The sequence below is a fragment of the Carnobacterium sp. FSL W8-0810 genome (genome assembly GCF_038007125.1).
Lineage (GTDB): Bacteria > Bacillota > Bacilli > Lactobacillales > Carnobacteriaceae > Carnobacterium_B > Carnobacterium_B inhibens.
The window spans coordinates 470172-527842 of sequence record NZ_JBBOWO010000001.1 but is presented as its reverse complement, the minus strand read 5'-3'; the positions used below and the strand labels follow the sequence as shown (position 1 = coordinate 527842).

The window sequence follows — 57671 nt, the reverse complement described above, 5'->3', positions numbered from 1 at the left end:
CCGATTGTTTCATCACCGAATTTTGCTTTGATATCTTCAGCAATATCATCAATTGATGCATAGTTTCCTTGTGCGCGTGCTACAATTGACTCGGTTATAGTAACAATGTCCCGATTTTCAAAAGAAAAGCCTTCATTCTTAGCTGCATTTAAGACAGTCTCCACTACAATTTGTTCAATATCGTCGCCTTTATTGATGATTGGACCGCGAAGACCGCGTACTACTGTTCCTACTGTGTTTTCCAATATGATCTCTCCTAATATATTGCTTTATAAAAATAGGCATAAATATTTACACACTATACACTTATTATACCTTTCTGAATGGCTAGAAGTAAAATAGAATAATATACTAGATGAATATAGCGAGTTATTGAAAAAGTGTACTTCCTTTAATTATTCAATGTCTCTTATATCTCTGTTTCAAAAATATTCTATTTCATACTCCGTTAGTGAAAACGTAGATTTAAACTCATTTGTACTCAAAAGGAGTTTGTGTATCATGAGTTAATAGTATTATAAACAAAGAATTAAGTTGATTAACATATGTTTCGGGGACGTACATAGTTTAAATGCAATTAACATATGTGGTATAATTACTAGGCGTACTTTAAACAAAAGTAGACTTAAAAGGACTTATTTAATTATAGAAATTGAAATCAGTAAATAGTCGAATGGTTCAATGTTATATATAGAATTTATTAAAGGAGAAGCTTAGATGAACTTAAGAGAACAAATCAGCCATTACATACCTTATACTACTCAAGAAACTAAAGAACAAGAAGTTATCCTAAAGTATATGGATACTTTTGACAATTTACTGGCACGCGAAAATGAATCTGCACATTTTACAGCTTCAGCTTGGGTAGTAAATCCCGAACGCACAAAAGTGTTAATGGCTTACCATAATATTTACCAATCTTGGTCATGGGTTGGTGGGCATGCGGATGGCGATCCAGATTTATTACAAGTAGCTTTAAAAGAAACAAAAGAAGAAACAGGATTGACGACTATCAGTCCTGTAACAGAAAACATTTATTCAGTAGAAATTTTAGGTGTTCCGGGTCATCTAAAAAAGGGAATTCCTATTGCAACCCATCTGCATTTAAATGTAACTTATTTAATTGAAGCGAATGAAGAAGAGAAAACCACGGTCAAAGAAGATGAAAACAGTGCTATCAAATGGATGGAATTGGAAGAAGCCATTGAGGCTTGTACAGAACCTGATATGAAAGTAGTTTATCGAAAACTAAATGACAAGTTAAAAAACTACAAATAAATTACTTAATAAAAAAGCTGAGTACTATTTCTTCTATAAAACTATAGAAGAAATAGTACTCAGCTTTTTATATTCCTAGTTTAAACTTCGTCTGATTCGTTCATTAAGCCGGCTTTTTCAAATAAATAAAAGGCGACACTTAGAATAATTCCGACTACACTCGCAAGAATCATCCCTTTTAATTCGATTCCCGCAAAATTAACCGTTAATCCACTTAAACCAGCAACAAGAACGATAGAAGTTAAAATCAAATTTTTTGATTTGCTATAATCTACTTTAGATTCCACTAATAAGCGCAATCCACTTGTCCCAATCATTCCGTAAAGCAAGAAGGTTACTCCACCAATCACATTTCCTGGAATCGTCGAGATAAACGCTGCTAAAGGTCCGATGAAAGCCATGCAGATCGAAAAGATGGCTGCTCCAGCGATTACTCGAACGCTGTATACGCGCGTGATAGCCATTACTCCAATATTTTCTCCATAAGTTGTTGTAGGCACCCCGCCAATCAGACCAGATAAAGCAGTGCCCAAATTGTCGGCGAATAAAGAGCGATGTAATCCAGGATTTTTTATCAGATCATGGCCAACAACATTTGAAGTGACGACCTGATGCCCGATGTGTTCAGAAGTTAAGACAAGAAGAACCGGAAGCATCGTTAGTATTGCATTCACATCGAATTTTGCCCATTGAAAATGGGGCATGGTAAACAATGACGTTTCCGTTAAAGGTGTAAAGTCGACCATTCCAAAAGCTGCAGCAGAGATATATCCGACAACGATTGAGATTAAAATTGGGATAGTAGATAAAAATCCTTTAAATAAAACTGAACCTAAAATTGCTACACCTAATGTAATGAAAAAGACAATAAAGTCTTGCGATGAGGCCGTTTCGGTCATCAAGTTTGCGCCTATTGAGCCGCCTTGAACAGTATTACTTGCTAGCTCTAGTCCAATCAAGGCTACAACTGCTCCCATTGCTGCTGGTGGAAGGACAATATCGATCCACTTCGTACCTACACGACGAATGAAAAGAGCTAAAAGACAACCCATGATCCCTAAGACGACAAAACCTCCTTGAGCATAAGCAAATCCTTGATTTGCAATAATAATACTGGCAGGTCCAATGAAGGCAAAACTTGAACCAAGATAAGCAGGGGCTTTTCCTTTAGTGATAAGAATAAATAATAACGTAGAAATTCCGTTCATTAACAAAACAATACTAGGGTCAATACCAAAGATGATGGGCACTAGTACTGAAGCTCCAAACATAGCAAATGTATGCTGCAAACTTAACGGAATGAGTAATTTTACAGGGACCTTTTCATCTACTTGAATAATTTTCTTGCTTGACATCTACGATTCCTCCTATTTTTGGGCACAAAAAATGCCCTTTTGAATGGTGTATTCGCAAAAGGACCTCAGGTATCGTATCATAATTTGACTTGTTACCCTTTTTAATCTCTCTGGATTAATTTAAAAGGACTTTGCTTTGACTTATTCTAGCAGTAAATAATTAGAATTACAACAGCCGATTACCAAATAGATAAGAGGGAGTGCTATCCATCCATAATAGATAAGTAATAAAGTAACTCAATCATTGGTTTACATTTAGCAACCTATTATTTACATAACAGAAAGTGCGGTTGGTTTATCTATTTCAAAAGGTGCAATCATTGAAGTAAAGCTATATACTAGTACTAGATAAATATTTGGTTTTGGAGGGTTAATAAAATGAACAATAACGATCGATTAGTAAGGTTAAGATACGCATTAGATATTAAAGATAATGATATGGTAGAAATTTTCAAATTAGGTGGTATGGACTTAACAAAAGAAGACATCAAGAAGATGCTGGATAAAAAAACAAAAGAAAGCCCTAGTGAAGTAAAAGAAGAAGAATTCAAAAATAATGAATATAAAAAAGAGTGTTCCAACCAAACGCTGGAATCTTTTTTAAACGGTTTAATCACCTTCAAGAGAGGTGAAAAAGAATCAGACGCTGAAGATTCGGAACCAAAAGTAGTTATGACATTAAATAATACTAATGTAAACAATCTGTTGCTCAAGAAAATCAAAATTGCACTATCGCTTACAAGTGAAGATATGTTGGGCGTTTTAGGTAATGCTGGAGTCGAAATATCAAAAAGTGAGTTAAGTGCAGTTCTTAGAAAAGAAGGCCATCGAAACTACAAACAATGCGGCGATCGATACGCTAGAAACTTCTTAAAAGGATTAGCAATAGCTTGGCGTGAGTAATTTTTAGTCTTTTAATAAGTTTAGATATCTAAATAATATTGGGTTGTTCTTCGGATAGTTAACGCTGAAGTTCATGCCAATATTTTTTTTACGTAATTTAAAAATACATAGGTAAAATACATTGATTATAAAAAATAAAGCACTATAATTGAAAAGGATGTAAAAATAGGGCATTAAATTTATATAAATTATAATTGAACTTATTCATTCTTAATAGTAGTGAGAAAAGAAATTGTTAGTACGAAAAACTCGTCTAACTTTTTTTTATTTTAGAAAGCTGACGCCTAACATTCAGCAATCATACAGGAGGAAAGTACATGAAAAAAGCAGGATTTGATCCGCAAAAGTATATTGAAGAGCAATCAAAATATATACTAGAACGAGTAAATGATTACGATAAGTTGTACCTTGAATTTGGTGGGAAACTTATTGGTGATAAACACGCCAAACGTGTATTGCCCGGATTTGATGAGGATGCAAAAATAAAATTATTACAAAAATTAAGAAATCAGGCTGAAATTATTATCTGTGTGTATGCTGGAGATATCGAACGAAATAAAATTCGCGGCGATTATGGTATCACATATGATATGGATGTTTTACGCTTAATTGATGAATTAAGAGGGTATGGTTTAGAAGTGAATAGTGTCGTAATTACTCGCTACAATGGACAACAACCCTCTACAAAACTCTTCATTAATAAACTAGAAAGAAGAGATATAAAAGTTTTTACACATGCTGCAATTGAAGGATACCCTTCAGATATTGAAAACATTGTAGGAGAAGAAGGATTTGCAAAGAATGAGTATATTCCAACAACTAAACCAATTGTTGTCGTTACAGCACCAGGTCCTGGAAGTGGAAAACTGGCAACTTGTTTAAGCCAGCTTTATCATGAACGACACCAAGGAAAAGCAGCTGGATATTCAAAATTTGAAACTTTTCCAGTTTGGAATGTTCCGTTAAAACACCCACTTAATATCGCTTATGAAGCAGCCACTGTCGATTTAAAAGATGTCAATATGATCGATAGTTTCCATTTTGAAAAATACAATCAAGTAGCCGTCAATTACAATCGTGATCTTGAAACTTTCCCAGTTATAAAAAAAATCATTGAAAAAATTACTGGAAAAGAATCAGTATACCAATCTCCAACAGACATGGGTGTTAATCGTGTTGGTTTTGGTATTATTGATGACGAGGCTGTAAAAGATGCATCTAAGCAAGAAATTATTCGTAGATGTTTTTCAACTGAAGGTGACTTTAAAAAAGGATTGATCGATGAAGAGATCCTTAATCATATGAAATTGATCATGGAAGAAGTTGGATTGAAGAAAGAAAATAGAGTTCCAGTCGCACCAGCTCGTAGATACGCTGAAAAGATAAGAGAACATTCAGAAACAACGGATATGCCAGCTGTGATTGCATTCGAATTAGCAGACGGACAGATTGTTACTGGAAGAACGACACCATTGATGGATTCTTGTTCTGCAGCTATCTTAAATTCTATTAAGGTATTGGCTCATATTTCAGATGAAATCCATTTATTATCTCCCAACATTTTAGAAACCATTCAAAAACTAAAAGTAACGGATCTTCATAGTAAAATCAGTGCATTGAACTCAAGTGAAGTTCTTATTGCACTTGCTATTAGTGCAGTTACTAACCCAACAGCTCAATTGGCTTATAACAAACTAGCTGAATTAAAAGATGTTCAAGCACACTCAACAGTTATGTTAAATAAAGATGATGAACAAACACTTCGCAAATTAGGATTAGATATTACTTGTGATCCATTCTACCCATCAGAAAACTTGTACTATATCTAAAGATAAATGAAACGAGGCCGGGATAAAAATCCTAGCCTCTTCTTTATATACGAATGTTTATTCTAAAACGTGCTCCAAAAAGCAGACCCGGGTCTAAGTGCTTATTGTCCCACTCTCGGCTGTTTTTTATTATGATAAAAAAACAACCTAACATGTAAGCGTTATATTTATGTTGTGGTAAATCATTCACTTCTATATAATTAATTTCAGGTAATAAAATAATGAGTTTTTAATGTGTTTTGGTTGGATATCGATAAAAGAAATGAGGGTGAAAATGGACTGGGATAAGGAAATTCAAGAGTTAGCAACTAAATTTGTACCTTATATCGAAAGTGGGCTTTATATTCACGATGGTACAAATAACTTATTTAGTAAAAATGAAAATGATTTATTTCCTTCTGCAAGTATCATTAAGCTTCCGATATACCTTTATTATTACGAGAAAGCTATTCAAGGAAAACTTCATCTAAAGACTAAAGTAACTGTATCTAAACTAAATCGGGCAAATGGATCAGGAATAATGCATATTTTAACATCTATAGAAGAATGGAGTATTGAAGACCTTCTACAACTTATGATTGCTGTTTCAGACAATGAAGCTACTAATCAGTTGATTGGTTATGTTGGTTTAGAAGATTTACAAGCATGGATACAAACAAAACATTGGCATAAAGGAATAGCTCTGAGACGCTACTTGATGGACTATGAATCAGGGTTAGTCAATGAAGTTTCGCCATTAGGAGCGACAGAAGTTTTAAAAGAAATCATTGAACTGGGAGAGAATCATCCAAGTTGGAAAAATCAAATAGAAAAGCCTTTTTTATTACAGCAATTTAGGACGGGTTTACCAGGTTACTTAGATGAGAGAGAAATCCCAATCTTAGAAATGTTAAATAAAACTGGTGAAGATAATGAAATTCGTCATGATATGGCGTTATTTCGCTACCAAGGCCGGATAATTTATATTGCTTCATTAAATAAAAGTGTAAAAGAAGAAGCTAAAGCAATAGAGTGGATGCAAGAAATCGGGAAGTTAGCATTTAAATGGTTAACTACTACTGACTAATCATCATCTTTCTTGCTGATTAGTGTTAAAAAATTAGCAATAAGGAGAGAGATACATACATGAAAAAAATGGTTAATGTCACGACAACTTTTTTATGGGCAAAAAACCTTGAACACCCAGTTCAAGAAAAAATACGAGAACAAGATAGAAAAGAGCACTTTTATACCTTAACAGATGAAGAAGCTATGAGCTTGTATAAGGATCGCTTAGTAGACTCTGAATTACTTTACGGGGATATTGTAGAGGTTTTAGAAACTAGTGGAGAGTATGCACAAGTAACGGTCATAAAACAAGCCTATAAAAATGAACCCAAGGGATATCCGGGATGGATCTTCAATAAGGATCTTGCTTCCATACCAGATGGTTGGTCAGAGGAATTAGATCAAATCGCTGTTAAGCAGCCAATAGCAAAAATCAATATTATAAAGGATAACCAATCTTCTCAAATGGATCTTTCTATTGGAACCATTTTATCTGTACTAGAAGAAACAACTGATGAATATAAAGTTCTTACACCAGCTGGTATCGGGATAATCGGAAAAAGAGATGCTCATTTACTAAGTGATTTACCATTAAATGCTGTAGATCAATTGATCAATAACGCAAAATCATTTTTAGACTTGAGGTATGTTTGGGCAGGAACAAGTGCTGCTGGATTTGATTGTTCAGGCTTTGTTTATACATTGTTTCGGACGTTCAATATCTGGTTGAGCAGGGATGCTCAAGAACAAGTTTTTGAAGGAGAAGCTCATTCGTATGAAGAAGCAAAGCCTGGAGATTTGTTGTTTTTTGCTTACCAAGAAGGCTATGGAGAAGTTCATCATGTAGGAATTTATTTAGGAGAAGATCAAATGATCCATTCCCAAACTCCTGGATCAAAAGTTATGATCACGAAGCTTGAAGGAACAAACTATCAAAAAGAATTATGTGCTGTCAGACGTTTTTTCAACTAATCATAAAATATGAAAAGAGTATGAAAGGGTGAAATAAAATGAAAAATCATATAAAAGGTTTGGGAATAATTAGTTTAACTGTATTACTAGCAGCTTGTGGAGGTGCAGATTCGCAAGATTCTTCAACTACAAGTACTTCAGCAACTAGTGAAAAAAAATTAGCTGATAAACAAGAACTACACTTGACTGCTGCTTCAGAAATTCCTTCTATGGATACAGCATTAGCAACTGATTTAACGAGTTTTACGGTCATGAACAATGTTTTCGAAGGGTTATATGTTTTAGGACCAGATTCTGAACCTGTTTTAGGTGCGGCAGCCCAAGAACCTACTGTAAGCGAAGATGGAAAAACTTACACATTCAAGCTCCGTGACGATGCTGTTTGGTCTAATGGAGAACCGGTCACTGCGGATGATTTTGTTTATGCCTGGCAAAAGGTAGTTGCACCTGAAACGGCAAGTGGATATGCGTATATGTTTGATGGGTTGGTCAAAAATGCTACTGAAATTATTAATGAAGAAATGGAACCAACTGATTTAGGAATTAAAGCAATCAGTGATACGGAGTTAGAAATCACACTAATGCAGCCAACCCCTTATTTTGATCAGTTGCTGACATTGCCATTTTTCTTTCCACAAAATAGAACATTTGCCCAAGAACAAGGTGATAAATATGGAAGCTCAAATGAAAATCTAGTTTATAATGGACCATTTATATTAGAAGATTGGAACCAAGCGAGCAGTGTAGGATGGACTTTTGAAAAAAATGAAGATTATTGGGATGCTGAGGCTGTTGTTCTAGATACTGTAACAGTAGATGTTATCAAAGAAGTGACTACAGAGCTAAATTTATTTGAAAATGGTGATACAGATATTGCTTTTCTATCAGGAAGTTTTGTCGCTCAATATAGTGAAGACGCTAATTTTCATTCTTCATTAAATGCGACAACTTTCTATATTGAAATGAATAACTTGAATAATAACGAAAAAACAGAGTTGAGCAATGCTAATATTCGCTTAGCTATTGCGTCAGCAGTCGATAAAGATGGCTATGTAAATAGCGTTTTACAAGATGGTTCAGAATCGATTGATGGATTTGTTCCAGCCGGTTTAGCAAGTAATCCTGTAACTGGTGCAGATTATCGTGAAGATGCTGGGAATTTGTTGACATATGATGTTGAAAAAGCTCAAGATGCTTGGGAAACTGGATTATCAGAGTTGGGAACGGACAGCCTTGAATTAGAACTGATTACATCAGATACAGAGGATTCAAAACGATTAGCTGAGTATTTACAAGACCAGTTACAAAAGAATTTACCGGGCCTGACAGTTAAATTAAGAAGCATGCCATTTAGTATGAAATTAGATACAGTACGTGCTGGAAACTATGATATGGCCATTAATTCATGGATAGCAGATTTTGCAGATCCCATCAATTATGTGGAACGCTTTGACACAGATATCAATCGTATGAATTATTCAAATCCGGATGTTGATGCTTTAGTAGACAAAGCAAAAGCAACTTACGATGATGAAGCACGATGGGAAACATTAGTAGAAATTGAAACAGTGGCTTTAGGGGAAGATGCCGCACTTGCACCACTATACCAATCAGCAGATTCTTATTTATTGAATCCAAACGTTAAAGATTATTATAAACGTGTTTTTGGACCAGATAGTTACAAATGGGCTTGGATAGAAGCAGAATAATTGAGCGTAAAGACTAACAATTAACAGGTGAAGTAATCTGTTAGTTGTTAGTCTTTATTAAAAGAAAATGAGAATAAAAAACTCGCCATTTTTAAACTAAATGATAAAATTAGAACAAGTTTTCACATAGTTATAAAGGCTTATTATTTCATCAGTTGCATAATAAATGGTTAAAAAAAGTCGGTTTTTAGCATCAAAACTATCAGATTCTAAAAATAAACTAGTTTGGATAAGAATATAAAAGATATACAGGTTATTTTTAGAAAGATAATTCTGAAGTCAGATTGTGAAAAAACTACGACTGAAAATTAAAAATCGCTTACATTTTTTAGAAAACGACATTGGAAAACGCTTTACAACGGTTTTTTTTAGCGTTACATTTAGAATACAAACGCATGAAAGAGTATTATACTATTGGAGGGAATAAAATGACTAAAGAATATATTATGTCAATTGACCAAGGTACTACTAGTTCTAGAGCAATCATATTTGATAAAGCAGGAAACCCTAAATGGAGTTCTCAAAAAGAGTTTACGCAACATTTTCCTAAGCCAGGCTGGGTAGAACATGATGCTAATGAAATTTGGATTTCAGTTTTATCTGTCATTGCAGGTGTTTTAATTGAATCAGGTTTAAAACCATCTGATATTGATAGTATCGGGATCACTAACCAACGTGAAACAACTGTTGTTTGGGACAAAGAAACAGGTAGACCAATTTACCGTGCAATCGTATGGCAATCAAAACAAACAAACGGCATTGCTAATCAACTTAAAGAAGATGGGCACACTAAATTAATTAAAGATAAAACTGGTTTAGTTATTGACTCTTATTTCTCAGCAACTAAGGTCAAATGGATTTTAGACCATGTTGAAGGATCAAGAGAACGTGCTAAAAAAGGTGAATTATTATTTGGAACGATTGATACTTGGTTAGTTTGGAGATTAACAGGTGGAAAAGCACATGTAACCGATTATTCAAATGCAAGTCGTACAATGTTGTTTAATATTTACGATCTTAAATGGGACGAAGACATTTTAGCGTTGCTAGATATTCCAAAAGAAATGCTGCCAGAAGTCAAATCATCTTCTGAAGTATATGGTAAAACGATTCCTGAGCATTTCTATGGTGGGCAAATTCCAATTGCCGGCATGGCAGGTGATCAACAAGCTGCTTTATTCGGACAAGTAGGATATGAAAAAGGAATGGTTAAAAACACTTACGGCACTGGCGCTTTTATCATTATGAACACAGGTAAAGAACCTATTAAGTCAGAAAACGGTTTGCTTACATCGATTGCTTATGGCTTGAATGGCGAGATCACTTACGCATTAGAAGGAAGTATTTTTGTAGCTGGATCAGCACTTCAATGGTTAAGAGATGGAATGAGAATGTTTAGAACAGCTCCTGAATCTGAAGAATATGCTAAAAAAGTAGATTCAACAGAAAATGTTTATGTAGTACCTGCATTTACGGGTTTAGGTGCACCATATTGGGATCAAGATGCTCGCGGAGCTGTCTTTGGGTTAACACGTGGAACAACTAAAGAACACTTTATAAGAGCAACACTTGAATCATTGGCTTACCAAACGAAAGACGTTGTAGATACAATGAATAAAGAATCTGGTATTCCAATTAAAACATTACGTGTTGATGGAGGAGCATCTCAAAATGACTTCTTGATGCAATTTCAAGCAGATATCTTAGATACTCAAATTGAACGTTCTAAAATTAGCGAAACAACAGCATTAGGTGCAGCTTACCTTGCTGGATTAGCAACAGGATTTTGGAAGGACCAAGATGAGATCAAAAAATACTGGGAAAAAGATGCCTCATTCACTCCGAATATGGGAGAAGAAGAGCGCGAAGACTTATACGCAGGTTGGCAATCAGCTGTTGAAGCTACACGTATTTTCAAACACAAACCTATCAGAGAAAATAAATAAGATACGTATTTTTTGATTAATACTTATCTTAGGAATAGAATGAAAAAGTGCATCCTTTATTTGGGGTGTTCTTTTTCATTCCATCCATTAAGGACAAATAAAAAAAATTAAGGCAGTCTAAAAGCGCTGTTATTATTATTTAGGAGGCAGCATATGAGTAAAAAATATATCATGTCGATTAGCCAAGGAACGGATCTGACAAAAGCTATTTTATTTGATAAAAAAGGGAACCAAAAATGGAGTTCACAAAAAGAAATCACTCAAAACTTTCCTAAACCAGGTTGGGTAGAGCAAGACGCCAATGAGATTTGGTTATCCGTTTTATCTGTCATCGCAGGTGTTTTGATTGAATCTGGAGTGAAACCAGTAGATATTGACAGTATTGGGATTACGAATCAACGCGAAACAGTTGTAGTTTGGGATAAAGAGACAAGCAGGCCTATCTATCAAGCAATTGGCTGGCAGTCAAAACAAACAAATGCACTCGCACAACAATTAAGAGAAGATGGTCATGAAGAATCTATCCATAATAAAACCGGCTTAGTTGTGGATTCTTATTTCTCAGCAACTAAAATTAAATGGATCTTAGATCATGTAGATGGAGCAAGAGAACGGGCTAGTAAAGGTGAATTAGTATGTGGAACGATTGATACTTGGATAGTGTGGAAATTAACAGGTGGAAAAGCTCACGTAACAGACTATTCAAATGCAAGTCGTACCATGTTATTTAATATTTATGATCTTAAATGGGATGAAGATATTTTGGCTTTATTGGATATTCCAAAAGAAATGTTACCAGAAGTGAAATCATCTTCTGAAGTTTATGGAAATACAGTACCAGAACATTTTTATGGTGGAGAAGTCCCAATCGCGGGTATGGCTATTGACCAACAAGCTGCTTTACTAGGGCATGAAGGGCATGAAAAAGGTATGGTCAAAGCAACATATGGTACGGGCGCATTTATTATTATGAATACGGGTACAGAACCCATTAAATCAGATAAAGGGTTACTAACCTCTATTGCTTATGGTATTAATGGAGAAGTTACTTATACACTTGAAGGTAGTATTTTTGTAGCCGGATCAGCACTTCAATGGTTAAGAGATGGTCTAAGAATGTTTAGAACAACTCCTGAATCTGAAGAGTACGCTAAAAAAGTAAATTCAACAGACAATGTATATGTTGTCCCTGCTTTTACTGGTTTAGCTGCGCCTTATTGGGATCAAGACGCGAGAGGATCTGTTGTAGGGTTAACGCGAGGAACGACTAAAGAACATTTTGTGCGTGCAACTTTAGAATCACTGGCTTACCAAATAAAAACTGTTGTAGACACGATGAATGATGAATCAGGTATTCCAATAGAAGTTTTACGTGTAGACGGTGGAGCAGCTCAAAATGACTTTTTGATGCAATTTCAAGCTGATATTTTGAACAAACGGATCGAACGCCAAAACGAAACTGAAACAGCAAACCTAGGAGCTGCTTACTTGGCAGGATTAGCAACTGGATTTTGGAAAGATGAAACTAACGTTAAAAGGACTTGGGAAAAAGAAGCAACATATGAGCCCGACATGGAAGAATCTGTTCGAGAAGATTTATATGCAGGCTGGCAATCAGCTGTTGAAGCGACCAAAGCATTTAAATATAGACCTTCAAAGAAAAATGATTAAGGCACTAAATTTTGCTGAAGCAAAACTTTCAGATCTAGCTAAATAAAAAACAGAGGACTCCATTTTAAACGGAATCCTCTGTTTTTTGTTCAATAAACCATTAAATAAAGTGATTAGATTACCAGATTTTAATCAAAATCGTAATCTAATTTATCCTCTTGGCGTAAATGTAATTTTTTCATAACAAATCGTGCAGGCGGTTGAGCAATCAAAAGCTCACAGAACAAAGCAATTGAAAAATTTCTAGGCCAATGTGATAATGATCCAAATGAATCTAGGCTAATACCCTTACCAAGCATACCGCCAATTACTGTCATAATCAATGACATCCCAATAACAGTAAAAAAGATGGTGAATAATATTTTTGCATTAAATCCATCGGTATCATCGGAAAAAGTGTGCACTAATTTTTCTGCAATACGCCCAATAACGAGTACTTCTAGCAACATGGCAATGATCAAGATAATAGGAAAAGACTTGAGAATAATCAGGAATACTTCTGTATCAAGCTTACCAAATTCTAGTCCAATGTTTACTGTGCTCATAATAATAACAGTTATCGTACAAATAATAAGACCGTATAACATTCCTTCTTTAGCATTGTGGGGCAATCTGTTTTCTTTAATTTCTTTGATAGTAAAAAACTCCTTTTCAATGTATCTCTTAGGAGTGTATCAGAAACTATAGCTATTGCGTAAGTTAGATTTTCATGAAAATTACATGAAAGCGTTAATTGTGTTGTCTTTTCAACAAAAATAACCCGCTTTTAATAAAAAAAGCGAGTTATTTGTATTAAAATCTATTTAATTTTTAATGATGCTAATTGTTCTTCAATAGCATCAAATGGAGCTTCTGCTTGCAATAGAGCAGCTGCTGTATAAGCACTCTCAATCAAAGCAGTATCGTATAAATGGACTGTCTTATCAGAAGTTTCAATAGCTAATTCTAAATTCATTTTAGCACTACCTAAATCATAGAAAGCTAGAACTGTTTCTTCTTCAAATGAAGATAAAGCTTCTTCAATTCTGTCAAAACTAGTTCCAATTCCACCTTCAGGAGTTCCGCCAGAGCTTTTGACTGTAACATCTTTAGCCACTTCACTAATCAATTTAGCTAAACCGTCTGCAATTTCTGATACGTGAGAAACCAGCAATACACCATATTCTTTACTCATCATACACACCTGCTTCCATCATCGTTTTAAATAGATAGCTGCTAGACATAGCGCCTGGATCGGCATGCCCTATAGAACGTTCGCCTAAATAAGAGGCACGTCCTTTAGTTGCTTTCATGTCCTTTGTTTTTTCAACGGATTCTTCAATCAAAGCGGCAGTTAGATTCTTAGCTTTTACAGCTTCGATAACTGGAATCCATTCATCGACCATTGTTTTCTCGCCAGCTACAGCCTTACCACGTTTTTGAATACCTTCTAATCCGGCTTCTAAAACTGTTCCTAAATCATCACTGTCTTGACTAGCTTTAGCCATGCTGATAAATGCAGAACCAAGTAGAGGGCCAGAAGCACCTCCTACTTTACTGACTAAAGTCATCCCAGTTGTTTTTAATAAGTCTGTTAATGTTTCTGGATTTTTGGCTTCTAAAGCTTCCGTTAATGCATTAGCTCCACGGGCAAGGTTGTTCCCGTGATCTCCATCACCAATAGCTGTATCTAAATCACTAAGATAAGCTTTATTTTCTAAAATTTGTTCAATAAAAAGTTCTAGCCATTTTTTTGTCGTTTCTGTAGTTAACATAAATTTTTGTCATCCTTTCTTTACCAAGCAATAGTTGTTACAGGGGCGTTTAAGTACTCTAACCAGCTAGAGTCTTCTAGCTTAACTAAAGTTAAAGATAGACCTTCCATATCGATGGAAGTCATATAATCGCCGACTTTTCTGAACGATAAAGTTATTCCTTCGTTTGCTAATAATTGTTTTACATCATTCATAAAAATAAATTGTTCCATCAATGGAGTACCACCCATACCATTCACTAGAACTGCAAATGAATCTCCTTTTTGCCATTGGAATTCTTTTTTCAACTGGTTTACAAGTTCTTTAGCTAAGGCAGCAGAAGGTTGAAGTTTTTCTCTACGGTAACCAGGTTCACCATGGATACCTACGCCAAATTCAATTTCGTCATCCATTAATTCAAATCCTGGTTTACCAACTTCTGGTACAGTAGCAGGGTTTAAAGCTACACCCAATGATTTGACCTCTGGGATAAGTTTATCTGCTAATTCTTTAATTTCTTTTAGTGACAAGCCTTTTTCGGCAGCAGCACCTAAAATTTTATGAACCAAAACAGTACCAGCAATACCACGTTTTCCAGCAGTATACGTACTGTCTTCAACGGCTATATCGTCATCTACTACAATATAATCAACTTCAATATCTTCCATTTCCGCTAATTCTTTAGCCATATCAAAGTTCATAACGTCTCCAGAATAATTTTTAATGATTAAAAAGACACCTTTACCTTCATCGCTAGCTTTGATACCTTCTAAAATTTGATCAGGAGTAGGGGATGTAAATACTTCACCACAAACGGCGGCTGATAGCATTCCTTTTCCAACGAACCCTGCATGAGATGGTTCATGTCCACTTCCACCACCACTTACTAATCCAACTTTTCCAGTTTTTTCGCCTTTACGATGGATGACAGATGTTTCTGGCAAGCGTTCAACTAAATCTTCATAAGCAAAGACTAAGCCATTTAACATTTCATCTAATATATTTGATGGATCATTGATAATTTTTTTCATTATTTTCCAGACCCCCTAAAGTAATTTAAAAATGGTTTCACTACTATTGTAACCGTTTTTAAGATAGAGGACAAATATAACAATTGAATAGAGGGTACAAAAAAACTCTTCCATTCAAAAATGGAAGAGGAAAGGATATTCAAAATTTACTTTGGAGGAGTAAAAGTGAAAAAATAAAAGGTTGGTTGTATATTGTTTTGGTATACTGTTAGTATATAAGACAAATGTGAATAAATTGTATCCTCTATCGTACTAAAAAGTGAAAAAAGAAATTAAAGATGAAGGAGAACATAGAATGAATAATCAAGTACAGTTGTATTCACTTGTAAAGAAACTTTATCAAGCAAACTTTTGGGAAGATTATTGGGACAATGATATTATAGGCATTCAATTGCCAGACCATAAAGACCCTGTTTTTATTTCAATACTAGGAAAAGCGGAACAAAATTTTGGCTTTTTGATTTATCGAAATTTAGAAGAACTGTCTTATTATTTTGAAATGCGTAAACAGGCTGAGTTTAGTGAGTTTAATTCAGCAATAGAAATGCTTCAAACGCACAAATGTATTTCTTTAAATTTTGAGGACCGCAAAGAAATTCCAAAAGAAGAGTATGAAAAGATAAAAGCTAGCGGTGTAACATTTAGAGGCAAAAAAGCTTGGCCGGTATTTACTGATTATAAACCAGGCTATTATCCATTTGCGATAAATGAAAAAGATGTGTCTTTCCTGATAGCTGTATTTGAAAAGTTAATTGAAACAGCAACTGATTTTCGAGCATCTTTACAATTTTATGAAAAAGAACAAGAAACCTATGAAATTTTAATGCGCACTTATAAGAGAGACGGTTCTTACGAAGATGGCTTTTATGTTGTACCTGAAGCTATTTTAGAAGGAGTATTAGATAATGAAGTGGAATATGCCTCAATCAAATTAACTGACTTTGAAATGAAACGAGTAAACAATCAAAAAATGAAACATACGATATGGGAATTAGACATTGATTTTATTGGAGTACCGGTTGTTCCTCCAAACGGTGGACGTCCTATATTTCCCAGTTTGTTAATTGTAGCAGATACAAAAAATAGTGAAGTGATCTGCAGTGAATTTGTTAACCCAATAGAAGCTGAAAAAATTCAGCGTATCATCATTCAATTGATCTTGGCACAGAATGGTAAACCACCCAAGATTGTCGTAAATGCTAATCGTTATGTTAAAATTGCTAGTTGCTTAGAAAATTTATTGACCACTTTAGACATAGAACTGGTTCCCGTTCAGAAGCTGCCTTTACTATCTGTGGTGAAAGAAGACATGCTAGAATACTTTAAAGACTAATTTGATCAAAGACACATCAATATAAAAGATGGAGGTAAATAGTGAAAACTTTAGTGATTATATCTCATCCCGACATAATGGAATCAGGAAGCCAACAATATTTATTGAGTTCAATTCCTGATAATAAGGACATAACGGTTCATCATTTGGAATCTCTTTACCCGGATTTCAAGATAGATGTAGAAAAAGAACAGGCACTGCTAAAGGAACACGATCGTATTATCTTTCAGTTTCCCTTCTATTGGTATAGTTCTCCAGCACTATTAAAAAAGTGGCAAGATGATGTACTAACAGATGGATTTGCTTATGGGAACAATGGGAAAGCTTTAACAGGAAAAGAATTTGGCTTAATAGTAACGATTGGTGTAAAAAAAGAAGAATATCAACCTGGAGGGCGTGAAGGCTTCAGTATTGATGAATTAACCAAACCTTATCAAGCCCTAGCTCTTAAGACAAAAATGACATTCCTTAAAACATTGCCGATTTTTCAATTCAGTTATTTGACGGAAGACCAAAAGATGACTCTATTGATTCGCTATCAACAATATTTGACTCAAGAAAAAGACGACAGTCTAGAAGCACGAGAAAAGTGGTTCCTACAAGAACTAAAATCGACAGATTTAAGCAAGTTAAATGAAGGAGACCAATTTATTTTAGAGCAAACGATAGAGTTTATTGAAGAAAGTCGAGACACAATCGACGAATTGAAAATAGTCTTAGATCAAATGAATTAGGCTAATTAAAAGAACGAAGGTAGGCGAATGAATTGGAACAAAAAGAGTGGTTGCTTCAAGAACTTGAACGAGTCATTCAAACGAGTCGGGATTATAAGCAAAAAGCGCTATTAAAAGCTGTCAGAGATTTAATTAACGAGCAAGTTGAAAGGATTCGTCAGATGGAAGGCGAATTGGATGGAACCTTATGGAGTCCACGAAACTGGAGTGAGTAAAATAAGCTTTGAACTAGTATAGCCATTACAAAAGTGTATTAGTAGTTTTTGATATAGGAGCCATGTTCGCATATTCTGCAAATTTTAATGATAGTTTATGGATTAAAAATACACGCTCACTTATGGAATAGTAATCCGTAAGTGAGCGTGTATTCTTGTAGTCTATTTTCCAGAACTTTAACTATGGGGGTATCTAAAAAATTGGTCAGCTTTTGAGCGGGCATAAGAATAATTCCCGAAATATTCTATAAGTTGCCCATTTTGTAAAAGATAGGTTTTATCAAAAAACTTATCTAAAAAGTAGCGGTCATGTGAAACCGTAATAATGGTTCCTTTGAATAGGCTTAATGCTTCTTCAATCATTTCTTTTGAATCAATATCTAAGTGATTCGTAGACTCATCCAAAATAAGAACATTGTGATTTAAGTGAACGAGCTGCGCCCATCGAAGACGCATTTTTTCTCCACCAGACAGCTGATTTATTTTTTTAAAGACATCTTGACCATAAAATAAAAATTTAGCTAAAATATGACGAGCTTCACCTTCTGAAACGTGAATTTTATCGCGAAACTCTTCTATCACTTTAACGTTTGTATCCATTTCAAAAGCATGTTGGGAAAGATAGCCAATTGAAATGGAAGAACCTGCTTCAACTATTCCCGTATCAGGTTCGATTTTTCCTAACAGTAGGTTTAATAAAGTGCTTTTCCCAGTTCCGTTTGCGCCAACAATGGCAATTCGATCTTGATAATGAACATGCAGAGCAAGATTTTCAAATAATACTTTCTCTTCATAGTGTTTACTAACTCCGGTCAGTTTGAAAATATCTTTACTAGATCGCTGTTTGGTAGTTAGTTGAACAGCTATTTTATTTTGCTCAAGCAGTGGTTTTTTTACTAATTCAATTCTAGCTAAAGCTTTTTCCATATTTTTTGCACGACGGTGCAATGCATCACTTGGAGGATTAGAACGATTGGCCCACTCTTTTAAGCGTTTAATCGCTTCTTTCATTTTGTTAATTTTTTTCTGTTGATCTTGATAGCTTTGAAACTCATTTAGTATCCGGTTTTCTCGTTCTTTAACATAGTTAGAGTAATTGCCAGGATAGTAATGCAGCTCTCCTTGTTCAATCTCAATGATTTCTTGTGCAACCTCATCTAAAAAATAGCGGTCATGCGAAACGATGATAACAGTCCCATCATAGGTGTTCACAAAATGAGTTAACCATTCGATAGCTAGAATATCTAGATGGTTCGTTGGTTCATCAAGCAAAAGTAAGTTGGGTTGTTCCAATAAAATTTTTGCTAATCCGACTTTTGTCCGTTCTCCACCGCTCAAATTGACCCATTCTTTTTCAAGAAGAGAATCGAGCTGCAAGCCGCTTGCTACCCGACGAATAGAAGCATCTACTTCGTATCCGCCTAATTCTTCAAAATCCTGTTGCAATTGGCCATATTGATTTAAAAGTTTTTCTAAATTTGCAGTAGGATCTGACATTTGTAAACTGATTTGTTCCATTTTATTTTCCAAAAGAAAAACGTCTGAAAAACTTTTTTCTAAAATTTTATAAACTAACAGGTGATCATCTTGTTTAGGAAGTTGAGCAAGTAATCCGATTGTTAAGTTTTTTTGCCAAGAAATTGCACCAGTGCTTGGCTGTTCAATACCAGCTATAAGCTTAAGCAGAGTCGTTTTTCCTTCGCCATTTTGTCCAATCAAGCCAATTTTTTTAGGAGTGTTGATATCTAAGCTTAAATCACTAAAGATAGTATCAGCACCATAAGTTTGCGTTACGTTTTTCATATTAAAAATACTCATTTTAGTTCCTCCGTCTACCGGAAACAGCAAAAAAGAGAGGAAAAGACCTCTCTTTCAAAACAACTGCGTATAAAAAGCCTCCTTAAGAAGCTCAACGTGTTGTGAAAAGATGCTTTTCTGGTTTTTCCATTCTAAATTTAGTTAAAAAAGGGCACACTTCACCAATTTCAACTAAACAGCGGAAAATTCGGCACGGATAACATATAAAAAAGCTGTTTCTTTGTTTGTTATCACGTTCCAACCAGTAATTAACATCTTTTCACCTCCTCTGATTCTAATCAGATATTAATTGTAGTATACTATAAAAGTTCGTTTAGTAAAAGAATGAGTTAAATTGTCTATTAATTACAATTGATAAAAGTAGGATACCCATATACACTAGTAAAGAAAGTAGAAGGGAAGTTGCTAAAGCAAAACTATTTCCTACCGTCTCGTGAAATGAATAAAATATAAACTATTAAAGAATATGGAATTTGGCATTCGTTTAGAACTTAAATAGGGATAGTACGAAAAAGGAGAAGTAGAGAAGATGAAAAGGGAAAGTACAGCAGACTATGACATCAAAATGGAGAATGTTCGTTACTCCGCTCCTCAACGGTACTATGGTACAAGAATTTTATTTGTTATCAGAGGATCTGCGACTATTTCATTTGGAGGACGCAATTTTGAAATGGAAGAGAGCGATATTTTAGTTGTGAATCGTACAAACAATTATTCGGTTATGGGAAGTGAAGATAATTGCATCATCACGTTTAGTATTTCCAGTCAATTTTTTGTGACTCATTATAAAGAATACTTTCATTATAATTTTGTTTGTTTTTCTAAAGAATTAGATCCTGGACGTGAAGGTATGATAGCACAACTCAGACGTTGGGTAGCTGAAATCATGATTGCAGATTCTAGAAAAGAAGAAGGCAATACATTAGAAATCCGAAGCAATTTGTATCAAATTATGTTGCTGATGACTCGTTTTTTCAAAAAAGAAGCGCCCCATTGGAAAGGCGTAGATACCAGTGATGAACGAATTGCACGAATCATTCAATTAATTGAACAGCGATACGCAGAACCTCTAACGTTGTCTGAATTAGCAGAACATGAAAACTTATCTTCTTCCTATTTATCACGCTATTTCAAACAAATGACAGGTATGGGGTTTTTAAATTATTTAAATCAAGTCCGGTTAAAGCATAGTTTGGACGATTTGTTGTATACGTCAGACAACTTGTTTCAAATAGCTATGAAAAACGGTTTTTCAACCGCCAAAAACTATACAGTTGTTTTTAAATCAATTTATACTCAAACCCCAGCTCAATATCGAAAAGAACACCAACATGAACAGTTGGAACAGCATGAAGCGATAATAAATAAAGTTGAAGCACATACGGTTCTGGATTCTCCAGCTATTTTAGACCGACTAGCCAGTTATTTAGATGAAGGAATTGATCAAAGCTACACTATAGACGAGGAACACCTTGAAGAACGCAGAATTGTGTTGAACAGTGAGGATAATCAAGAACTAAAACATGAAAAACACATCATATTTATTGGTGAATTAAAGGAACTGTTAAATGAAAATGTAAAACGGCAATTGATTTTAGCTAAGCAACAAATGCGCGTAGACTTTGTAGGTATTCAAAAACTCTTTGAAGATACCATATCCTTAACTGAATCGGATGCAGTAGATGTCTCTATTAGTTCGCCTATATACGCTAATTCTGATATTGTTTTACAATTCTTAAAAGAACAAGGTATTTATATATTCTTGAAGTTAGAGTACAAGCAAATTTGTCAAAATGAAGAGTATTCTATTAAGAAACTCGACCAATTCATTCAACATGCTCTTCAAGTCTTTGGACGTGATTTTGTAGAAAAATGGCAAATACTATTTTATAGCAAGGAAGAGTGCTCGATAGAGGCATCAGAGTTAGAGCGAGTCTATTTAAGAGTTCGGCAAGTAATCAAAAATAAATCTGAAAAAATGAAAGTCGGAACGTTTTTCCCATTTGATGAACAAAAAGTTGAGCTTCCAGAAAACCAACAATGGCAAATCAAACACGCAGACAAAATTGAATTTATCGGGTATGAAGCAGATCAAAATGAAGTTATTAATTTTAATGATATCAATGTGGAAGAATTTTCTAAGAGTCATCGTTACATTACCAATAAAACGCGTAAAATTAAATCTTTTATAGAACAAAACCAAATGGACAGACCAATGTTCCTTATTAATTGGAATATCTTATCTGGGAATACTCACCATATCAATGGGAATTTTTTTAGGGGAGCGTTGATTCTAAAAAAGATCTTAGAATTAGAGAGTGAAGTAGCAGGAATTGGTTTCTGGATCAATAGTGAAATTCATGAACGTTTACAAGATTGTTCTAATAATTTAATTGACAGTTTAGATTTGTTTCATTTCTTTAATGAAAAAAGACCTACTTTTTATACAATGCGCTTTAAAGAAAAGTTAAGAGGAAAGGTCATTGCTCGAGGAATGGATTATATTATGACTGAAAACGAAGATGGATACCAACTTATTATTTTTAATGAGCGACAATTTAGTCCACGTTATTCAATCGATGAACTATTTGTAAAAAACAGAAGCAAAGAATTGCATATTCATCTTAGAGGAATCAAACCAGGAAATTATCAGATTCGTACATTGAAGTTCGATCGGAATAATGGAGGGTTGTACTCTAAATGGTGGAACTTGAATAGCAAGTATGGCATTGATCATGAAATGATGGATCACATTGTTCAATCTCTTAGTCCAGCACTGGATATCAAAGATGAGTATTTAAATGAAGAATGGTCTTTTTATTCTTTATTGACAACTAATGCGATTCATTTTATTGAATTTCGTAAAGCAATCGAATAAACGAACAAGATTACTTTACAAAATCCAGACCGATAGCTATACTGTAAGTCGGTAGGAGGTAGACCATGAAAAAAGTAATTATTGCTAGTATTAAAGGCTATCAAAAAGGCATTTCTCCTCTGTTTCAGCCAAGTTGTCGGTATTATCCAACTTGTTCGCATTATGCTATTGAGGCTATTGAAAAACATGGGGCCCTCAAAGGAACTATAATGGGAACAGCTCGTATTTTAAGGTGCCATCCTTTCATTAAGGGAGGATATGATCCTGTCCCGAATAAGTTTACGTTAAGAAGAAATAGAGAAGTTAAAACAGTTAAAAAATAAATGTTATAGGCTGACAAATTTAAGTTAATTTGTCAGCCTATTTTGTTGAATTAAGTTAGTTTTATTCAATTAAAGAAATCCTTCTGTTTCCTGAATACTTATTAAAAAAGAATCTAATAACTTTGACAAACGACTTAATATAGTGTAAATTGTCTTAGGGACGAAATATGAATAAATCATAAAGAAATAATGTTCGTGTTTTTGACTCCTTATATAAACAATCAAAAATAGCCTAAAAATTAGAGCCATAACAGAAAGAGGTTAAGGAAAAGATGAAAGTTTTTGACTATGAAGATGTCCAACTAATCCCTAATAAAAGTATCGTAAAAAGTAGAACTGAATGTGATACAACAATTGAATTTGGCGGTAGAAGATTTAATTTACCGGTTGTACCTGCCAATATGCAGACGGTTATTGATGAAACATTAGCTGTTTGGTTAGCTGAAAATAATTTTTTCTATGTTATGCACCGTTTTGATGAAGAAGATAGAATACCTTTTATTCAACGTATGACAGAAAAAGGCTTATACTCTTCAATTAGTGTTGGTGTAAAAGATGCAGAATATGACTTTATTGAAACACTAGCAAAAGAAAACTTAGTACCAGAATATATTACGATCGATATTGCTCATGGGCATTCTGATCTAGTGATCAACATGATTCACCATATCAAAAAATTCTTACCAGGAACATTTTTGATTGCAGGAAATGTTGGTACTCCGGAAGCTGTTCGCGAGTTAGAGAACGCTGGAGCGGATGCAACTAAAGTGGGTATTGGACCAGGAAAAGTATGTATCACAAAATTAAAAACCGGATTTGGTACTGGTGGCTGGCAATTAGCAGCTTTGCGTTTGTGTGCTAAGGCTGCAAGAAAACCATTGATTGCTGATGGCGGAGTGCGAGATCATGGCGATATCGCTAAATCAATCCGTTTTGGAGCTTCTATGGTTATGATGGGATCGTTATTCTCAGGACATGATCAATCTCCAGGAAAAACGATTGAAAAAGACGGAAAAATGTACAAAGAATATTTTGGTAGTGCTTCTGAATACCAAAAAGGCGAACACAAAAATGTTGAAGGCAAAAAGATCCTTGTAGAATACAAAGGTGACATCGCTGAGACATTATTGGAAATGAAACAAGACCTACAATCTTCTATCTCATATGCGGGTGGAAACGATGTAGAATCGATTCGTAAAGTGGATTACGTGATTGTTAAAAATTCAATTTTTAATGGTGACCGCTAAGCAAATTTTAAAAGATCCTGTAAAGGGTCTTTTTTTGTCTCTGAAAAATGGTTGTGTTTTATTAGTTCTTTTGAGTAAATGCAAATAGTTTGTATCCGTAAGTTTCTTTGTTACACTTAATAAGTAAACTGAAACGAAAGGAGCAAGAAATGATGAAAGTATTAGTAGTAGGTGCAAATGGACAAATCGGTAAAATGATCGTAGATAAACTGCACGAAAGCGACAAACACTCAGTACGGGCGATGGTTCGAAAACCAGAACAAGCCAATGCACTAGATATGAACGGTGTGGAAGCATGCTTAACAGATTTAGAAGGACCAATTGAAGCGATTCAAAATGCTCTTGAAGGTATGGATGCTGTCATTTTCTCTGCTGGTTCAGGCGGAAAAACAGGTTATGACAAAACAATGTCGATTGACTTAGATGGAGCAGTAAAAGTAATGGATGCAGCAAAAGAAGTTGGCGTAAATCGGTTTATTATTGTTAGTGCAATGAATTCAGATGATCGAGCAGCTTGGGATAATGAAGAAATGAAACCTTACAACATTGCCAAATATTATGCAGATCGTTGTTTGAAACAAAGTGGATTGACGTATACTATTTTACGTCCAGGTCTATTGAAAAATGATCCAGCTACAGGGAAAATTGAAGTTGCTGAAAACTTGCCAGGCGGTGCTATTTCTCGTGAAGACGTAGCCGAAGTGGCTGTTGCTAGTTTAGATAACGAAACGACTTTTAGTAAAGAGTTTGATCTTTTAAATGGAGATTCACCGATTGATGAAGCTTTAAAAAATCTATAACTCTGGTTTATTAGTCAAACGGAAGTGTATTTGCTGCTCATTTAATCAATAATCCTAAATGAAAGTTCTTTTCACTTTGAATACGTGGGGTAGAAAGAGGACTAGAATACAAAATAAGAGGCTGGGGACAATTGTCCCCAGCCTCTTATTTCTATACCATACCTGGTTTTAAGATAACTTTAATATTTTGATCTGCTTTTTTGTCAAAAATATCATAAGCTTGTGCTGCTTGCTCAAGCGGCATCGTATGCGTAATGATATCTGTTGGATCGAAGAGATTTTTTTCGATCATATCATACAATTTTGGCATTAGGTGAATAACAGGAGCTTGCCCTGTTTTTAAAATAACATTTCGATTAAAGAAATCATTGATAGGGAAACTAGCAGATGGTGTCATGTAGACTCCCGTAACTTGAACCGTTCCGAACTTTTTAACACTTTCAGAAGCTGTAACAAGTGGGCTAATGGTTCCGCTTTGGACGCTGAGAAGAGTTTTAGCTTTCTCTTTAGCAGGAGCTACACCATCCATACCTACGCAGTCAATGACTACATCTGCTCCACCATTAGTCGTATCATAAAGGAATTTCCCAACTTCCGTAACATCTTTAAAATTAACGGTTTCGACATTATTTGTTTTGTGTGCATGGTCTAAACGGTGTTTCACATTATCAACCGCGATAACACGTTTAGCACCTTTCATCTTAGCGAATTTTTGAGCGAAAAGACCTACTGGACCAGAACCAAGAATAATAACAGTATCGCCTTCTTTAACACCGCTGCTTTCTACACTCCAGTAAGCAGTAGGGACAATATCAGATAAGAAAAGAACTTTTTCATCTGGCAAGTCATTTTCTGGGACTACGAAAGAAGTAAAATCAGCGAACGGCACGCGTAAGAACTCTGCTTGGCCTCCAGGATAATTCCCATGCATCTTACCAAATCCAAACAAGCCGCCATTATCAAAAGCAGGATTTGGGTTAGAGTTGTCGCATTGGCTTTCCATTTCGTGAGTACAAAAATGACATTCGCCACATCCAATGTTAAACGGAATAACGACTCGATCGCCTTTTTTGACCTTTTTAACACCAGGACCAACTTCTTCAACAATTCCCATTGGTTCATGACCCACTACATAATCTTCTTCCATTACAGGTTTTCCATTATGATACAAATGTAAATCAGATCCGCAAATCGCTGTTGCTGTAATGCGGACAATCATATCAGTAGGTTCTTGAATCGTTGGATCTGGAACATTTCGGACTTCCATTTTTTCATTTCCTTGCCATGTTACTGCACGCATAAAATCGCTCCTTTTATTTGTATTTATAAGGTGAATTTTAGCATTACAAATAAAGATAGTAAAATAATAACGCTTACTGCAACTAGTGAAGAAGATGAAAAAAGAGTTTTATTTGCCACTTTCAGCAAACAAAACTCTTTTCTTCTAAACTAACTTGATTAAGAAATATTTTTTCTTGCCTTTACGAATAAGGATAAAGCGTTCGTCAAATGAGTTTTCAGGTGTCACAATAGTTTCAACATCGGTAATTTTTTCACCATTCATGGATAAAGCACCATTTTTGATGTCTTCACGAGCTTGGCGTCTAGAAGGTTCGATGCCGACTACATCAACTAACCATTCAACAATGTTTCGCTCTTCTTTTGAAGCTTCAAAAGTAGGCATATTTTTAAAACCTTCTTCGATTTGATTAGCGGTCAAACTTTTTACGTCCCCGGAAAATAGAGCTGCAGTAATCTTTTCAGCATCTTTCAAAGCTTGTTCGCCATGAACGAATAGAGTCATTTCGCTGGCTAATGTTTTTTGTGCTTCGCGTTTGTGCGGCTCTGTTGCTATCTTTTCAGCTAAAGCCTCAATTTCTTCTTTTGTTAAGAAAGTAAAATACTTCAAGTATTTGACCACATCACGGTCGTCTTGATTTAACCAGAATTGGTAAAATTCATAAGGAGTGGTTTTCTCTGCATCTAACCAGATAGCACCACCAGCAGTTTTCCCAAATTTAGTTCCATCCGCTTTTAACATCAACGGGATGGTCAGCCCATAAGCTTCAGCGTCAGAACCTTCTTGTTTACGGATGTATTCTAAACCAGCTGTAATATTGCCCCATTGATCTGCGCCACCAATTTGTAATTGAACATCTTCATGTTGGTACAAGTGTAAGAAATCGATAGATTGCAAAATTTGATAAGTAAATTCAGTAAATGAAATACCCGTTTCCAAACGACTGGCAACGATGTCTTTAGACAACATAGTATTTACGTTAAAACTTTTTCCGATATTACGCAAGAAATCTAATAAAGATATTTCTTTTGTCCAATCCAAATTGTTAACCATACGAATAGATTTTTCATTTTTACCAGCATCAAATAGTTTTTCCATTTGATGTGTTAATTTATCGACATTATTTTGAACTTGTTCGCTAGTCTGTAAAACACGTTCTTCAGATTTCCCACTTGGGTCACCAATTGAACCAGTTGCTCCACCAATAACGATGACGGGACGGTGGCCAGCTAACTGAAATCTTTTTAAAATCATAAAAGGAATCAAATGGCCAATATGCATGCTATCTCCAGTTGGATCAACTCCACAGTATAGACCTACTTCTTTTTGGTCAATCAATTTTTTTAAACCTGTTTCATCTGTTTGTTGATTAATGGCATCGCGCCATTCTAATTCATCAATAATATTCATTTTTCTCGCTCCTTATAAACTGTATTTTTTGCATAAAAAAAGCCCGATAAAAAGAAGCTATCTTTTTATCGGGACGAAATTTTCCGTGTTACCACCCAAATTGCAGTCTGTTTTTAACGCAAAACACGCTGCCACTCATTTACTGTTAACGTAGTAATACGCTTGAGGTTAATCAAGTTACTCCGGAGTGTACTTCACAAATTGGTTTGTGCCTATTTTCATCAACCACAGGCTTTCTATTGAACAGGGACCAAATGTTACTATGCTCTTTCATTGTAAGTTGTTATGAGATTGTCATTAGTATAGATGAAGTGAAGACAATTTGTCAATCTTGTTTTAAAAAATCTATAAAATTTTCAATCGATACAAAAGATTCTCGCCTTGGCCGACTATTATAGAACGACCGTTGTATTATCTTAAATATTGTTTAAGATTGCTTATATATTAAGGTTTTCTGTTGCAATGAACTCAGTATATTGGTTCAATAGGAATTGTAAACATATAAAAGATAAAGAGGAGGATAATGTAATGATGACACATTTTTTTGATTCATACTGGTGGATGTTTTCAGGCGTATTCGTCATAGCAAGTATTTTAATAACCTTAAATCTAGTAAAAGTAATCGGTTTTAGAAAAGAGTCTTCTTTAATGCTAAGGGTAATCGATTTGATCCTTTCGCTAGGCCTACTATTGCTTATGGTTTCAGCTAACTTTTTTTCGGGAGTTTTATACGATCAATTTAACCTAGCAACAGATAATATGCTGCTCGCCTTATCCTTTTATTCAGGAGTAGTCTTTTTAATCCAAATTTATTTCACGTTTAAACGTAATAATAAATAAGCATAATCTATGATGGCAAATAATTTAAAGAAAGCAGGAATCAAAATGGGCTTTTGGTATTTTCTCATACTCTTTGCAGGTATAGCTCTTATTGGAGCAGGTGCGGCTAAGAATGATGTTTCACGTTCGGTTAAGATTGTAGTGATGTTGTTTATTCTTGGTATTGTCTTTATTTTCATTTCGTTAGTGCTATTTATGCCAGGCAGTTCTGAGATCATTTCTCAACTGTTAGACAGGAATTAATAGGTCGAAAAATGGCATAGCTAATCCAATGTTTCAAGATATAAAAAGCATATACATTGCTAAAAATAAAACAACCTGATGATATTATTAATCGTCAGGTTGTTTTATTTAGAATCTCGTTATTTCTCATCTGTTCCAAACTCTTTTGAAATTAAATTTATAATAGTTGAAAATGTGTTTGTGCAAAATAGGATTGCTAATAATGTAATTTTTAAAATGAAATTAACCATATTTTTCATTTCTCTCCTTTATTTGTATCATCTACTTTTTCAATAAATAGTTCCTATCGAAAATAAGGTCAATCTCATATAACCCTATATGTTTGTTAATATCTTTTTCGATTTTGTCTAGAAGCTGTTCATTTGTTAGTTTAATGTCTTCTGGGACGACCACGTCGAATTGAATAATCGGGCGAGTCCCTTTTTTTTCAATACGAAAATCATGGAATTGCAGATTTAAGTTGTAGGATTTCAATAATTGTTTGACGAGTCTGTATACATTTGTTTGTTCTTCACTATGGATATCAATGGGATCCAAATGGCAGACTAAGTTAATTCCCAGTTCTGCTTTGAATTCTTTTTCAATGGCATTGATCACTACATGGGCTTGAGTAAGACTCCAACTGTCATCAATCTCAATATGGATAGTTGCAAATGTTTTCTCAGGACCATAACTATGGATCAACAAGTCGTGGTAGCCAATGATGGATTGGTGATTATCTAGATAAGCAATCATTTTTGTGAGTTCTTCCTCGCTTGGACGTTTTCCAAGTAAATCATTAATAAATTCGCTGAGCATTTGAATACCACTAAAGATAATATAAAAAGCAATTAGCAGTCCTGTATAACCATCAATCTGCCAGCCTGTTAGGTGTTCAACTGCAGCCGAGACTAATACAGCAACTGTTGTGTAAACATCATTAAAGCTGTCTTTTGCGCTAGCTAACAATGTTTTTGATCCGATATGTCGCGCGGTTTCCTGGTAAAAGTAACCTTGAACAACTTTGATACCTATTGATGACACTAAAATAATAAACATCAAGGGAGAGGTTTGTAAACTTTCTGGCTGCAAAATACGTTCAATCGATGTTCTTAAAAATTGACCACCGACAAACAGAATGATTAAAGAAATGATCATGCCTGTGATGTATTCTGAACGCTGATGACCATAGGGATGTTCTTTATCTGCTGGCTTAGCAGCTATCCGAAAGCCAATCAATGTTAAAACCGAAGAAGCTGAATCCGACAAGTTGTTCATCGCATCCGCTATAATAGAAACACTTCCTGAAAATAAGCCAATTAACAATTTCATTCCAAATAATAGGAAATTAGATAATAAGCCTATCTGCCCAGCTACTGTACCGAAAGCAGCTCGTGATTCTTTTCCCTTTTCTTTACTTCTTCGTTCAATCCATTCAAAAAAATAATTCACAAAGACCCTCCTAAAAACCAAACTTGAAAACAAAAAAATATAAACTGATAATTGCTGTGTCCATATATATTTTGCATAAACAAAAGTATAACAAATTATAACTTTTAGTAAACACATAAAAGTGGTTAGATACGACTAATTAAAGCTAGCTCTTTTAAAAGAAGTTTTAGAAGGGTAGATAATATAGTAAATTAGAAGATGGTGTACTGCAAAAAACGATGGAATAACCCCACCGATGTTAATGAGCTTTACTAAAGATAACTTGAATCAATAGGGTAAAATGTAGGAACTCGGTCAATCAAAAGCATATGATAAACTGTTTTTTCAGAAACATTTTCCGAATAAAAATAGAAGTTATTATCATTTTGAAGAACAAAATAATCATCCTTAAATTCGCTCTTTAAAAGATAAACATTGTCTATATTTTTTTTATACTCTCCAGAATTAATTAGTATATTATCTTCATATTCGTAAAATTTACCTTCCATAAAAGTTATCTGAAGAAAATGGCCGGACTTTCCAACACCTTCAGATTGATAAGAACCTTCTAATATGAGCTCTTTATTTCCATAATCAGAAAAATACCCTATTAAAAAAATGAATACTAATACTATAAAAGAAATTATACCTACATATTTTCTTTTCATCCTATACGCTCCTAATAATAATTCATTAATAAAACGTTATCATTGTTAGTAAAATAATACTATAACTATTTTGGTATTTACTAATAAATAGTTATTAATACAATTTTATCTGATATATTTTATATGTTACTAAAAAAATAGTTGGAGGAATTCATTTGAAAAAATTAATCTTTCTTTTAAGTAGTCTTGCTTTTTTTAGTTTTTTTACTGCAACAAAGGTACAAGCTGAAGAATCTTTTCCATCACCAGAGAGTAGTGTTTTCTATGATTTAAATCAAGGTGGACTACAGCAGTTTGAAGTTGAGAATGATCTAGGAGAGACCTATACCATTACCATTGAAGAAGAGCCTCAATTTTTTATTATGGCAAGTGCTGTTAAGAGTGGTACATATAAAATTACAAAAGAAAAAGCATTACAATGGAAAGCTAGTTACAAAATTGATGTAAGTAATAATAAAATTACACGAGCACACTCTGCTTCAGCAACAGCCTTCACTGGAAGCTTTAAAAGTTTATTATTGAAAGTAGATAGTTCTACACAAGCCACTTATTATTTAAAGCGAACAATATTACTTGCAGAGACCTCTATAAACTTAAGAGCTAAGTTGGCAGGAAGCAGTATTTCGATAACGTATTAGTCATTACTCGCCAAGGTACTCAACAGTAACCGTCCCCCAGCCGAAAATATCGCTTAAAATACCGTATCCAATGAACAAATTAAATGCTATACAACAAATACACGCTATGTAGACTACCTTATATAGTGTGTTTGTTTTTTTATTTCTAATGATGAGAAGAGGGGAGACAATTAAACCTAAAGGTGCGATTAAGAAACTGAGAATAGAAAGAACCAATAACATTAAACCTTCATCGTTTTCACTTGTTCCACGAATAAAATCTAATTTTCGATAATTTTCTTGGATCTTAAGTTCATTTGTTTCGATTTTTTTTTTAAGCACTTGGTTTTCTTTCAGCAATTCGTCTATGGATACTTCATAGTAAACACTCAGTTTTACTAGATTATCCAAATCAGGATAGCTATTGCCATTTTCCCATTTTGAAATTGACTGTCTGGAAATGCTTAAATATTCCGCCACATTTCCTTGGGAAAAACCTTTATTGATTCTGCTTTCTTTTAAACGTTCTCCTAATGCCACAACTTTTCCTCCTCGTATCTTATTTTTCTTTATCGTACCTGAAAGTAAGCACCTTTGGCTATAAGCCAGTGGTTGCGTTTAGCACGCATTGGTTTACATTAGGGGATAAAATCAATAAAAGTACTCGTGCAACAAATAGTTGCTATTGTGTAAACGACTAGGTTCTATAAAAGTTAGTAAAAATAGTTGATAATAGTTATAGCCAGGAACAACTAATGATTAAATGTAATGGTCTTCATTTTTAGTACATTACAGCTCAGAATAAAAATTAGGAGCAGACAATTGCTTCTTATAAAAAAGGGAGGTATATTTTTGAATAACAGACATAAAAAAGGTGTTTTTATGTTAACTGTACTTTTATTTCTAGCGTCTTGTACTCAAAAAAAAGAACAATTAGAAGTATTTTCCATTCCCATATCTAATGGAGAAGTTTCCGTGAAAAATTTTAATATCATCAGTACTAAAGGCCAAATATATATTGAAGACAACTATTATTTGAAATTTCAGGATGAAAACATAAAGAGTATTAATTTTGGTATTTATGATAAAGAAAGTAAACTAATCTATTCGTTTGCGCAAAATGTTGATTTCTTTAGGGATACTGATAAGATCGAAGAGAACACAGGTTTTATTATTGATAGTAGTCATTTTAGAACGGGCGATGAAATAAAAATAGAAGTTAACTATACTTATAGTGACGGGACAAAAAAATCCTTTACTAGTAATGAAAAGCTTGAAAATGAGAATGAATAAATTGCAGCGTTATAAATTAACGCAGCATGGATAACTGAATCATGAACAAAGCTATGAGGTTACTACCAGAAGCAATTAAGAAAGATAGTCAACGAGCAAAACTAAATAAAAGGGTAGGGCGAAAATTAATATTTTCCAACTATAAAAAATAGATTTTGTTGTGTTTACCGGATTTGAATAATAATTACAGCGTTGTCTATCACCGCTAACGAAAGCTCCAGAAAGTATTATTGCAAGGACAGTCAAACCAACAGAAGAATAATGAATTGTTTTGTTAAAACTAAGACTTGTAAAAATAGCTAGTAAATAAATCAAAAATATTAAAACGACACTTATATAGAAAATCTTTACCGTAGCAAGTAAACTTCTTTTCATTGGAGTATCTCCTTTTAACTAGTGATTGTTTTTACATTCGTTCAATTTTATATTATACTTGATATTGTTCAGCAAATCACTTGCGGTTCCGTTTTTCTGTGACCTGGTTTGTGAAAAGTATATATTGTTGTTGGTTTTAACTTTTACTATTAAAGTGAAAAGGTAAAGATGGTAATTTGCATCGGTGTAAAAGGATGTTTGTTAAAGTAACAAATTGTTGGCAAGTATTTATAGATACTGTGATATGGCTAAAAAAAGATCGAGACAGTTTAATTTGTCTCGATCTCTTTTTTATTTAGAGTGCTTATGTTACTAGTTTTTACATAGAGTTTATTCGCCAAGATACTCAACAGTTGTAGTTCCCCAGCCTAAATAGTCCCCAGTAATACTATAAATAACAAATGCATTAACTAATAAACTACAAGCACACGCAAAGTAAACAAATTTATGCAGTGTATTTGTTTTTTTATTTCGTTTCATTACAATTGGCGCTACAAATAAACCGAATGGAGCAATTAAGCAACCCATAAAAGCAAGGATTAGAAGTATGAGTCCTTCATCTTTTTCAGTATTCCTCCAAATAGAATCTATCTTTTTGTTAGATTCTTCAATTTCAAGTTCATTTATTTCAATTTTTTTCTTAAGGTTTTGATTTTCTTTCAGCAATTCATCAATTGAAACTTCATAATATGTACTTAACTTTACTAAATTGTCTAAGTCAGGATAACTATTATTATTTTCCCATTTTGAAATCGATTGTCTTGAAATATTTAAATATTCCGCCACATCTCCTTGGGAAAACCCTTTATTGACCCTACTTTCTTTTAGGCGCTCGCCTAATGCCATGTTTACTCCTCCTTGAAACCTTGCTTTTCTCTATCATACCGAAAGTAAAGACGGTTGACTATACTTTATGGGTTATATTTTAACAATGGATGATTTAATTAAGTGAAAAATTTCGTTTTTTATTGGACTGAAAATGAAAATCTAGTTTTTTAGAAAAGGGTGACGTATTTAGTAATAAAGAGGTGATAAATTCTGAGTTTTTCACACATCGTAAATCAAAGGCTTGACGAGGTTGGTTTTGTGCATTTGCACAATTACTTTTGTTAGTATGACAATAGATTTTTGATGAAATGAAAAATATAATGTAAGCGCACACAGACAAATGTTAGGAGATGTTTTAGATATGGTAGATAGTACGATTCCTTGGTTTGCAGCGATTATTGGGTTACTCGTTGCAATTATACTTATTTTGAAAAAATTTAATCCTGTATATTCTTTATTCTTTGGAGCAATTATTGGTTCATTGATTGGTGGAGCTTCATTGGTTACAACGATAGATATTTTAATTAATGGGACACAAAGCATTATTGGAACAGCTATTCGAGTTCTTGCAGCAGGTATGTTGGCAGGAGTAATGATGGAATCCGGTGCAGCGGAGTCGATTGCAAATGCGATCGTTACTAAACTAGGGGATCAAAAAGCTATTTTATCTTTGGCTCTTTCAACTATGATCATTACTGCAGTGGGTGTATTCATTCCAGTAGCTGTATTGATTGTTGCCCCTATTGCATTGTCTGTAGGGAAACAAACAGGTATCAGTAAGATTGCCTTATTAACGGCTTTATCGGGCGGGGGAAAAGCTGGAAATATTATTTCTCCAAACCCAAATACGATTGCTGCAGCAAATGGTTTCGATTTAAACTTAAGCAGTGTCATGTTAGCTGGTTTTATCCCCGCTGTATTTGGACTTGTAACTGCTGTTATTATTGCAAATGCAATCAAAAATAAAGGTGAAATGGTAAGAGATAGAGATATTCTGAAGCAAGAAACAAAAGAATTAATGCCTTTGAGAAAAGCATTAGTCGCTCCAGGATTATCAATTTTCTTATTGTTGATCAATCCAATCGGAACAGTCCTAAAAATAGATGCTATTGCAAATTTAAAAATAGACGCATTGTATATATTACCTTTTGCTTCAATTGTAGGAACGATTGCAATGGGACATGCGAATAAAATCAGTGAATATGCTTCTTCAGGAATTAAACGCGTAACAGATACGGTTCTAATTCTGATAGGTGCTGGAGCGATTGCAGGACTGATATCTGCATCTGATCTGTCTGTTCAAGTAGTAAAAGTAATTGAAATGATAGGAATTTCAGGTACATTCTTAGCACCAATCTCAGGTATTTTGATGGGATTAGCAGTAGGATCAACTTCTACGGCCGTCATTCTTGCTACTGGCTCATTCGGAGAGGCAATTTTAAATACCGGAACTTCTTCTTTAGCAGCATCTGTAATGGTTCATACAGGAGCAACCGTTATTGATAGTGTTCCTCAAGGAAATTATTTCCATATTACGGCAAATAGTATGCATATGACAATTAAAGAAAGAATGAAAGTTATTCCATATGAAATGTGTATAGGTGGGGTAATGGCTGTAGTCGCAACAGTGTTGTATGGATTTATCCTTAATTAATCAAAAGAAAAGAGGAAAATAAAAAATGAAGAAAACATTTGTGGTGGCACCTGATTCTTTTAAAGAAAGCATGAGCGCAAAAGAAGCCTGTGAAGCAATGGCTAGAGGAATCAAGAAAGTTTTTACAGATGCGGAGATCAAACTTGTTCCTATGGCTGATGGTGGCGAAGGAACAGTGGATTCGTTAGTAGATGCAACACAAGGAAGAAGGATCGAAGTTGAAGTATCTGGACCGATTTTCCAAGAAAAAGTAACAGCATATTATGGCATTTTAGGTGACTGCAAAACGGCTGTTATTGAAATGGCGAAAGCAAATGGGATCGAACTGTTAGCAAAAGAGCGACGAAATCCACTCATCACGTCTACATATGGTACGGGTGAATTAATCAAAGCAGCTCTTGATGAAGGTGTAGAAAAAATTATTATTGGAATTGGCGGCAGTGTAACAAACGACGGCGGAGCTGGAATGGCTGAAGCGTTAGGTGTGAAATTTCTAGATCAAAATGGACAACCCGTTCCTCAAGGAGGAGGATCTTTAAATCTTTTAGCTTCAATTGATACTTCTGAACTAGACCCCCGCATAAAAGATATTGAAATAGAAATTGCTAGTGATGTTACGAATCCTTTGACAGGTGAACATGGGGCTTCTAATGTTTTTGGTCCTCAAAAGGGAGCTACTCCTGAAATGGTAGAACAGTTAGATGCTAATTTGAAACACTACGCACAGATTATTCAAAGAGATGTTCAAAAAACAATTGAACACTTACCTGGATCTGGAGCAGCAGGTGGTTTAGGTGCTGGTTTACTTGCTTTTACCAATGCAATATTAAAACCTGGCATTGATATTGTTATCGAAATCAATGAATTAGAAGCACATATTGCTGGTGCAGATTTTGTTTTTACAGGTGAAGGAGGAATGGATTTCCAAACTAAATTTGGCAAAGCACCATATGGAGTTGCAAAAGTTGCAAAACACTACCAAAAACCAGTCTTTGCTTGTGCTGGGTATGTCGGAAAAGATGTAGAAGTGCTTTATGATGAAGGAATGACGGCAATTTTTGGTATTATGGCAAAAGCAGAACCAATTGAGGAAGCTTTGAAAAACGGAGAATCAAATCTAGAACGAACTTGTGAAAACATTGCTCGAATATTATATTTGGCCAATGGTATATAGTCCTGATTTAGGAATAAAATAAACAGAAAACTTGATATTTTAAGTCTAAAGTAAGATACTTTAACGTATATGTCGGTCAAGAACCAGTTTAGAAGTTGTCATTTCTAAACTGGTTTTTGCATAGAAAAGGTGGCAGAGGGGCAGTTGTTAACTAAAAAACAAGCTAGTTTAATCGTCAGCAAGCTGATGGGAGATATCCCTTATAACATTAATATTATGAATGATTTAGGGATCATTATTGCAAGTGGCGACAGTAATCGGATAGGAACTTCGCATAGAGCAGCTGAACGAGCGATCAAAGAAAAAAAGATCATTGAAGTTTACCATGATACGCATCTAGAGAAAAAAGGAACCAATGAGCCAATCATTTATGAAGATAAAATAATTGGAGTGGTGGGCATCACAGGTGAACCTGACGAAGTTCGCCCGTTTACAAAAATTGTCAAGACTGTTTCCCTTTTGCTTATTGAAGAACTAAATATTTATAAGCAAAAAGAGGAAGATAGAGTTGCGAAGAAAGCTTTTTTGAAGCAGTTAATAGATTCGGATGGCGTATATACAGAATCATTAAAAAAAGAAGCAAGGGAAAACTATAAATTAGAACTAGGAAAGCTGTATTATGGAGTTTTTGCTGAAGGAAAAGACGTTTTACGGTCAGTTGCCTATAAGAAAGAAGTATTTGCATGGCATGAAGGATATATAATTTTTTTAGAAACGCTGGAACCAATAACTACAAGGAATGATGAGCTGATTATTATCAGTACACATGAAAAAAATATTGGACTTATTCTTCAAAATATCAAACAAACACATTTGATGCTTTCCTTTTTTAAATGGAAGAAAAAAGGAATCGAACGAACGGATACTTATTATTTAGCTAATTTATTTTCATTTTCTATTCCGCCAAATCAGGATCTTTTGAAAAAAATAAAAGAAGCAGCGCCAGAATATGCAGAAACATTAGTTTGTTTTGCACGAAATAATAAGAGCATCAACGATACTTCATTGGAACTTCATATTCACAGAAATACATTGAATTATAGAATTCAAAAGATAGAAGAGATAACGGGAAGAAATCCTCGTATTTGGTATGAATTATGGGAGCTGTTTTATCATTTTGCTTATCATTTCATGAATGAGGAAGATTAAAGAAAGGACTAGATTTATTTGACTTTAAATTACTTAGAACAATATAGGAGATTGCTTTCAATAGCTGAGGCAGGAATATTTTATGGGAAAGATCCATTTGATAAAGAACGTTATGAAGAATTACAAAAGCTGTCATTGAATTTAATAAGCCATTTGGGAAATGAACCAATTGAAAAGTTGGAAAATATTATAGATTCTAGTGAAGGATACCCTACTCCTAAAATTGATGTTAGAGCGTTTATCAAGAAAGAGAATAAAATATTGCTTGTAGAAGATTTGACGACAAAAGAGTGGGCATTGCCTGGGGGTTATGCAGAAGTCGGATTAACACCCAAAGAAAATATTATAAAAGAAGTAATGGAGGAAACGGGCTTAATTGTGGAAGATTGTGAGTTGATTGCTGTAGTTGATACAAACTTACGAAAGGATATCCCTCAGATGTTTCAGTATTATAAACTGGTATTTTATTGTACAGTTACGGGCGGAATATTTAAAGAAAACATCGAAACTTCTGACGTAGATTTTTTTGACTTAGATAATCTACCTAAATTATCGTTAAATAGAACAACTAAAGAACAATTAATGGAATTATCGAATAGTACAAATGTTTATTGTGACTGATTGTTTTATTGTATTGTTATTTAAATGATTAAAGAGAAAGACTGCCTTTATAGTTTAGGGCGGTCTTTCTCTTTGGGTAATAAACCAACTAAAATGCTGTAAAGTTAGTTGGATTCTTTACTATGTGTGATAACTTGTTCTAATAGATTAAAAACATGGTCGTCATCTAAACTATAAAAAATGGTTTTTCCGTCTCTTCTAGTTTTAACTAAATGAGCTTTCTTTAGTGCATTTAATTTATGAGAAACAGCGGATTGTTCCATATTTATTAAATTAGTGATTTCTCCTACACTTAATTCTTGGTCTTTTAATAAATAGATTATGGAAAGTCTAGCTTCATTTTGTAAAATTTTGAATATTTTACTAACGGATGTAAGTGTTTCTGGATCTAAAATAGATGGTTCTTTATTTGCCATGATTAACCTCCTTGGATACATGAAGTAAGTCTCATGTGTTAAGGATAGCACGCTTTTTTCTAAAAGCAAGTAGTGTAAAGGTAGTTTTAAACCGGCCTAATCTTGTTGACTTTATTCTTATGCGTGGTATACTTTTTTTGAAACATATGAATAAAATATCATATGTAAAACAGAGTTATTACGATTTAGAAATAAGTACAGGAGGAATTTTTATGTCTGAAGAAAAGAAACGCCATGAATGGATACTTGAGGGTATAGATTGTGCAAATTGTGCTAATAAGATTGAAAATGGCGTATCAAAAATTGAAGGCGTCACAAACAGCAATGCTAATTATATGACAAAGACCCTTAGTTTTGATGTTGACGAACAAAAAGAGTTGAACATTCTGCCAGTCATCAAATCAAAAATAAATAAACTAGAACCTGATGTAACGTTGCTCTCTAAATCAACTAAGCTTCCAATTGGAAAAGATGGTCGTGCATCAGATAAAAATAAAGGAACAAGCCATCTAGAAGACTCACATCATTCACACGATCATAGTCATGAAGAAGGCAATGTGAAAACTACTATTAGTCGGTTGGTCCTTTCTTTGCTTTTATTACTGGCTGCGAATTTTGTACCTATGAATGAAATAGTGTCCTTAGGATTATTTGTGGCAGCTTATCTTGTAGCCGGATACGATGTGGTCTGGAGAGCCATCAAAAACATGTTCAATGGACAACTGTTTGATGAGAATTTTTTGATGACTATCGCTACGATAAGTGCTTTTTATATTCAGGAATATCCAGAAGCGGTAGCCGTTATGCTCTTTTATCAAGTAGGAGAAATTTTCCAAGATATCGCCGTTAGTAGATCACGACGCTCGATTGCTGATTTGATGGATATAAGACCGGACTATGCAAATCTAAAGCTAGCAGATGGCAGCACGCGCAGCGTATCGCCAGACACGATTAGAGTTGGCGATACGATTGTCATACGGCCAGGAGAAAAGGTTCCTTTAGATGGGGAAATCATTACTGGAACGTCATCAATGGATACTTCTGCATTAACGGGTGAGTCTGTTCCTAGGAGTGTGGCAGTAAAGGACAGTGTATTGAGTGGATTTATCAATAAAAATGGTCTAATTGAAGTGAAAGTTGAGAAGCTTTTTTCTGAATCAACAGTTACAAAAATCCTTGATTTAGTAGAAAATGCAAGCGGTCGAAAAGCTCCAACTGAAAACTTTATTACGAAGTTTGCGCGTTACTATACACCCGTTGTTGTTATTCTGGCTTTAGTGCTAGCGATTATTCCTCCACTAGTTTTTCCAGAGGCTACATTTAATGAATGGATCTATCGAGCAAGTATTTTCCTTGTTATTTCTTGTCCGTGTGCATTGGTTGTATCAATTCCTGTGGGCTTCTTTGGTGGGATTGGAGCAGCTTCAAAAAAAGGAATTTTAGTGAAAGGAAGCAACTTCTTAGAAGGATTGAATGATATTAAATACGTCATTATGGATAAGACTGGAACGTTAACAAAGGGTAAATTTGAAATTACGGATATTCAGCCTGTAAACGGATGGAATAAACACCAATTATTAGAATTAGCTGCATATGCTGAAACTCATTCTTCACATCCAATTGCTGATTCAATTAAAGAAAAATATGAAGAACAAATTGATGAGAACCGAATCACGGAATATAAGGATATTTCAGGCCATGGTATCCAAGCAATAGTAGATGGGAAAGAAGTATTGGCAGGAAATGCAAAATTAATGCAAAAATACAACATTTCATTCACTGAATCAACTAAAATTGGAACCATTATTTATATAGCTGTCGATAAAGAGTATGCTGGTCATATTTTGATTGCAGACGCAATCAAGGAAGATGCTGCTGCAGGAATAGCATTAATGAAAGAAAAAGGCGTACAGCACGTTATTATGCTAACGGGAGACTCAAAATCAGTAGGGGAAGCCGTTGCTAAAGAATTAGGAATTGACGAGTTCTATGCAGAGCTTTTACCACAAGATAAAGTAGATAAAATGGAAGAGATTATGGCACGCAAAGGTCCAAAAGAAAAAGTAGCTTTTGTTGGTGACGGAATCAATGATACCCCTGTACTTGCCCGTTCAGATATAGGGATCGCAATGGGAGGATTAGGTTCAGACGCAGCAATTGAAGCAGCTGATGTCGTTATAATGGACGATAAACCATCTAAAATTGGAACAGTCATGCAAGTCGCAAAAGATACTCGAAGAATTGTATGGCAAAATATAATTTTAGCCCTTGCAGTAAAAGGTTTTTTCTTAATACTAGGAGCATTTGGCTTTGCAACCATGTGGGAAGCTGTTTTTGCAGATGTTGGCGTAACGGTTATTGCCGTTATAAACTCAATGCGAGTACTAAAAAAATAATTTAGTGTTGAATGAAAAGGTCGCCCTATAGAAATCTTCAAGTTTTCTATAGGGTGGCCTTATTTTTATTTGTACAGAAAATAAATAGGGTTATTTCAAAATCAAACCTTTTAAAATAGCATATGTAAACCGCTGGTTGCTAAATATAAACGGCTGCGTTCTTTTTAAAATTAATTATTAACTATATTATTAAGTCATAAATTATGTAATCTAAGTTAGTCGTACAAAGTTTTATTACCGCTACTCAAACGGAAAATAGATTTGAGTAAATCGAATTAAGTCTTATTGCGTCAACTCAAACGGAAAAAGGATTTGAGTTAGTCGAATTAAGCCGTATTGCGTCAACTCAAATAGAAAGCGGTTCTGAGTTAGTCAAATTAGAGCTCATTGCACTAACTCGAAATGGAAAGGCATCTGTTTTAGATGAACTAAGGCTCGTATTTAGTCAAATGATTTTTCCTTCTTAGTGTCAAATTGGTCTATTTTCGAAATAGTAACGATCTATCTTAACAGTTACGATAAGAAACATGCCCTAATAACTGTATTATTAAATGAAAGTATATACTATTTTGGTCGGTCTTTAGGTTATACTATTAACAATTAAAATATTTGAAAATGATAAACTAAAGTGTGTTTCCAAATATATTGTTGATAGCTGTTTATTGTTATTATTTATTTGCTCCATTGTAGTAAATATACAGGCCTTTCACTAAAAATTATTTTTATTGAATACTTAAATATATACTAAAACAGGTCTTAAAAGAAGGAGGTTTATGAACTTGCAATACTATCATTTAGTAACAAGAAAACCGATGCATGTTGGTCAAAAAATTGTTTTTGATAAAACTCATAAAAATCGACTGTATTCCTTTTTTTTAGATAATAATTTTAAAAATAAAACAAATGAGACCGTTGATCAGATAATCCATCGTTTAGATTCATCGATTGATGATGTTGAATTATCATTTTTAAAAAACTCCCAATCTCATACTTCAAGAGCCATTAGAGAAGTCATTACTGAAATGATTAGGTTAGAATATTTTCCGACGCTTCCTTCAAGGTTCGAATGTTTATATGGGTCTGATAGTCTGCAGGGTATATTTGAATGGAAAGAGTTGTTTGAATCCTATAACAGAGAGATTCTTCAAATTGTCAAATTAAAAACTTCTGGACCGATTTTTAAAGGAAACGCTGATTCCCTGCCGTCTTTAGAAAATTGTTCTTTTTTAGAAAAAATCGATCAAGCAAAAGAGTACTGGAGTTCTCCTGCTGAAAATTATCTCACTGAAGTATTAATTGGTGGAGAAATTTTTGTGACAGAAATTATTGAAGATTTTCAATAAAGATGACTTCATCTTAATATGTAAAAAAACTCAAAAATATGTCTTTTGAAAGGAATACACCTAATGAAGAGTATTGAATATCGTAAAATTACTGAAGAATATGCAATAGATCTACAGTTACCTAATGAACCCTTCAAAGTTTTTGGTCGTATGATCATTAACCGAAACAATGAGGAATGGTCTTATGAAACGGAGATGTTTGCAGAAGCCTATTATATGACTTTTCCAGAAGAAGAGTATAGTTTTGAAATGATTACTAGAAATGGATTTGTGCTAGGAGCTTATGAGAATGGAAACTGTATCGGTTTAGCCATTTTTCAAAATGATCCAGGTAAATATATGTATCTATACGATTTAAAAGTGAATAAAGAATTTCGTAGAAAAGGAATTGCGGAAGAATTAATTTCTAGCGGTTTGAAATTAGTTCGAAGTTTAGGATACGCTGGAATTTATACGATTGGACAAGATAATAATCTAGCAGCATGTAAGTTTTATTTAAAACAAAATTTTGTCATTGGTGGTTTGAATACAAATGATTACAAACACACAAAACAAGAAGGTAAGTCCAATATTTATTTTTACTTAGATTAAAAAGTATTTTAAAACTATTTCGTTAAGAAAAAAGGATTTATAGTGAAATTAGTTATTTGTTTTGCTAAACGAATAGGTAATCACTACATTAAGACTTAAACATAGAAAACTAATAGTCGTTTCTTTATAATGGAAATAATGATGAAAAAGTAACGAATGGAAATTTATTTGTTACCTAGTTAGTAGTATCAAGAATTAATACTAAAACTGTTTATATATATAAGGAGATGGAAAAATAGTGAGATTAAGTGTCTTAGATCAAGCACCGATAACCAGCGGAAATACAGCTGCAGAAGCTTTATTAAAAGCTGAAGAATTGGCTATTTTAGCAGATGAATTAGGGTATACACGTATGTGGATGGCGGAACACCATGGCACGAATGGTTATGCAAGTTCAGCGCCTGAGATTACAGCAGCGCATTTAGCAGCAAAAACAAAAAATATTCGAATCGGCACAGGCGGCGTTATGATGATGCATTATTCACCCTTGAAATTAGCGGAAGTTTTTAAAACGTTAAGTGCTTTCTCACCAGGAAGAATCGATTTTGGAGTAGGTCGTGCTCCAGGTGGCGACAATAATTCAATCTATGCTTTATCAGAAGGTCGTCAGCCTATGTTGGACAATATGTATGAAAAATTTGATACGGCATTAAAATTAATCAATGATGAAGTACCTGAAGATCGATTATATAATCGAACAATTGCTACTCCTTCACACATTCAATTGCCTGAATCTTGGTTACTGGGTTCTAGTGGAAGTAGCGCACGAAAAGCCGCTCAAATGGGAGTGGGTTATTCTTTTGCTCAATTCTTTATGGGTGGAATGACAAAAGATATCTTAGATGAATACAGAGTCAATTTTCAACCTTCTGCTTTTATGGAAAAACCGAACATCAATGTAGCGTATCTTGTGACGACAGCTGAAACTAGAGAAGAAGCAGAATATGAAGCTAAGCCACAAGATATTGCACGTCTATTGATGAGAAAAGGACAAATGGGTCAATTGCTGACACCTGAAGAAGCACAACATTATCCTTTAACCGAAATTGATCAATTAACGATAAAACAAGGACGCGAATTACATTTAGTAGGCACACCCAAAGAAATCGCTGCAAAATTATTAGAAGATCAAGAGAGGTATGGTTTTGATGAAGCGATGATCTGTAGTATTCCTCATTCACAAGAAAAACGATTAAATGTATACCGTTTATTAGCAAAAGAATTATTACAATAAAAGATAAAAAACAGAATATAATTTAAAAAAAGACATTATTTCCTAGGAAATAATGTCTTTTTTGGCAATTTAATGATAAAAAAATGATAGTTTTGTCATTTTTAAACAGCTATAATAAAAGGTTTCAAAACATATTTATTAAACTATTGCTAAACTGGTGTTATAAAACCTAACATAACAACGCTATATTTTAATTGATTTCTAATAAAAGTGTATTTATAATTTGGCTTTAAGCAGAAATAACTTGCTTAAACAGTACAAAATATCTAAGTACTGGAAAAGTTCTTGCAAAAGGGGATGAGGCAAAGTTGATTAAATTACAGAATGTAAATAAATATTTTGGAGACCACCATGTACTAAAAGATGTGAATCTAGAGGTGGCGGAGGGAGAAAAAGTCGTTATTATAGGACCTTCTGGTTCTGGGAAAAGTACCACAGTCAGATGCATGAATTTTCTGGAAGAACCTACAACAGGAGAAGTTTATATAGATGGAAATCAGCTAACTTCAAAAAATAAACTAGAAACGGTACGAAATTCCTCTGCAATGGTTTTTCAACAATTCAACCTATACCCACATATGACTGTGTTAGGAAACCTAACAATAGGTCCAATGAAATTGCAGAACAAGACTAAAGAAGAAGCAGAAGAAATGGCTTATCGATATTTAGATATTGTAGGATTAAGAGAAAAAGCAACGGCATACCCTTCATCATTATCAGGCGGACAACAACAAAGAGTAGCCATCGCTAGATCACTTTGTTCAGAGAAGAAAATTATTTTATTCGATGAACCGACTTCTGCTTTAGATCCTGAGACGGTCCAAGAAGTCTTGGACGTAATGATCAAGTTATCCAGCATGAATATTACGATGGTTGTTGTGACGCACGAAATGGGTTTTGCTAAACAAGTAGCTGATCGTGTTATTTTTATGGATGATGGGACCATTCTTGAAGTAGGACCGCCAGAACACTTCTTTGAGAACCCTACACATGAACGAACGAAAGAATTTTTAAGCAAAATTTTAAGATAAAAAAATGATAATTACTTAGGAGGAAAAGGAATGAAAAAGAGAAACTTATTAGCAACAGTAATTTTATCTAGTGTATTATTTTTAGGGGCTTGTTCGTCAGATGATGGTTCAACAACAGAGGCGGAAACGGCAAAAAAATCAGATCAAGTAACGATTGAAGCCATTAAAGAAGCAGGCGTTTTAAAAGTAGGAGTTAAAGAAGATGTTCCGAATTTTGGTTTGAAGAATACAGATACAGGGGAGATAGAAGGATTCGAAATCGATATTGCTAAAAAATTAGCTGAAGAGATTTTAGGTGATCCAGATGCTATTGAATTGACACCTGTTACGGCTAAAACACGTGGTCCATTGTTGGACAATGGAGAAGTAGATATGATTATTGCTACTTTTACAGTAACAGAAGAACGTAAAGAGACTTATAACTTCACAGATGCTTATTATGAAGATGCAGTAGGTTTATTGGTTAAAAAAGATAAAAATTATGAAGGATTAAAAGACATGGATGGAGCAACTATTGGTGTATCGCAAAGTTCTACCACAGCTGAAGCCATTACAGCAGAAGCTGAACAATATGATATAACAGTAGACTTTTCAGAATACGCAACTTATCCAGAAATCAAAGCAGCCTTGGATTCAGGCCGTGTAGACGCATTTAGTGTAGACAGATCTATTTTGGCTGGTTATTTAGACGATTCAACTGAGATTTTATCCGATCGTTTTGCCACTCAAGATTATGGTATTGCAACTAAGAAGACAAATACGGAATTAGCAGAGTATGTAAATGAGTTGATTACTACATGGGGTGAAGACGGAACTCTTGACGGATTAGTTTCAGAGTGGGGATTGAGTGAATAATGAAAAGTACAAATCCATTCGCACTTTGGAGATGGGAGGACCTTTTTCAAAACTTCGATAATTTTAGTTCTGGATTTTTACGAACGCTCCAAGTGGCTATATTAGCATTGGCATTGTCTCTAATCATAGGGGTGATTATTGGGATTCTATCAACTGCTCATAATGGTGTCTTGCGTGCGATTGCACGAGTATATGTCGAAATTTTTCAAAATATCCCTCTTGTCATCCAAATATTCTTTATGTATAACGGATTAGCTATGGCTGGTTTGGTCTTGAGTGAATTTACTATAGGAGTAGTAGGTGTCGGTTTGTATCATGGGGCTTATATCGGAGAAGTAGTACGTGCAGGTATTTTATCTGTTCCTAAAGGCCAACAAGAAGCCGCGTATTCTCAAGGATTTGGATACACACAAACGATGCGCTACATTATATTGCCGCAGATGGTGAAAAGTATATTACCTCCATTAACGAACCAAGCGGTTAATCTAATAAAAAACACTTCCGTTTTAGCGATTATTGCTGGGGCAGACTTAATGTATGCAGCTGATTCTTATGCTTCTTATTCTTTGAATTACGGACCACCTTATGTATTTGCAGGGTTACTATACTTTTTACTTTGTTTCCCATTGGCTACGTTCTCAAGGAAATATGAAGAGAAATTAAAGAAAAATGATTCCGTTGTGGTGGATATTCCGGAGGTGATGGAATGATCGAATCCATGAAAAATGTGTTTACACCCGCTAATGTATTATTTTTATTAGATGGATTAAAGACTAGTTTACTAATCTCTTTATGTGTAGTGATCCTGTCCATCCTATTTGGAACATTATTAGGATTAGTCAGAAATTATGAAAACAAATTTTTTGGAAAATTAGCTAGTTTTTATATTGAACTTTTTCGCAATACGCCGTTGCTTTTATGGATGCTGGGATGTGCATTTCTGATTCCGGGAAGTACGATTTTAGTAAAAGGTTCATTAGCTTTATTTTTATATACAGCTGCGGTAGTAGCAGAAATTGTACGTGGAGGATTAAACGCCATACCAAAAGGCCAATTTGAAGCAGCTCATTCTCAAGGGTTTTCTTTTTTTCAATCGTTAATGTATATTATTCTGCCTCAAACATTCAAAAAAATTATTCCTTCTTTGCTATCGCAAGTGATTACAACCATTAAGGATACTTCTTTTCTTGCTGGATTAGGCATAATGGAATTTACCCGAAGTGGACAAGTCATTTTAGGAAAAGTAACAAAAACTTCTGAAGTCTTTTTGATTTATGGCTTCCTAGCATTGGTTTATTTCATTATCTGTTTTTTGCTTTCTGTTTTAGTCAGAAATTGGCATAACAGAAATTCGGAAAACGTGTAGATGCACAATTCTTCAGTCGAAAAAAATAGGACATGCTCTTTATTGCTAAGAGTATGTTCTATTTTTGTTCTACGTTCATAAAAGAAAAGAGGCTACAGATCATCCTCAAATAGATTCAGTTCTGTTTGTTGCGGAGCAAGGTGATCAAAGTCGAGATGCAATTTCTTTTGCAATTGCTTGGCATTTGCTGCAGCGTGCCCTCCAGAGTTGTTGTTAAAGATAACAGCCACTTCTTTAGAGTCTTTTTCTAATTGACGAATAATGGATACAAATTCGTCTAGTTCGGAGGAGCTGTAATCATAAAGGGTTCTTTTTTTTCGCCAATCCGGCCCACTTGAATCTAACCAACCTTCATAATTCCGGCCATGTAATCGAAATAGGGTTAATGCTGTATTTGTACCTATACTAATTAATGGCACACTATTTCCGGGAGTTTTTGGTTGATCAACAACAGTATGAATAAAATTTTCTTCAGCTAGAAACGTTAATGTGTTTTCTTTGTTAGTGTCGCTGTACCAACTTGCATGACGAAATTCAATAGCCACAGGCAAATCTTTCATAAAATGTCGCACTTTTCTTAAATACTGAACATGCTCTTTTGTGCAATCAAAAAAAGGCGGAAATTGAAATAGAAAAGCTTTAATGCGATCGCTTGAGATCATAGGCTCGAAAACAGCGATGTAATGCTCAAACATCTGTTGTTCAGTTGGGAAAAACTTCAACCAGTCCTTATGTTGTGACATAGCTTGAAATGCTTTTGGAATAAATTGAAAAGTAGGAGGTGTTTTTTCAATCCAAGATAAAATATTCTTATCCGGTGGAATAGCGTAGAAGCTAGTGTCTAATTCTACAAAAGGAAAATGAGAACTATAATCTTCCAGCCGTTTTGATGGGCGGATAGTCAGCAAATCGTGATCAGACCATCCCGTTAAACCTATAGAGATCATCAGAAATCCTTCTTTCTTTAGATTAGAATAACTAGCCTTATTGTACAGCAACCGTTATGATGAAAGAAAGTAGAAACATCTTAATAGACAATCGATAAATTCACGATGAAATAGTAACTATATAAATTGTTTCACGCGAAACATTCTGATTTAATAATGCTATTAGAATAAATATGAATACGCTTAAATAAAAATCGTTAGAGGAGCCTTTAAAATGTATAAATTAGTTTTTTTTGATATCGACGGAACATTATTGACCGATCGGAAAAAAATTCCTGCTTCAGCTAAACAAGCTATTCAAGATTTAAAAAAGAATGGCATTATGCCTGTCATTGCAACGGGAAGAGCACCATTTAGAATCGATGAAATTTTGAAAGACTTAGATATTCAAACACATATTACATTAAATGGTCAGTACGTGGTACATGAAGGGAAAACAATTTTTCAGAATCCTTTATCAGAGGATTCGGTCAAGCGATTAGCGGTTGCTGCAGAAGTAAATAAACAACGGATAGCTTTTTGCGGGAGTGATGAAATATTGGGAACTTCAATGGTTACTTTTGGTCAGAAAGGTTTATTGAAAAAAATGATCCAACGTGTTCCGATAGCTCCACCTAAAAAAGTCATGCAATTGATTACACGATATGTAGGATCGTCTAAAAAAATGAAGCCTATTTTGCCACATTATTATGAAAATCGTATTATTTATCAATGCATCATTCATACCACAGAAGAATATGATGATTATTACCAAGAAGCTTTTCCGGATTGTCACTTTACGAGATGGAATCCTTACTCAGTAGATGTTATTTCAAAAGGAATGTCTAAAGCAGTAGGTATCCAAAAATTAATTGACCACATGGGTATTGGAATAAATGAAACGGTGGCATTTGGAGACGGGTTGAACGATATTGAAATGTTGCAAGCAGTGGATATGGGAATCGCCATGGAAAGCGGACGCAGGGAGTTAAAAGAAATTGCTGATGATATCACAGCCTCTCCAGAAAATAATGGTATTTTAAAAGGGTTGCAGAAATTGGATTTACTGCCTTAAAAAGCACTTGAAGAAGAGAGAGAAACTTTGTTTAAGATGAAAGAAAACAATAGGATTTTCCTATTTTCAGTAGCTTTCTGTGGTATACTATTTCAGAAAGCTTTTGAGAAGAATTAATTTAAATAAAAAAGCAACCTACTCATTTGTTGTCTAAACGTACCTTCTTTTCTAAGAGAATGTTTACTAGATGGTTAGAATGAAGTAGTTAAACCTACTAAGGAGGCACCTAAAGTGGCTGAGAAAAAAACATTTTATATTACAACACCCATTTATTATCCAAGTGGAAAACTGCATATTGGAAATGCCTATTCTACGATTGCATGTGACGTTATGGCACGTTACAAAAGAATGCAAGACTTTGATGTTTTTTACTTAACAGGTAGTGATGAACATGGTCAAAAAATCGAAAATAAAGCACAAGAATTAGCTATTACCCCTCAAGAGTATGTGGATCAAATGGCTGAAGGTATGCAAAGTCTATGGAAACTGTTAGAAATTAGCAACGATAAATTTATTCGAACAACAGATCCTGTACATGAAAAAGTTGTAGCAGATATTTTCGAACGCTTTTTAGCGCAAGGAGATATTTATTTAGACGAATATGAAGGCTGGTATTCTGTGCCGGATGAAACATTCTATACAGAAACACAGTTAGTAGATATCGAAAGAGATGCTCAAGGAAAGATCATTGGTGGACAGTCACCTGACAGCGGGCATCCAGTAGAATTGATCAAAGAAGAATCTTACTTCTTCAGAATGAGTAAATATGCGGATCGATTATTAGCTTACTACAATGAACACCCAGACTTTATTCAGCCTGAATCGCGTAAAAATGAAATGATCAATAACTTTATTAAGCCAGGTTTAGAAGATCTAGCAGTTTCTCGTACGACATTTACTTGGGGCGTTAAAGTACCAAGCAATCCTAAACACGTTATTTATGTATGGATCGATGCACTTGCAAACTACATTACTGCACTTGGTTACGGTACAGATGACACGTCTTTATTTGATAAGTTCTGGCCTGCAGATGTGCATATGGTTGGGAAAGAAATCGTTCGTTTCCATACTATTTATTGGCCAATCATGTTAATGGCATTAGATTTACCATTGCCTAAAAAAATATTTGGCCACGGATGGTTGTTAATGAAAGATGGCAAAATGTCTAAATCAAAAGGGAACGTGGTTTACCCAGAAATGCTAGTAGAACAATACGGTTTAGATGCTTTACGCTATTATTTGATGCGTGAAGTGACTTTTGGAAGCGACGGTGTTTTCACTCCAGAAGACTTTGTTTCTCGTGTAAATTACGATTTAGCAAATGACTTAGGAAACTTGTTGAACCGTACGATTGCGATGATCAATAAGTATTTTGATGGAAAAGTTCCAGACTATACAGGAAATGTTACGGAATTTGATGCTGTTCTAAAAGAAACAGCAGAAAAAGTTTGTGCTGATTATCAAAACGAAATGGAAAATATGCAATTTAGTAGCGCGTTAAGCCATGTTTGGGTATTGATTTCGCGTGCAAACAAATACATTGATGAAACAGCGCCATGGAAATTAGCAAAAGAAGCAGATAAAACAGCAGAATTGTCTAGTGTTATGGTTCATTTAGCAGAAACTCTTCGTATTTCAGCTATTCTATTGCAACCATTCTTGACTCATGCACCTAAAGAAATATTTACTCAATTAGGTGTCGAAGGAGAATTTGCTGGAAGTTGGTCAACGGTTCAATTTGGATTATTCCCTGCCAATACTACAGTCATTAAAAAAGGCACACCTATTTTCCCTCGATTGGATATAGATGTAGAAGTAGCTTATATCAAAGAACAAATGGCTGGTACTTCTGATGAGCCGACACAAGAAGCTGAAGCAGAAGAAACGGAATGGGATCCATCAGAAACAACTTTAGTTTCAACAAAAGAAAAACAAATTAAATATGAAGATTTTGATAAAGTAGAATTAAAAGTGGCTGAAGTGATCGATTGCCAAAAAGTAGAAGGAGCAGATAAACTTTTGAAATTCCGTTTAGATGCAGGGGACGAAGGTCATCGCCAAATTCTTTCAGGTATTGCAGAATGGTATCCAGATCCAGAAGCTTTAATTGGTAAAAAAGTTATGATCGTCGCTAACTTGAAACCGCGTAAAATGCGTGGAGAAGTCAGCCAAGGAATGATTCTGTCTGCTGAAAAGGATGGAAAACTTCAAATTATTGAAGCGCCGCTGGAAGCACCAAACGGTTCTGAAATTGCTTAAAACCTTATAAAACGATATACCCTGCTGGAAACCCATTTAGCAGGGTGTTTCTGTTAAAGAAGAAAAGAAAGGATGTTAGGATGTTATTTGATACGCATACGCATGTGAATGCAGAGGAATTTGATAATGAAGTTCCAGAAACAGTACAACGTGCAATTGAAAACGATGTTACTAGAATGGCTGTTGTTGGTTTTGATACTGAAACGATTGAAAAATCGTTAGCTTTAAATAAACAATATGAAGAAATTTATAGCATTATTGGTTGGCACCCGACAGAAAGTTACTTGTATACGGAAGAGATTGAAGAAAAGCTATATCACCAATTGCAGTTGCCAAAAGTAGTGGCTATGGGAGAGATGGGACTAGATTACCATTGGGACACTTCTCCAAAAGATGTCCAAAAAGATGTATTTCATAGACAGATCCAAATCGCAAAAGAATTAAAGCTGCCCATCAGTATTCACATGAGAGACTCTATTGAGGATACTTATGAACTGATGAAAAAAGAACATGTTGAAGATGTTGGCGGAATTATGCACAGTTTTAGTGGAGATACATTATGGATGGAACGGTTCTTAGATTTAGGCATGCACATCTCTGTAAGTGGCGTCATTACCTTTAAAAATGCTCCTGAAGTAAGAGAAGTAGCTAAAGCCGCTCCTTTTGATAAACTATTGATTGAAACAGATGCTCCTTATTTAGCGCCAATGCCTTATAGAGGAAAGCGAAACGAACCAGCATACGTTAAATTTGTAGCAGAAGAAGTGGCGAAACAAAGAGGCATGAGTTACGAAGAAGTAGCTAAACAAACGATGCAAAATGCTAATCGCTTATTTAGGTTAGTCTAATGGAGAAAATAAAAGAAATTATTGTTGTTGAAGGACGAGACGATACGAGGCGTATAGTAGAATCCGTAGAAGCAGATACGATTGAAACGAATGGATCGGCTATCGATGAAGAAACCCTCTTATTGATAAAAAAAGCTCATGAAACAAGAGGTGTTATTGTGTTTACGGATCCTGATTTCCCGGGTGAAAAAATCCGCAAGATCATTGCTCAAGCTGTTCCAGGAGTGAAACATGCATTTTTAACAAAAGATGAAGCCAGATCAAAAGGAAAAGGTAGTTTAGGTATTGAGCATGCTTCACCAGAAGCAATACGAGCTGCATTGGCGAAATGCTATACAGAGACCATAGCTAAAGAATCATTAGTTTCACAAGAATTGTTAATGGATGCCGGATTGATCATGGGACCAAATGCACGAAAGAGACGAACAAAATTGGGAGAAAGACTCAATATTGGTTACACTAACGGAAAACAACTTCAAAAGAGATTGCAAATGTTTCAAATCTCTCCGGAAGAAGTTATAAAAGTGATGCAGCAAATTTTGGAGGAAGAAAAACATGACAAATCATAAAGATATAGCAACGCCGTCAAGAACAAAAGAAATAATGGAAAAATATGGTTTTTCAGTAAAGAAAAGTTTAGGTCAGAACTTTATTGTGGATCCTAATATTTTAAGCAATATAGTAGCGGCTTCTGATATCGATAAAAATACGAATGTCATTGAAGTTGGTCCCGGGATAGGAGCTTTAACCGAACACCTTGCAAGAGCAAGTAAGGAAGTCATTGCTTTTGAAATAGACGACCGTTTATTGCCGGTGTTAAAAGACACTCTAAGTCCTTATGATAATATTTCTATTGTTCATAGTGATGTATTGAAAGTCAATTTACAACAAACGTTACCAGAATTGATCGATTTAGATGAACCTTTAGTTGTTGTAGCTAATTTGCCTTACTATATTACAACGCCTATTATTATGCATTTCTTAGAAACCCCTGTTCGAATCGATGGGTTAACGATTATGATGCAAAAGGAAGTAGCTGAACGGATAACAGCTGCTCCTGGAAGCAAAGCATACGGATCATTGTCTATTGCTATTCAATATTACATGGAAGCAGAAGTTGCTTTTATTGTCCCTAAGACAGTCTTTATACCGCAGCCAAATGTTGATTCTGCTATTATCAAATTAACAAGAAGAGCGACACCAAGTGTAACGGTCAAGAATGAAAAGTCCTTTTTTGCATTAGTTCGTTCGGCTTTTGTGCAAAGACGTAAAACGCTTTGGAACAATTTGTTGATTAGATATGGTAAAGAAGATGAAGTCAGAGAAAAATTAACACAAGCATTAGAAACAGCGAATATTGATCCAAAACGTCGTGGGGAAACATTAAGCTTGGAAGAATTTGCTCGTTTGTCGGATGCTATTGATGAAATTGTATTAGAAAAAGATTAATTTTAAAATGATTTCACTCAAAAATTCAGTTGTTTCAAGGATTTGTAAAATCTGATATATGAGAGAATTATTATTTGTGCGAAAGGTTTTCTTGTGGTATACTTGTAAATTTTTGTGAAGTGTGTTATAATGGCATCAGACGAGTGAGGTGAATCTGATGCCAAGTACATTAGCAGACATTAAAGAAAGCTTAGATGATCATTTAGGTAAAAAGATTATGTTGACCGCGCAAGCTGGTCGTAAGAAAAAAACCGAACGCAAAGGTATTTTAGCAGACACATATCATTCCGTATTTGTGGTTGAGCTAGACCAAGATGAAAATGCATTTGAACGTGTCTCATATAGTTACACAGATGTTTTAACTCAATCTGTAGAAATTGAATTTATTGAAGAAGAAAATTGGCAATTCGCATAAAATAAAATAGAAATCATTTTGACGAGCTAATATAAGCTCGTTTTTTTGTACAAATAAATGAATAAGTAGAATCATAAGTTTTTTTGGAGGGGTGTTCTTGGGAATGGGAACTATTCATCACATAGAATTAAATGTTTCAAATTTAAAAAAATCAGTAACATTTTGGGGCTGGTTTTTAGAGGACTTAGGGTATCAAGCTTTTCAAACTTGGGATGAAGGAAGAAGCTGGAAAAGAGATGAAACTTATATTGTGTTTGTCCAAACGAAAGAGAAATTTCTTTCTGGAGGTTACCATAGAGGACATACAGGGTTGAATCATTTAGCGTTTCAAGCAAGTTCTAAAGAGCAAGTAGACAACTTAACAAAAAAACTACAAGAAAAAGGTATTGAAATTCTTTATAAAAAGCGCCATCCGTTTGCTGGCGGAGAGCAGCATTATGCCGTTTTTTTTGAAGATCCCGACAGAATCAAAGTTGAATTAGTAGCTCCTTTTACATAAAGAGAAAAAGTCTGAGACATTTTTGTCTTAGGCTTTTTTTTAGAAAAAAATACGCCATTTAACTTTAATAGTGCTAGTCAGAAGTCATTAATTTCTTGTTATTTATAATATTTAAGTTAAATTATACCTTTCTTGCTTTTCAAATCTTTTTTTTTAAGCTAGTATGTTTTACAGACAATCAAAAAATAAAGAGGAAAGGAGTGAAGAGAAATGGAGGTAATAGAAAAGGCTCCCGCTAAAATTAATTTGTGTTTAGATGTTTTGCATAAAAGAGATGATGGTTACCATGAAATGGAGATGGTAATGACTTCAGTTGATTTGGCAGATCGCATAGTGTTAAAAACAATTGAAGAAAATCAGATCGTTATTCATTCAAATAATGGTTTTTTACCATTAGATCAACGAAATCATGCCTATAAAGCTGCAAAACTTTTTAAAGATACGTATCATATTGAAAAAGGCGTGGATATTACGATTGAAAAGAATATTCCTATTGCTGCTGGTTTAGCTGGCGGTAGCAGTGATGCGGCTGCTACTTTGAGAGGGCTCAATCGATTATGGCAGTTAAATTTAAGTAATGATGAATTAGCCTTAATTGGAGAAAAAATAGGTTCAGATGTTCCTTACTGTATTTATGGCGGAACGGCCTATGCAACAGGTAGAGGAGAGAAAATTCAACAAATTGATGCGATTCCCCAATGCTGGGTAGTACTTGTTAAGCCTAAAAAAGGTATTTCTACTTGGACCGTTTTCGAGAATCTTTCATTTGAGCAAATTACTCATCCAGAAACAGAAAATATGCTGACAGCTATTCAAGAAAATGATTATAGTCAAATGGTAGAGAATACTGGTAATGCTTTGGAGCCTATTTCTGCTGTAAAACAACCGGATATCAAACGAATTAAAAGAAAGATGCTTCAATTTGGTGCAGATGCTGCTTTGATGAGTGGAAGTGGACCAACTATTTATGCTTTATGTAAGAAATATTCTAAGGCACAGCGCGTATATAATGGATTAAAAGGATTTTGTAATGAAGTTTACTTGGTACGAACGTTAAAGTAGATTGAAAATTTATAAAAGTAGAGGCTGAGACAAAAGTCCAGCCTCTTTGCTATTTCTAAATGATTATTTTAGAACGTTCTCCAAAAATCAAAATCGATGAATATTATCTTCATGAACCATGCTTAATGGTGTGAGACATTACTTCCTGCGTTGGTTCGCTCCAGTTACCGTAGTTGCTTTAAGGATAGGGTATATAAGAGACGATTCGGATCTAAATGTATTTTGTTCCACTACTACCTTTTATGTTCTATTTTTCTCTTGACGCACAAAGTAGATAGTGATAAGCTACATAAGGAATTTTAAATCGTAATCATTACTGTTTAAAGAATATAGAGAATTAAAATAAATTATAAATTAACCAGTAACATTAATTGTAAGGAGGATATTCACTTGACGAACAGAACTAAGAGATTAAGTTTGGTTTCATTGTTGACAATACTAGTATTGATAACAATAGGATGTAGCGATCAAAAGAGTAGTCAATCAGACTCAGATAAATTACAAGTGGTAACAACTTTCTATCCTATGTATGATTTCACTAAAAATGTTGCTGGAGATAAAGCAGATGTGACATTATTATTAGAAGCAGGAACGGATACGCATGGTTATGAACCAAGTGCAAAAGAAGTTGCAGCTATTTCGGATGCAGATGTATTTGTTTATAACAGTGAGGAAATGGAAATATGGGTCACAAGTGTCTTAGAAAGTATAAATACTGAAAATACAGTTATCGTCAATGCCAGTGAAGGCATTTCTTTATTGGAATCTGAAGGAGAACATGACGAACATGAGTCAGACGACCATCAACATGATGTGGATCCACATATCTGGTTAGATCCAGTTCTTGCTCAAGAAGAAGTCAATAATATTAAAGATGGTTTGATTGCTGCAGATTCAGAAAACGAAGAAGCGTATCAAACGAATGCAACAGAGTACAATGGAAAATTAGAGGCGTTAAATCAAGAGTTTGAACAAGCCTTTAAAGATACTGCGAAACGAGTTTTTGTGACGCAACATGCGGCGTTTGCTTATTTAGCAGACAGATATGAATTAGAACAAGTCTCAATTGCTGGGATTTCAACTGAAGAAGAACCTAGTCCAGCTAAACTTGCTGAATTACAAGATTATATAAAAGAAAATGACATTAAGTACATCTATTATGCCGAAACCTCTTCTAATAAAATTGCCGAAACGCTTGCTAATGAGTCCGGCGTAGAGTTGGAAATTTTGAACCCGATAGAAGGGATCACAGAAGAAAACCAAGAAAAAGGACTAGATTATATCCAATCTATGAAAGATAATCTAGCTGCTCTAAAAAAAAGTATTTATTAATCCAATTATGAGTTTAGTCGCATGACTTATTCCATAGGTGAAAGAAAGAAGGGGCATCAATGCATTACATTGAAGTGAAAGATTTATCTTTTTATTATGATGAAGAACCTGTGTTAGAAAATATTTCCTTTACAGTCGATCCTGGAGAATTTGTTATGATGACTGGCGAG

The 57671-nt window shown here is 34.5% G+C and carries 57 protein-coding genes and 1 other annotated feature (2 of these 58 cut by a window edge); of the genes, 41 read left to right on the top strand and 16 right to left on the bottom strand.

Features of this window, described 5'->3' with window-relative positions:
- A protein-coding gene (locus NST49_RS02565) for a coenzyme F420-0:L-glutamate ligase (RefSeq protein ID WP_187948845.1) crosses the window boundary here: on the bottom strand, nt 1-245 show its 5' portion. Its footprint begins 946 nt before the window's first position; the window shows 245 of its 1191 coding nt (coding positions 1-245); its start codon is at nt 243-245; its stop codon lies off the left edge, out of view.
- Between the two features lie 472 nt (nt 246-717).
- Here NST49_RS02565 and NST49_RS02560 point away from each other — a divergent pair, with 472 nt between their 5' ends.
- Entirely contained in the window at nt 718-1278 is a 561-nt protein-coding gene (locus NST49_RS02560) for an NUDIX hydrolase (protein WP_023176530.1), read from the top strand.
- An 80-nt stretch (nt 1279-1358) separates the two neighbouring features.
- Here the strand turns inward: NST49_RS02560 and uraA are convergent, their stop codons facing one another.
- Nucleotides 1359-2633 (bottom strand): uracil permease, encoded by a 1275-nt coding sequence (uraA, locus tag NST49_RS02555; protein ID WP_023176531.1) that lies wholly within the window; start codon nt 2631-2633, stop codon nt 1359-1361.
- 378 nt (nt 2634-3011) lie between these two features.
- Here uraA and NST49_RS02550 point away from each other — a divergent pair, with 378 nt between their 5' ends.
- The 7 genes from NST49_RS02550 (at nt 3012) to glpK (NST49_RS02520) (ending at nt 12710) form a co-directional block, all read left to right on the top strand.
- The gene (locus NST49_RS02550) at nt 3012-3536 is read left to right on the top strand and encodes a YehS family protein (RefSeq protein ID WP_341046849.1); all 525 of its coding nucleotides are present in this window, start codon (nt 3012-3014) and stop codon (nt 3534-3536) included.
- 317 nt (nt 3537-3853) lie between these two features.
- A complete protein-coding gene (locus tag NST49_RS02545; protein WP_341046847.1) occupies nt 3854-5365 on the top strand; it encodes a DUF1846 domain-containing protein in 1512 nt (503 codons plus the stop codon).
- Nucleotides 5366-5639: 274 nt separating this feature from the next.
- Nucleotides 5640-6431 (top strand): serine hydrolase, encoded by a 792-nt coding sequence (locus NST49_RS02540; RefSeq protein ID WP_023176534.1) that lies wholly within the window; start codon nt 5640-5642, stop codon nt 6429-6431.
- A 59-nt stretch (nt 6432-6490) separates the two neighbouring features.
- On the top strand, nt 6491-7384 hold the full coding sequence (locus NST49_RS02535; protein WP_341046844.1) for a C40 family peptidase: 894 nt from the start codon (nt 6491-6493) through the stop codon (nt 7382-7384).
- Nucleotides 7385-7422: 38 nt separating this feature from the next.
- The gene (locus tag NST49_RS02530; protein ID WP_034538034.1) at nt 7423-9093 is read left to right on the top strand and encodes a peptide ABC transporter substrate-binding protein; all 1671 of its coding nucleotides are present in this window, start codon (nt 7423-7425) and stop codon (nt 9091-9093) included.
- A gap of 428 nt (nt 9094-9521) precedes the next feature.
- Nucleotides 9522-11039, top strand: a complete 1518-nt coding sequence (gene glpK, locus NST49_RS02525) for a glycerol kinase GlpK (RefSeq protein WP_023176537.1) — start codon at nt 9522-9524, stop codon at nt 11037-11039.
- Nucleotides 11040-11192: 153 nt separating this feature from the next.
- A complete protein-coding gene (glpK, locus tag NST49_RS02520; protein WP_034538036.1) occupies nt 11193-12710 on the top strand; it encodes a glycerol kinase GlpK in 1518 nt (505 codons plus the stop codon).
- 128 nt (nt 12711-12838) lie between these two features.
- On the opposite strand, the gene NST49_RS02515 is transcribed toward glpK (NST49_RS02520), so the two are convergent.
- From NST49_RS02515 to dhaK, 4 genes are all read right to left on the bottom strand, one after another.
- Nucleotides 12839-13297: a DUF2798 domain-containing protein gene (locus NST49_RS02515; protein WP_081701935.1), complete on the bottom strand. Its 459-nt coding sequence runs from the start codon at nt 13295-13297 to the stop codon at nt 12839-12841.
- Between the two features lie 212 nt (nt 13298-13509).
- Nucleotides 13510-13884, bottom strand: coding sequence for a dihydroxyacetone kinase phosphoryl donor subunit DhaM (gene dhaM, locus NST49_RS02510; RefSeq protein ID WP_023176541.1), 375 nt, complete (start codon nt 13882-13884; stop codon nt 13510-13512).
- Entirely contained in the window at nt 13877-14464 is a 588-nt protein-coding gene (gene dhaL, locus NST49_RS02505) for a dihydroxyacetone kinase subunit DhaL (protein WP_023176543.1), read from the bottom strand. Before dhaL ends, dhaM begins: the two co-directional genes overlap by 8 nt.
- A 20-nt stretch (nt 14465-14484) precedes the next feature.
- Nucleotides 14485-15474 carry a dihydroxyacetone kinase subunit DhaK gene (gene dhaK / locus NST49_RS02500; RefSeq protein WP_341046836.1) on the bottom strand — a complete coding sequence of 330 codons (990 nt, stop codon included), beginning with the start codon at nt 15472-15474 and terminating at the stop codon, nt 14485-14487.
- Nucleotides 15475-15769: 295 nt separating this feature from the next.
- Here dhaK and NST49_RS02495 point away from each other — a divergent pair, with 295 nt between their 5' ends.
- Genes NST49_RS02495 through NST49_RS02485 form a run of 3 tightly spaced genes read left to right on the top strand, consistent with a single transcriptional unit; the run spans nt 15770 to nt 17756 of the window.
- Nucleotides 15770-16807 (top strand): DUF7309 domain-containing protein, encoded by a 1038-nt coding sequence (locus tag NST49_RS02495; protein ID WP_023176546.1) that lies wholly within the window; start codon nt 15770-15772, stop codon nt 16805-16807.
- A gap of 41 nt (nt 16808-16848) precedes the next feature.
- Nucleotides 16849-17541: an NAD(P)H-dependent oxidoreductase gene (locus NST49_RS02490; RefSeq protein ID WP_341046833.1), complete on the top strand. Its 693-nt coding sequence runs from the start codon at nt 16849-16851 to the stop codon at nt 17539-17541.
- Between the two features lie 32 nt (nt 17542-17573).
- Nucleotides 17574-17756, top strand: coding sequence for a hypothetical protein (locus tag NST49_RS02485; RefSeq protein ID WP_023176550.1), 183 nt, complete (start codon nt 17574-17576; stop codon nt 17754-17756).
- Nucleotides 17757-17933: 177 nt separating this feature from the next.
- Here the strand turns inward: NST49_RS02485 and abc-f are convergent, their stop codons facing one another.
- Entirely contained in the window at nt 17934-19574 is a 1641-nt protein-coding gene (gene abc-f, locus NST49_RS02480) for a ribosomal protection-like ABC-F family protein (RefSeq protein ID WP_341046832.1), read from the bottom strand.
- A 529-nt stretch (nt 19575-20103) separates the two neighbouring features.
- Here abc-f and NST49_RS02475 point away from each other — a divergent pair.
- The 4 genes from NST49_RS02475 to NST49_RS02460 all read left to right on the top strand — a co-directional run bounded on the left by NST49_RS02475 (nt 20104) and on the right by NST49_RS02460 (nt 24822).
- Entirely contained in the window at nt 20104-22452 is a 2349-nt protein-coding gene (locus NST49_RS02475) for a helix-turn-helix domain-containing protein (RefSeq protein ID WP_251166236.1), read from the top strand.
- Between the two features lie 65 nt (nt 22453-22517).
- Entirely contained in the window at nt 22518-22775 is a 258-nt protein-coding gene (yidD, locus tag NST49_RS02470) for a membrane protein insertion efficiency factor YidD (RefSeq protein ID WP_023176555.1), read from the top strand.
- Nucleotides 22776-23047: 272 nt separating this feature from the next.
- Nucleotides 23048-24022, top strand: a complete 975-nt coding sequence (gene guaC / locus NST49_RS02465; protein WP_023176557.1) for a GMP reductase — start codon at nt 23048-23050, stop codon at nt 24020-24022.
- Between the two features lie 149 nt (nt 24023-24171).
- Nucleotides 24172-24822: an SDR family oxidoreductase gene (locus tag NST49_RS02460; protein ID WP_341046830.1), complete on the top strand. Its 651-nt coding sequence runs from the start codon at nt 24172-24174 to the stop codon at nt 24820-24822.
- 151 nt (nt 24823-24973) lie between these two features.
- Here the strand turns inward: NST49_RS02460 and NST49_RS02455 are convergent, their stop codons facing one another.
- Nucleotides 24974-26122, bottom strand: a complete 1149-nt coding sequence (locus NST49_RS02455) for a zinc-dependent alcohol dehydrogenase (RefSeq protein ID WP_023176560.1) — start codon at nt 26120-26122, stop codon at nt 24974-24976.
- Nucleotides 26123-26266: 144 nt separating this feature from the next.
- Nucleotides 26267-27532 (bottom strand): tyrosine--tRNA ligase, encoded by a 1266-nt coding sequence (gene tyrS, locus NST49_RS02450; protein ID WP_251166237.1) that lies wholly within the window; start codon nt 27530-27532, stop codon nt 26267-26269.
- A 66-nt stretch (nt 27533-27598) separates the two neighbouring features.
- Nucleotides 27599-27815, bottom strand: a binding site (T-box leader).
- A gap of 245 nt (nt 27816-28060) precedes the next feature.
- On the opposite strand from tyrS, the gene NST49_RS02445 reads away from it, so the two are divergent.
- Nucleotides 28061-28372, top strand: a complete 312-nt coding sequence (locus tag NST49_RS02445; protein WP_341046828.1) for a hypothetical protein — start codon at nt 28061-28063, stop codon at nt 28370-28372.
- A 9-nt stretch (nt 28373-28381) separates the two neighbouring features.
- Nucleotides 28382-28615 (top strand): hypothetical protein, encoded by a 234-nt coding sequence (locus NST49_RS02440; protein WP_023176566.1) that lies wholly within the window; start codon nt 28382-28384, stop codon nt 28613-28615.
- A 261-nt stretch (nt 28616-28876) separates the two neighbouring features.
- On the opposite strand, the gene NST49_RS02435 is transcribed toward NST49_RS02440, so the two are convergent.
- Both NST49_RS02435 and NST49_RS02430 read right to left on the bottom strand, forming a co-directional pair.
- On the bottom strand, nt 28877-30046 hold the full coding sequence (locus NST49_RS02435) for a cation diffusion facilitator family transporter (protein ID WP_034538044.1): 1170 nt from the start codon (nt 30044-30046) through the stop codon (nt 28877-28879).
- Between the two features lie 251 nt (nt 30047-30297).
- Nucleotides 30298-30693 carry a hypothetical protein gene (locus tag NST49_RS02430; protein ID WP_341046827.1) on the bottom strand — a complete coding sequence of 132 codons (396 nt, stop codon included), beginning with the start codon at nt 30691-30693 and terminating at the stop codon, nt 30298-30300.
- A 155-nt stretch (nt 30694-30848) separates the two neighbouring features.
- Between NST49_RS02430 and NST49_RS02425 the strand changes: the two genes are divergently transcribed.
- A complete protein-coding gene (locus NST49_RS02425) occupies nt 30849-31331 on the top strand; it encodes a DUF5626 family protein (RefSeq protein WP_034538045.1) in 483 nt (160 codons plus the stop codon).
- A gap of 3 nt (nt 31332-31334) precedes the next feature.
- On the opposite strand, the gene NST49_RS02420 is transcribed toward NST49_RS02425, so the two are convergent.
- On the bottom strand, nt 31335-31850 hold the full coding sequence (locus NST49_RS02420; RefSeq protein ID WP_023176582.1) for a helix-turn-helix domain-containing protein: 516 nt from the start codon (nt 31848-31850) through the stop codon (nt 31335-31337).
- A 312-nt stretch (nt 31851-32162) separates the two neighbouring features.
- Between NST49_RS02420 and NST49_RS02415 the strand changes: the two genes are divergently transcribed.
- Nucleotides 32163-32603, top strand: a complete 441-nt coding sequence (locus NST49_RS02415) for a hypothetical protein (RefSeq protein WP_156098864.1) — start codon at nt 32163-32165, stop codon at nt 32601-32603.
- A 75-nt stretch (nt 32604-32678) separates the two neighbouring features.
- Here the strand turns inward: NST49_RS02415 and NST49_RS02410 are convergent, their stop codons facing one another.
- Together NST49_RS02410 and NST49_RS02405 are read right to left on the bottom strand one after the other, a co-directional pair.
- Nucleotides 32679-32978 (bottom strand): DUF5316 family protein, encoded by a 300-nt coding sequence (locus tag NST49_RS02410; RefSeq protein WP_023176585.1) that lies wholly within the window; start codon nt 32976-32978, stop codon nt 32679-32681.
- Nucleotides 32979-33308: 330 nt separating this feature from the next.
- Nucleotides 33309-33824, bottom strand: a complete 516-nt coding sequence (locus NST49_RS02405; RefSeq protein WP_023176587.1) for a helix-turn-helix domain-containing protein — start codon at nt 33822-33824, stop codon at nt 33309-33311.
- 343 nt (nt 33825-34167) lie between these two features.
- On the opposite strand from NST49_RS02405, the gene NST49_RS02400 reads away from it, so the two are divergent.
- From NST49_RS02400 to NST49_RS02385, 4 genes are all read left to right on the top strand, one after another.
- On the top strand, nt 34168-35460 hold the full coding sequence (locus tag NST49_RS02400) for a GntP family permease (protein WP_034538047.1): 1293 nt from the start codon (nt 34168-34170) through the stop codon (nt 35458-35460).
- A gap of 25 nt (nt 35461-35485) precedes the next feature.
- Nucleotides 35486-36634: a glycerate kinase family protein gene (locus NST49_RS02395; RefSeq protein ID WP_034538048.1), complete on the top strand. Its 1149-nt coding sequence runs from the start codon at nt 35486-35488 to the stop codon at nt 36632-36634.
- A gap of 144 nt (nt 36635-36778) precedes the next feature.
- Entirely contained in the window at nt 36779-37783 is a 1005-nt protein-coding gene (locus NST49_RS02390) for a CdaR family transcriptional regulator (RefSeq protein ID WP_023176592.1), read from the top strand.
- Nucleotides 37784-37801: 18 nt separating this feature from the next.
- Complete coding sequence (locus NST49_RS02385; protein WP_301426100.1) at nt 37802-38404, top strand: NUDIX hydrolase N-terminal domain-containing protein; 603 nt, start codon at nt 37802-37804, stop codon at nt 38402-38404.
- 104 nt (nt 38405-38508) lie between these two features.
- Here the strand turns inward: NST49_RS02385 and NST49_RS02380 are convergent, their stop codons facing one another.
- A complete protein-coding gene (locus NST49_RS02380; RefSeq protein WP_023176595.1) occupies nt 38509-38820 on the bottom strand; it encodes an ArsR/SmtB family transcription factor in 312 nt (103 codons plus the stop codon).
- 212 nt (nt 38821-39032) lie between these two features.
- Here NST49_RS02380 and NST49_RS02375 point away from each other — a divergent pair, with 212 nt between their 5' ends.
- From NST49_RS02375 to NST49_RS02340, 8 genes are all read left to right on the top strand, one after another.
- The gene (locus NST49_RS02375; RefSeq protein ID WP_034538050.1) at nt 39033-41216 is read left to right on the top strand and encodes a heavy metal translocating P-type ATPase; all 2184 of its coding nucleotides are present in this window, start codon (nt 39033-39035) and stop codon (nt 41214-41216) included.
- Between the two features lie 773 nt (nt 41217-41989).
- Nucleotides 41990-42559: a DUF2441 domain-containing protein gene (locus tag NST49_RS02370; protein ID WP_034538052.1), complete on the top strand. Its 570-nt coding sequence runs from the start codon at nt 41990-41992 to the stop codon at nt 42557-42559.
- A gap of 63 nt (nt 42560-42622) precedes the next feature.
- Complete coding sequence (locus tag NST49_RS02365) at nt 42623-43150, top strand: GNAT family N-acetyltransferase (protein WP_034538054.1); 528 nt, start codon at nt 42623-42625, stop codon at nt 43148-43150.
- Nucleotides 43151-43388: 238 nt separating this feature from the next.
- Nucleotides 43389-44384: an MsnO8 family LLM class oxidoreductase gene (locus NST49_RS02360; RefSeq protein WP_034538057.1), complete on the top strand. Its 996-nt coding sequence runs from the start codon at nt 43389-43391 to the stop codon at nt 44382-44384.
- A gap of 308 nt (nt 44385-44692) precedes the next feature.
- Nucleotides 44693-45415 carry an amino acid ABC transporter ATP-binding protein gene (locus NST49_RS02355; protein ID WP_023176602.1) on the top strand — a complete coding sequence of 241 codons (723 nt, stop codon included), beginning with the start codon at nt 44693-44695 and terminating at the stop codon, nt 45413-45415.
- 30 nt (nt 45416-45445) lie between these two features.
- Nucleotides 45446-46270, top strand: a complete 825-nt coding sequence (locus NST49_RS02350) for a transporter substrate-binding domain-containing protein (protein WP_023176604.1) — start codon at nt 45446-45448, stop codon at nt 46268-46270.
- Nucleotides 46270-46980: an amino acid ABC transporter permease gene (locus NST49_RS02345; protein ID WP_023176606.1), complete on the top strand. Its 711-nt coding sequence runs from the start codon at nt 46270-46272 to the stop codon at nt 46978-46980. Before NST49_RS02350 ends, NST49_RS02345 begins: the two co-directional genes overlap by 1 nt.
- Nucleotides 46977-47636, top strand: a complete 660-nt coding sequence (locus tag NST49_RS02340) for an amino acid ABC transporter permease (protein WP_023176607.1) — start codon at nt 46977-46979, stop codon at nt 47634-47636. Before NST49_RS02345 ends, NST49_RS02340 begins: the two co-directional genes overlap by 4 nt.
- Nucleotides 47637-47728: 92 nt before the next feature.
- Here NST49_RS02340 and NST49_RS02335 read toward each other — a convergent pair whose 3' ends face one another.
- Nucleotides 47729-48583 carry a DUF72 domain-containing protein gene (locus tag NST49_RS02335; protein ID WP_023176609.1) on the bottom strand — a complete coding sequence of 285 codons (855 nt, stop codon included), beginning with the start codon at nt 48581-48583 and terminating at the stop codon, nt 47729-47731.
- A 214-nt stretch (nt 48584-48797) separates the two neighbouring features.
- On the opposite strand from NST49_RS02335, the gene NST49_RS02330 reads away from it, so the two are divergent.
- From NST49_RS02330 to NST49_RS02285, 10 genes are all read left to right on the top strand, one after another.
- Entirely contained in the window at nt 48798-49637 is an 840-nt protein-coding gene (locus tag NST49_RS02330; protein ID WP_023176611.1) for a Cof-type HAD-IIB family hydrolase, read from the top strand.
- A gap of 231 nt (nt 49638-49868) precedes the next feature.
- Nucleotides 49869-51896: a methionine--tRNA ligase gene (gene metG / locus NST49_RS02325; protein ID WP_341046815.1), complete on the top strand. Its 2028-nt coding sequence runs from the start codon at nt 49869-49871 to the stop codon at nt 51894-51896.
- Between the two features lie 80 nt (nt 51897-51976).
- Entirely contained in the window at nt 51977-52744 is a 768-nt protein-coding gene (locus NST49_RS02320; protein ID WP_187948861.1) for a TatD family hydrolase, read from the top strand.
- Nucleotides 52744-53313 (top strand): ribonuclease M5, encoded by a 570-nt coding sequence (gene rnmV / locus NST49_RS02315; RefSeq protein ID WP_023176616.1) that lies wholly within the window; start codon nt 52744-52746, stop codon nt 53311-53313. The genes NST49_RS02320 and rnmV overlap by 1 nt, the downstream gene beginning before the upstream one ends.
- Entirely contained in the window at nt 53300-54193 is an 894-nt protein-coding gene (gene rsmA, locus NST49_RS02310; RefSeq protein ID WP_341046811.1) for a 16S rRNA (adenine(1518)-N(6)/adenine(1519)-N(6))-dimethyltransferase RsmA, read from the top strand. Before rnmV ends, rsmA begins: the two co-directional genes overlap by 14 nt.
- 157 nt (nt 54194-54350) lie before the next feature.
- Complete coding sequence (locus NST49_RS02305; RefSeq protein WP_023176619.1) at nt 54351-54608, top strand: Veg family protein; 258 nt, start codon at nt 54351-54353, stop codon at nt 54606-54608.
- A gap of 103 nt (nt 54609-54711) precedes the next feature.
- On the top strand, nt 54712-55107 hold the full coding sequence (locus NST49_RS02300) for a VOC family protein (protein WP_341048648.1): 396 nt from the start codon (nt 54712-54714) through the stop codon (nt 55105-55107).
- A 210-nt stretch (nt 55108-55317) separates the two neighbouring features.
- Complete coding sequence (gene ispE, locus NST49_RS02295; RefSeq protein WP_023176622.1) at nt 55318-56169, top strand: 4-(cytidine 5'-diphospho)-2-C-methyl-D-erythritol kinase; 852 nt, start codon at nt 55318-55320, stop codon at nt 56167-56169.
- 390 nt (nt 56170-56559) lie between these two features.
- Nucleotides 56560-57501: a metal ABC transporter substrate-binding protein gene (locus NST49_RS02290; protein ID WP_023176624.1), complete on the top strand. Its 942-nt coding sequence runs from the start codon at nt 56560-56562 to the stop codon at nt 57499-57501.
- Between the two features lie 59 nt (nt 57502-57560).
- Nucleotides 57561-57671, top strand: partial view of a metal ABC transporter ATP-binding protein gene (locus NST49_RS02285; RefSeq protein WP_023176626.1) — the beginning only. It continues 597 nt past the right edge of the window; the window shows 111 of its 708 coding nt (coding positions 1-111); the start codon lies at nt 57561-57563; its stop codon lies beyond the right edge, outside the window.

Coding starts and splice junctions, on each gene's coding strand:
- NST49_RS02560 (WP_023176530.1), top strand. CDS start 718: ATGAACTTAAGAGAACAAATCAGCCATTACATACCTTATACTACTCAA.
- uraA (WP_023176531.1), bottom strand. CDS start 2,633: ATGTCAAGCAAGAAAATTATTCAAGTAGATGAAAAGGTCCCTGTAAAA.
- NST49_RS02550 (WP_341046849.1), top strand. CDS start 3,012: ATGAACAATAACGATCGATTAGTAAGGTTAAGATACGCATTAGATATT.
- NST49_RS02545 (WP_341046847.1), top strand. CDS start 3,854: ATGAAAAAAGCAGGATTTGATCCGCAAAAGTATATTGAAGAGCAATCA.
- NST49_RS02540 (WP_023176534.1), top strand. CDS start 5,640: ATGGACTGGGATAAGGAAATTCAAGAGTTAGCAACTAAATTTGTACCT.
- NST49_RS02535 (WP_341046844.1), top strand. CDS start 6,491: ATGAAAAAAATGGTTAATGTCACGACAACTTTTTTATGGGCAAAAAAC.
- NST49_RS02530 (WP_034538034.1), top strand. CDS start 7,423: ATGAAAAATCATATAAAAGGTTTGGGAATAATTAGTTTAACTGTATTA.
- glpK (WP_023176537.1), top strand. CDS start 9,522: ATGACTAAAGAATATATTATGTCAATTGACCAAGGTACTACTAGTTCT.
- glpK (WP_034538036.1), top strand. CDS start 11,193: ATGAGTAAAAAATATATCATGTCGATTAGCCAAGGAACGGATCTGACA.
- NST49_RS02515 (WP_081701935.1), bottom strand. CDS start 13,297: ATGTTATACGGTCTTATTATTTGTACGATAACTGTTATTATTATGAGC.
- dhaM (WP_023176541.1), bottom strand. CDS start 13,884: ATGAGTAAAGAATATGGTGTATTGCTGGTTTCTCACGTATCAGAAATT.
- dhaL (WP_023176543.1), bottom strand. CDS start 14,464: ATGTTAACTACAGAAACGACAAAAAAATGGCTAGAACTTTTTATTGAA.
- dhaK (WP_341046836.1), bottom strand. CDS start 15,474: ATGAAAAAAATTATCAATGATCCATCAAATATATTAGATGAAATGTTA.
- NST49_RS02495 (WP_023176546.1), top strand. CDS start 15,770: ATGAATAATCAAGTACAGTTGTATTCACTTGTAAAGAAACTTTATCAA.
- abc-f (WP_341046832.1), bottom strand. CDS start 19,574: ATGAGTATTTTTAATATGAAAAACGTAACGCAAACTTATGGTGCTGAT.
- NST49_RS02475 (WP_251166236.1), top strand. CDS start 20,104: ATGAAAAGGGAAAGTACAGCAGACTATGACATCAAAATGGAGAATGTT.
- yidD (WP_023176555.1), top strand. CDS start 22,518: ATGAAAAAAGTAATTATTGCTAGTATTAAAGGCTATCAAAAAGGCATT.
- guaC (WP_023176557.1), top strand. CDS start 23,048: ATGAAAGTTTTTGACTATGAAGATGTCCAACTAATCCCTAATAAAAGT.
- NST49_RS02460 (WP_341046830.1), top strand. CDS start 24,172: ATGATGAAAGTATTAGTAGTAGGTGCAAATGGACAAATCGGTAAAATG.
- NST49_RS02455 (WP_023176560.1), bottom strand. CDS start 26,122: ATGCGTGCAGTAACATGGCAAGGAAATGAAAAAATGGAAGTCCGAAAT.
- tyrS (WP_251166237.1), bottom strand. CDS start 27,532: ATGAATATTATTGATGAATTAGAATGGCGCGATGCCATTAATCAACAA.
- NST49_RS02445 (WP_341046828.1), top strand. CDS start 28,061: ATGATGACACATTTTTTTGATTCATACTGGTGGATGTTTTCAGGCGTA.
- NST49_RS02440 (WP_023176566.1), top strand. CDS start 28,382: ATGATGGCAAATAATTTAAAGAAAGCAGGAATCAAAATGGGCTTTTGG.
- NST49_RS02430 (WP_341046827.1), bottom strand. CDS start 30,693: ATGAAAAGAAAATATGTAGGTATAATTTCTTTTATAGTATTAGTATTC.
- NST49_RS02410 (WP_023176585.1), bottom strand. CDS start 32,978: ATGAAAAGAAGTTTACTTGCTACGGTAAAGATTTTCTATATAAGTGTC.
- NST49_RS02405 (WP_023176587.1), bottom strand. CDS start 33,824: ATGGCATTAGGCGAGCGCCTAAAAGAAAGTAGGGTCAATAAAGGGTTT.
- NST49_RS02400 (WP_034538047.1), top strand. CDS start 34,168: ATGGTAGATAGTACGATTCCTTGGTTTGCAGCGATTATTGGGTTACTC.
- NST49_RS02395 (WP_034538048.1), top strand. CDS start 35,486: ATGAAGAAAACATTTGTGGTGGCACCTGATTCTTTTAAAGAAAGCATG.
- NST49_RS02380 (WP_023176595.1), bottom strand. CDS start 38,820: ATGGCAAATAAAGAACCATCTATTTTAGATCCAGAAACACTTACATCC.
- NST49_RS02375 (WP_034538050.1), top strand. CDS start 39,033: ATGTCTGAAGAAAAGAAACGCCATGAATGGATACTTGAGGGTATAGAT.
- NST49_RS02370 (WP_034538052.1), top strand. CDS start 41,990: ATGAACTTGCAATACTATCATTTAGTAACAAGAAAACCGATGCATGTT.
- NST49_RS02365 (WP_034538054.1), top strand. CDS start 42,623: ATGAAGAGTATTGAATATCGTAAAATTACTGAAGAATATGCAATAGAT.
- NST49_RS02350 (WP_023176604.1), top strand. CDS start 45,446: ATGAAAAAGAGAAACTTATTAGCAACAGTAATTTTATCTAGTGTATTA.
- NST49_RS02345 (WP_023176606.1), top strand. CDS start 46,270: ATGAAAAGTACAAATCCATTCGCACTTTGGAGATGGGAGGACCTTTTT.
- NST49_RS02340 (WP_023176607.1), top strand. CDS start 46,977: ATGATCGAATCCATGAAAAATGTGTTTACACCCGCTAATGTATTATTT.
- NST49_RS02335 (WP_023176609.1), bottom strand. CDS start 48,583: ATGATCTCTATAGGTTTAACGGGATGGTCTGATCACGATTTGCTGACT.
- NST49_RS02330 (WP_023176611.1), top strand. CDS start 48,798: ATGTATAAATTAGTTTTTTTTGATATCGACGGAACATTATTGACCGAT.
- NST49_RS02320 (WP_187948861.1), top strand. CDS start 51,977: ATGTTATTTGATACGCATACGCATGTGAATGCAGAGGAATTTGATAAT.
- rnmV (WP_023176616.1), top strand. CDS start 52,744: ATGGAGAAAATAAAAGAAATTATTGTTGTTGAAGGACGAGACGATACG.
- rsmA (WP_341046811.1), top strand. CDS start 53,300: ATGACAAATCATAAAGATATAGCAACGCCGTCAAGAACAAAAGAAATA.
- NST49_RS02305 (WP_023176619.1), top strand. CDS start 54,351: ATGCCAAGTACATTAGCAGACATTAAAGAAAGCTTAGATGATCATTTA.
- NST49_RS02300 (WP_341048648.1), top strand. CDS start 54,712: ATGGGAACTATTCATCACATAGAATTAAATGTTTCAAATTTAAAAAAA.
- ispE (WP_023176622.1), top strand. CDS start 55,318: ATGGAGGTAATAGAAAAGGCTCCCGCTAAAATTAATTTGTGTTTAGAT.